The sequence below is a fragment of the Sulfuriflexus mobilis genome, assembly GCF_003967195.1.
Taxonomy (GTDB): domain Bacteria; phylum Pseudomonadota; class Gammaproteobacteria; order AKS1; family AKS1; genus Sulfuriflexus; species Sulfuriflexus mobilis.
Map to the genome: position 1 here is coordinate 230028 of NZ_AP018725.1, position 55574 is coordinate 285601.

Annotated in this window: 61 protein-coding genes (2 of these 61 cut by a window edge); 40 read left to right on the forward strand and 21 right to left on the reverse strand. The window is 53.7% G+C overall.

Translation table 11 applies throughout. The features are described 5' to 3' along the window. From EL386_RS01130 to EL386_RS01150, 5 genes are all read left to right on the forward strand, one after another. Window positions 1–1299, forward strand: the 3' portion of a protein-coding gene (locus EL386_RS01130) for a M16 family metallopeptidase (protein WP_476756009.1). It extends 96 nt beyond the left edge of the window; 1299 of the gene's 1395 nt are visible here — the last part of the coding sequence; the start codon falls outside the window, past its left edge; its stop codon occupies window positions 1297–1299. Further along, window positions 1296–2600 (forward strand): insulinase family protein, encoded by a 1305-nt coding sequence (locus EL386_RS01135; RefSeq protein ID WP_126452455.1) that lies wholly within the window; start codon window positions 1296–1298, stop codon window positions 2598–2600. Before EL386_RS01130 ends, EL386_RS01135 begins: the two co-directional genes overlap by 4 nt. A gap of 148 nt (window positions 2601–2748) precedes the next feature. Beyond that, entirely contained in the window at window positions 2749–3675 is a 927-nt protein-coding gene (locus EL386_RS01140) for an AAA family ATPase (protein ID WP_126457181.1), read from the forward strand. Continuing rightward, a complete protein-coding gene (locus EL386_RS01145; RefSeq protein WP_126452457.1) occupies window positions 3672–4667 on the forward strand; it encodes a DUF58 domain-containing protein in 996 nt (331 codons plus the stop codon). The genes EL386_RS01140 and EL386_RS01145 overlap by 4 nt, the downstream gene beginning before the upstream one ends. Beyond that, window positions 4664–6694 (forward strand): transglutaminase TgpA family protein, encoded by a 2031-nt coding sequence (locus EL386_RS01150; protein ID WP_126452459.1) that lies wholly within the window; start codon window positions 4664–4666, stop codon window positions 6692–6694. The genes EL386_RS01145 and EL386_RS01150 overlap by 4 nt, the downstream gene beginning before the upstream one ends. A 113-nt stretch (window positions 6695–6807) precedes the next feature. Here EL386_RS01150 and EL386_RS01155 read toward each other — a convergent pair whose 3' ends face one another. After that, window positions 6808–7773: an integron integrase gene (locus EL386_RS01155; RefSeq protein WP_232020225.1), complete on the reverse strand. Its 966-nt coding sequence runs from the start codon at window positions 7771–7773 to the stop codon at window positions 6808–6810. Window positions 7774–8196: 423 nt separating this feature from the next. Between EL386_RS01155 and mauJ the strand changes: the two genes are divergently transcribed. From mauJ to EL386_RS01225, 14 genes are all read left to right on the forward strand, one after another. Then, window positions 8197–9198, forward strand: coding sequence for a methylamine utilization protein MauJ (gene mauJ, locus EL386_RS01160; RefSeq protein ID WP_126452461.1), 1002 nt, complete (start codon window positions 8197–8199; stop codon window positions 9196–9198). A 77-nt stretch (window positions 9199–9275) separates the two neighbouring features. Beyond that, window positions 9276–9566, forward strand: a complete 291-nt coding sequence (locus EL386_RS01165) for a hypothetical protein (protein WP_126452463.1) — start codon at window positions 9276–9278, stop codon at window positions 9564–9566. Between the two features lie 128 nt (window positions 9567–9694). Then, window positions 9695–10087: a DUF3224 domain-containing protein gene (locus EL386_RS01170; RefSeq protein ID WP_126452465.1), complete on the forward strand. Its 393-nt coding sequence runs from the start codon at window positions 9695–9697 to the stop codon at window positions 10085–10087. Between the two features lie 112 nt (window positions 10088–10199). After that, a complete protein-coding gene (locus tag EL386_RS01175) occupies window positions 10200–10571 on the forward strand; it encodes a transposase (protein ID WP_126452467.1) in 372 nt (123 codons plus the stop codon). Further along, window positions 10568–11422 carry an IS3 family transposase gene (locus EL386_RS01180; RefSeq protein WP_126452469.1) on the forward strand — a complete coding sequence of 285 codons (855 nt, stop codon included), beginning with the start codon at window positions 10568–10570 and terminating at the stop codon, window positions 11420–11422. Before EL386_RS01175 ends, EL386_RS01180 begins: the two co-directional genes overlap by 4 nt. A gap of 77 nt (window positions 11423–11499) precedes the next feature. Next, window positions 11500–12120: a DUF4386 domain-containing protein gene (locus EL386_RS01185; RefSeq protein WP_126452471.1), complete on the forward strand. Its 621-nt coding sequence runs from the start codon at window positions 11500–11502 to the stop codon at window positions 12118–12120. A gap of 402 nt (window positions 12121–12522) precedes the next feature. After that, window positions 12523–12900 carry a VOC family protein gene (locus tag EL386_RS01190; protein WP_126452473.1) on the forward strand — a complete coding sequence of 126 codons (378 nt, stop codon included), beginning with the start codon at window positions 12523–12525 and terminating at the stop codon, window positions 12898–12900. Window positions 12901–13090: 190 nt separating this feature from the next. Continuing rightward, the gene (locus tag EL386_RS01195; RefSeq protein ID WP_126452475.1) at window positions 13091–13333 is read left to right on the forward strand and encodes a hypothetical protein; all 243 of its coding nucleotides are present in this window, start codon (window positions 13091–13093) and stop codon (window positions 13331–13333) included. A 141-nt stretch (window positions 13334–13474) separates the two neighbouring features. Next, window positions 13475–13738: a hypothetical protein gene (locus EL386_RS01200; protein WP_126452477.1), complete on the forward strand. Its 264-nt coding sequence runs from the start codon at window positions 13475–13477 to the stop codon at window positions 13736–13738. A gap of 85 nt (window positions 13739–13823) precedes the next feature. Then, window positions 13824–14114, forward strand: a complete 291-nt coding sequence (locus tag EL386_RS01205; RefSeq protein ID WP_126452479.1) for a hypothetical protein — start codon at window positions 13824–13826, stop codon at window positions 14112–14114. Between the two features lie 1110 nt (window positions 14115–15224). Continuing rightward, on the forward strand, window positions 15225–16025 hold the full coding sequence (locus tag EL386_RS01210; RefSeq protein WP_126452481.1) for an AraC family transcriptional regulator: 801 nt from the start codon (window positions 15225–15227) through the stop codon (window positions 16023–16025). A 47-nt stretch (window positions 16026–16072) separates the two neighbouring features. After that, the gene (gene fabA / locus EL386_RS01215) at window positions 16073–16573 is read left to right on the forward strand and encodes a bifunctional 3-hydroxydecanoyl-ACP dehydratase/trans-2-decenoyl-ACP isomerase (RefSeq protein ID WP_126452483.1); all 501 of its coding nucleotides are present in this window, start codon (window positions 16073–16075) and stop codon (window positions 16571–16573) included. A 351-nt stretch (window positions 16574–16924) separates the two neighbouring features. Continuing rightward, window positions 16925–17521, forward strand: a complete 597-nt coding sequence (locus EL386_RS01220; RefSeq protein WP_126452485.1) for a LemA family protein — start codon at window positions 16925–16927, stop codon at window positions 17519–17521. A 3-nt stretch (window positions 17522–17524) separates the two neighbouring features. Then, on the forward strand, window positions 17525–19435 hold the full coding sequence (locus tag EL386_RS01225) for a M48 family metallopeptidase (RefSeq protein ID WP_126452487.1): 1911 nt from the start codon (window positions 17525–17527) through the stop codon (window positions 19433–19435). A gap of 78 nt (window positions 19436–19513) precedes the next feature. Here the strand turns inward: EL386_RS01225 and EL386_RS01230 are convergent, their stop codons facing one another. Beyond that, window positions 19514–20137, reverse strand: a complete 624-nt coding sequence (locus EL386_RS01230; RefSeq protein WP_126452489.1) for a glutathione S-transferase family protein — start codon at window positions 20135–20137, stop codon at window positions 19514–19516. Window positions 20138–20259: 122 nt separating this feature from the next. Between EL386_RS01230 and EL386_RS01235 the strand changes: the two genes are divergently transcribed. Further along, on the forward strand, window positions 20260–20643 hold the full coding sequence (locus tag EL386_RS01235) for a winged helix-turn-helix transcriptional regulator (RefSeq protein ID WP_126452491.1): 384 nt from the start codon (window positions 20260–20262) through the stop codon (window positions 20641–20643). A gap of 15 nt (window positions 20644–20658) precedes the next feature. Here EL386_RS01235 and EL386_RS01240 read toward each other — a convergent pair whose 3' ends face one another. After that, complete coding sequence (locus EL386_RS01240; RefSeq protein WP_126452493.1) at window positions 20659–21693, reverse strand: lipid A deacylase LpxR family protein; 1035 nt, start codon at window positions 21691–21693, stop codon at window positions 20659–20661. A 252-nt stretch (window positions 21694–21945) separates the two neighbouring features. Between EL386_RS01240 and EL386_RS01245 the strand changes: the two genes are divergently transcribed. The 9 genes from EL386_RS01245 to EL386_RS01285 all read left to right on the forward strand — a co-directional run bounded on the left by EL386_RS01245 (window position 21946) and on the right by EL386_RS01285 (window position 27260). Continuing rightward, the gene (locus EL386_RS01245) at window positions 21946–22335 is read left to right on the forward strand and encodes a YkvA family protein (protein ID WP_126452495.1); all 390 of its coding nucleotides are present in this window, start codon (window positions 21946–21948) and stop codon (window positions 22333–22335) included. 7 nt (window positions 22336–22342) lie between these two features. Then, the gene (locus EL386_RS01250) at window positions 22343–22855 is read left to right on the forward strand and encodes a hypothetical protein (protein ID WP_126452497.1); all 513 of its coding nucleotides are present in this window, start codon (window positions 22343–22345) and stop codon (window positions 22853–22855) included. 144 nt (window positions 22856–22999) lie between these two features. Beyond that, the gene (locus EL386_RS01255; RefSeq protein ID WP_126452499.1) at window positions 23000–23209 is read left to right on the forward strand and encodes an alkylphosphonate utilization protein; all 210 of its coding nucleotides are present in this window, start codon (window positions 23000–23002) and stop codon (window positions 23207–23209) included. A 52-nt stretch (window positions 23210–23261) separates the two neighbouring features. Beyond that, complete coding sequence (locus EL386_RS01260) at window positions 23262–23600, forward strand: glucosamine--fructose-6-phosphate aminotransferase (RefSeq protein ID WP_126452501.1); 339 nt, start codon at window positions 23262–23264, stop codon at window positions 23598–23600. 1 nt (window position 23601) lies between these two features. Further along, window positions 23602–24162 carry a 16S rRNA (guanine(966)-N(2))-methyltransferase RsmD gene (gene rsmD, locus EL386_RS01265; RefSeq protein ID WP_126452503.1) on the forward strand — a complete coding sequence of 187 codons (561 nt, stop codon included), beginning with the start codon at window positions 23602–23604 and terminating at the stop codon, window positions 24160–24162. Between the two features lie 31 nt (window positions 24163–24193). Then, on the forward strand, window positions 24194–24673 hold the full coding sequence (coaD, locus tag EL386_RS01270; RefSeq protein ID WP_126452505.1) for a pantetheine-phosphate adenylyltransferase: 480 nt from the start codon (window positions 24194–24196) through the stop codon (window positions 24671–24673). A 58-nt stretch (window positions 24674–24731) separates the two neighbouring features. Continuing rightward, window positions 24732–24983 carry a YfhL family 4Fe-4S dicluster ferredoxin gene (locus EL386_RS01275; protein ID WP_126452507.1) on the forward strand — a complete coding sequence of 84 codons (252 nt, stop codon included), beginning with the start codon at window positions 24732–24734 and terminating at the stop codon, window positions 24981–24983. A 79-nt stretch (window positions 24984–25062) separates the two neighbouring features. Then, complete coding sequence (ggt, locus tag EL386_RS01280) at window positions 25063–26730, forward strand: gamma-glutamyltransferase (protein WP_126452509.1); 1668 nt, start codon at window positions 25063–25065, stop codon at window positions 26728–26730. 26 nt (window positions 26731–26756) lie between these two features. Next, window positions 26757–27260: an MOSC domain-containing protein gene (locus EL386_RS01285; protein ID WP_172597573.1), complete on the forward strand. Its 504-nt coding sequence runs from the start codon at window positions 26757–26759 to the stop codon at window positions 27258–27260. Here EL386_RS01285 and EL386_RS01290 read toward each other — a convergent pair. The 6 genes from EL386_RS01290 to EL386_RS01315 form a co-directional block, all read right to left on the reverse strand. Further along, entirely contained in the window at window positions 27236–28936 is a 1701-nt protein-coding gene (locus EL386_RS01290) for a sensor domain-containing diguanylate cyclase (protein WP_126452511.1), read from the reverse strand. The genes EL386_RS01285 and EL386_RS01290 overlap by 25 nt on opposite strands. Before the next feature lie 135 nt (window positions 28937–29071). Beyond that, the gene (mutM, locus tag EL386_RS01295; protein ID WP_126452513.1) at window positions 29072–29890 is read right to left on the reverse strand and encodes a bifunctional DNA-formamidopyrimidine glycosylase/DNA-(apurinic or apyrimidinic site) lyase; all 819 of its coding nucleotides are present in this window, start codon (window positions 29888–29890) and stop codon (window positions 29072–29074) included. Between the two features lie 14 nt (window positions 29891–29904). Next, window positions 29905–30765 (reverse strand): DUF4340 domain-containing protein, encoded by an 861-nt coding sequence (locus EL386_RS01300; protein WP_126452515.1) that lies wholly within the window; start codon window positions 30763–30765, stop codon window positions 29905–29907. Window positions 30766–30770: 5 nt separating this feature from the next. Next, window positions 30771–32141 carry a GldG family protein gene (locus EL386_RS01305; RefSeq protein WP_126452517.1) on the reverse strand — a complete coding sequence of 457 codons (1371 nt, stop codon included), beginning with the start codon at window positions 32139–32141 and terminating at the stop codon, window positions 30771–30773. A 12-nt stretch (window positions 32142–32153) separates the two neighbouring features. Then, window positions 32154–32915, reverse strand: coding sequence for an ABC transporter permease (locus tag EL386_RS01310; protein ID WP_126452519.1), 762 nt, complete (start codon window positions 32913–32915; stop codon window positions 32154–32156). Continuing rightward, window positions 32912–33859: an ABC transporter ATP-binding protein gene (locus EL386_RS01315; RefSeq protein ID WP_126452521.1), complete on the reverse strand. Its 948-nt coding sequence runs from the start codon at window positions 33857–33859 to the stop codon at window positions 32912–32914. Before EL386_RS01315 ends, EL386_RS01310 begins: the two co-directional genes overlap by 4 nt. Window positions 33860–34002: 143 nt before the next feature. On the opposite strand from EL386_RS01315, the gene EL386_RS01320 reads away from it, so the two are divergent. Both EL386_RS01320 and EL386_RS01325 read left to right on the forward strand, forming a co-directional pair. Beyond that, on the forward strand, window positions 34003–35070 hold the full coding sequence (locus EL386_RS01320; RefSeq protein ID WP_126452523.1) for a GGDEF domain-containing protein: 1068 nt from the start codon (window positions 34003–34005) through the stop codon (window positions 35068–35070). Beyond that, complete coding sequence (locus tag EL386_RS01325; protein WP_126452525.1) at window positions 35051–37009, forward strand: hydantoinase/oxoprolinase family protein; 1959 nt, start codon at window positions 35051–35053, stop codon at window positions 37007–37009. The genes EL386_RS01320 and EL386_RS01325 overlap by 20 nt, the downstream gene beginning before the upstream one ends. Here the strand turns inward: EL386_RS01325 and EL386_RS01330 are convergent. Both EL386_RS01330 and EL386_RS01335 read right to left on the reverse strand, forming a co-directional pair. Continuing rightward, window positions 37006–38235 (reverse strand): EAL and HDOD domain-containing protein, encoded by a 1230-nt coding sequence (locus tag EL386_RS01330; RefSeq protein ID WP_126452527.1) that lies wholly within the window; start codon window positions 38233–38235, stop codon window positions 37006–37008. The genes EL386_RS01325 and EL386_RS01330 overlap by 4 nt on opposite strands. An 82-nt stretch (window positions 38236–38317) precedes the next feature. Continuing rightward, the gene (locus EL386_RS01335) at window positions 38318–38728 is read right to left on the reverse strand and encodes an NUDIX domain-containing protein (RefSeq protein WP_126452529.1); all 411 of its coding nucleotides are present in this window, start codon (window positions 38726–38728) and stop codon (window positions 38318–38320) included. 125 nt (window positions 38729–38853) lie between these two features. Here EL386_RS01335 and EL386_RS01340 point away from each other — a divergent pair, with 125 nt between their 5' ends. After that, window positions 38854–40047, forward strand: a complete 1194-nt coding sequence (locus tag EL386_RS01340; protein WP_126452531.1) for a DesA family fatty acid desaturase — start codon at window positions 38854–38856, stop codon at window positions 40045–40047. A 919-nt stretch (window positions 40048–40966) separates the two neighbouring features. On the opposite strand, the gene rpmG is transcribed toward EL386_RS01340, so the two are convergent. The 3 genes from rpmG to radC form a co-directional block, all read right to left on the reverse strand. Then, window positions 40967–41125, reverse strand: coding sequence for a 50S ribosomal protein L33 (rpmG, locus tag EL386_RS01345; RefSeq protein ID WP_126452533.1), 159 nt, complete (start codon window positions 41123–41125; stop codon window positions 40967–40969). A gap of 11 nt (window positions 41126–41136) precedes the next feature. Further along, on the reverse strand, window positions 41137–41373 hold the full coding sequence (rpmB, locus tag EL386_RS01350; RefSeq protein ID WP_126452535.1) for a 50S ribosomal protein L28: 237 nt from the start codon (window positions 41371–41373) through the stop codon (window positions 41137–41139). A 180-nt stretch (window positions 41374–41553) separates the two neighbouring features. Next, a complete protein-coding gene (gene radC, locus EL386_RS01355) occupies window positions 41554–42240 on the reverse strand; it encodes a RadC family protein (RefSeq protein ID WP_126452537.1) in 687 nt (228 codons plus the stop codon). Window positions 42241–42348: 108 nt separating this feature from the next. Between radC and coaBC the strand changes: the two genes are divergently transcribed. Genes coaBC through slmA form a run of 5 tightly spaced genes read left to right on the forward strand, consistent with a single transcriptional unit; the run spans window position 42349 to window position 48019 of the window. Beyond that, window positions 42349–43560 carry a bifunctional phosphopantothenoylcysteine decarboxylase/phosphopantothenate--cysteine ligase CoaBC gene (gene coaBC, locus EL386_RS01360; protein WP_126452539.1) on the forward strand — a complete coding sequence of 404 codons (1212 nt, stop codon included), beginning with the start codon at window positions 42349–42351 and terminating at the stop codon, window positions 43558–43560. Further along, the gene (gene dut, locus EL386_RS01365; protein ID WP_126452541.1) at window positions 43550–44008 is read left to right on the forward strand and encodes a dUTP diphosphatase; all 459 of its coding nucleotides are present in this window, start codon (window positions 43550–43552) and stop codon (window positions 44006–44008) included. The genes coaBC and dut overlap by 11 nt, the downstream gene beginning before the upstream one ends. 20 nt (window positions 44009–44028) lie before the next feature. Continuing rightward, window positions 44029–46443 (forward strand): phosphomannomutase/phosphoglucomutase, encoded by a 2415-nt coding sequence (locus EL386_RS15840; RefSeq protein ID WP_126452543.1) that lies wholly within the window; start codon window positions 44029–44031, stop codon window positions 46441–46443. Between the two features lie 59 nt (window positions 46444–46502). Further along, complete coding sequence (argB, locus tag EL386_RS01375) at window positions 46503–47396, forward strand: acetylglutamate kinase (RefSeq protein ID WP_126452545.1); 894 nt, start codon at window positions 46503–46505, stop codon at window positions 47394–47396. A 20-nt stretch (window positions 47397–47416) separates the two neighbouring features. Further along, complete coding sequence (slmA, locus tag EL386_RS01380; RefSeq protein WP_126452547.1) at window positions 47417–48019, forward strand: nucleoid occlusion factor SlmA; 603 nt, start codon at window positions 47417–47419, stop codon at window positions 48017–48019. A 3-nt stretch (window positions 48020–48022) separates the two neighbouring features. Here slmA and EL386_RS01385 read toward each other — a convergent pair whose 3' ends face one another. After that, window positions 48023–48658, reverse strand: a complete 636-nt coding sequence (locus tag EL386_RS01385; RefSeq protein ID WP_126452550.1) for a hypothetical protein — start codon at window positions 48656–48658, stop codon at window positions 48023–48025. A gap of 125 nt (window positions 48659–48783) precedes the next feature. On the opposite strand from EL386_RS01385, the gene EL386_RS01390 reads away from it, so the two are divergent. Continuing rightward, complete coding sequence (locus tag EL386_RS01390; RefSeq protein ID WP_126452552.1) at window positions 48784–49533, forward strand: sulfite exporter TauE/SafE family protein; 750 nt, start codon at window positions 48784–48786, stop codon at window positions 49531–49533. A gap of 105 nt (window positions 49534–49638) precedes the next feature. Here EL386_RS01390 and pyrE read toward each other — a convergent pair whose 3' ends face one another. Beyond that, a complete protein-coding gene (gene pyrE, locus EL386_RS01395) occupies window positions 49639–50289 on the reverse strand; it encodes an orotate phosphoribosyltransferase (RefSeq protein WP_126452554.1) in 651 nt (216 codons plus the stop codon). 74 nt (window positions 50290–50363) lie between these two features. Here pyrE and EL386_RS01400 point away from each other — a divergent pair, with 74 nt between their 5' ends. Continuing rightward, entirely contained in the window at window positions 50364–51131 is a 768-nt protein-coding gene (locus EL386_RS01400; RefSeq protein ID WP_126452556.1) for an exodeoxyribonuclease III, read from the forward strand. A 219-nt stretch (window positions 51132–51350) separates the two neighbouring features. On the opposite strand, the gene EL386_RS01405 is transcribed toward EL386_RS01400, so the two are convergent. The 5 genes from EL386_RS01405 to EL386_RS01425 form a co-directional block, all read right to left on the reverse strand. Further along, window positions 51351–51986 (reverse strand): class I SAM-dependent methyltransferase, encoded by a 636-nt coding sequence (locus tag EL386_RS01405; protein WP_197722128.1) that lies wholly within the window; start codon window positions 51984–51986, stop codon window positions 51351–51353. 84 nt (window positions 51987–52070) lie between these two features. After that, a complete protein-coding gene (locus tag EL386_RS01410) occupies window positions 52071–52442 on the reverse strand; it encodes a group I truncated hemoglobin (protein WP_126452558.1) in 372 nt (123 codons plus the stop codon). Window positions 52443–52537: 95 nt separating this feature from the next. Further along, complete coding sequence (locus EL386_RS01415; protein WP_126452560.1) at window positions 52538–53047, reverse strand: hypothetical protein; 510 nt, start codon at window positions 53045–53047, stop codon at window positions 52538–52540. Window positions 53048–53196: 149 nt separating this feature from the next. Next, window positions 53197–53904: a DsbA family oxidoreductase gene (locus tag EL386_RS01420; RefSeq protein ID WP_126452562.1), complete on the reverse strand. Its 708-nt coding sequence runs from the start codon at window positions 53902–53904 to the stop codon at window positions 53197–53199. A gap of 3 nt (window positions 53905–53907) precedes the next feature. Next, window positions 53908–54114, reverse strand: coding sequence for a hypothetical protein (locus EL386_RS01425; RefSeq protein WP_126452564.1), 207 nt, complete (start codon window positions 54112–54114; stop codon window positions 53908–53910). A gap of 98 nt (window positions 54115–54212) precedes the next feature. Here EL386_RS01425 and EL386_RS01430 point away from each other — a divergent pair, with 98 nt between their 5' ends. Then, window positions 54213–55574: the 5' portion of an AmpG family muropeptide MFS transporter gene (locus EL386_RS01430; RefSeq protein WP_232020226.1), read on the forward strand. Its footprint extends 15 nt past the window's final position; the window shows 1362 of its 1377 coding nt (coding positions 1–1362); the start codon lies at window positions 54213–54215; its stop codon lies beyond the right edge, outside the window.

Sequence of the window (55574 nt, forward strand, 5' to 3'; positions counted from 1 at the left end):
CCCGCCAACAAGGTGCGCGAGTATACGCTCGATAATGGCCTGCAGGTCCTGGTTTTAGAAGACCACCGCGCTCCGGTCGTCGTCTCCCAGGTCTGGTACCGGGTCGGCTCGAGTTATGAGTCCAACGGCACCACCGGCGTTTCGCACGTGCTCGAACACATGATGTTCAAGGGCACCGAAAGCCTTGGGCCGAATGAGTTCTCACAAATCATCGCTGCTAACGGCGGCCGCGAAAATGCCTTTACCGGCCGCGACTACACCGCCTATTTCCAGACCATGCACAAGGACCGCTTTGAGATCAGCTTCAAGCTCGAGGCCGACCGCATGCGCAACCTGAGCCTGCCAGCGGAAGAATTCGCCAAGGAGGTGCAGGTCGTGATGGAAGAGCGTCGCCTGCGCACCGAAGACAAGCCGACGGCGCTGACCTATGAGCAGTTTCAGGCCGCCGCTTACCAGACCAGCCCCTACCATCACCCCGTGATCGGCTGGATGGCAGACCTGAAGAGCATGAATATCGAAGACCTGCGCGACTGGTACATTAAGTGGTATACGCCGGCCAACGCGACGCTGGTTGTGGTCGGTGATGTCAAGGCAGACGAGGTCCACCGTCTGGCGAAGAAATACTTTGGCCCGTTGAAGGGTCCGGCCGCGGCCGTGGTCAAGCCACAACGCGAGGTCAAACAGCGGGGTGAGCGCCGCATCAAGGTCAAGGCCCCGGCCGAGGTGCCTTACCTGATCATGGGTTACAAGGTGCCGGTACTGAAAACCGCCGCCGACCCCGACGAGGCCTATGCCCTGGAGGTGCTCGGTGCCGTACTCGATGGCGGCAACAGCGCCCGTTTGGCCCGTGAACTCGTGCGTGGCCGCCAGATCGCCGTATCCGCCGGCGCGGGTTACAGCCTCTACGACCGCATGGACAGCCTGTTCCTGTTCGATGGCGCACCGGCCACGGGTCACAGCATCGAAGAACTCGAGGCCGCCATCCGTGAACAGATCCAGCGCGTACGGGACCACCCGGTGGACAAGGCCGAGCTGGACCGCATCAAGGCACAGGTGGTCGCCGGCAAGGTCTATGAACGTGACTCGGTATTTTACCAGGGCATGCAGATCGGCACGCTCGTCACCGTCGGCCTGGACTACCGGCAACTCGATGAATACGTCGACCGCATCCGCGCCATCACGCCGGCGCAGGTGCAGGCGGTGGCGAAAAAATACCTCATCGATGACACCCTGACGGTGGCCATCCTTGAGCCACAAAACGGTAAAAGCAAAGCCCGCGCCAAGGGAGAAGTACAATGAAAGCCATGAAACTCCTGTTTGCGCTGGTCCTTTTCCTTAACACCAGCCTGCTGCTGGCCAACCCGGATATCCAGCATTGGCAAACCGCTAACGGCGCACGGGTGTATTATGTGCCGGCCCCGGAGTTGCCGATGATCGATGTGCGTGTGGTCTTCGACGCCGGCAGCGCCCGCGACGGTGACAAACCCGGGCTCGCCATGCTGACCAACAGCCTGCTCGACGAGGGCACGGCGACCCAGAATGCCAACCAGCTGGCCGAGACCTTTGAGGGCGTCGGCGCAGAATACGGTGCCAGTTCACTGCGGGATATGGCCGTGACCAGCATCCGCAGCCTGACCGAGGCCGCGGCCATGAAGACCGCGCTGGATACCTTTGCCGCCGTGCTGGCGACACCGAGCTTTCCGAAAAAGCCCTTTCAGCGTAACCGCAAGGCCATGTTGCTCGGCCTGCAGCAGGAACAGCAGGAGCCCGGTAGCCTCGCCAGCAAGGCCTTTTATAAGGCCTTGTATGGTGACCACCCCTATGGCTCGCACAGCAGTGGCTCCGAGGCCAGCCTCAAGGCCATGCGCCGGGAAGATGTACAGGCCTTCCATCGGCAATACTACGTGGCAAGGAATGCCGTGATCGCCATCGTCGGTGATGTCAGCCGCCGGCAGGCAGAGGCCATCGCTGAACAACTGACGACAAAACTGCGTGTGGGTGAACGGGCCGCCGACCTGCCGGCAGTGGCTGCACTGGAAAAGGCCAGCCTGCAACGCATCCGGCACGACTCACAACAAACCCACATCCTCGTCGGCCAGCCCGGCATGCGTCGTGGCGATGCGGATTATATTTCCCTGTATGTTGGCAACCACATCCTCGGTGGCAGTGGCCTGGTCTCACGCATCAGCGACGTCATCCGCGAACAACGTGGTCTGGCCTACAGCGCCTATAGCTACTTCGCGCCCATGCGCGAGAACGGCCCGTTCACCATGGGTCTGCAAACCAAAAACGCCCAGGCCGATGCCGCCCTGAAACTGCTCGGTGAAACCCTGCGCGACTACATCGACAAGGGCCCGACGGAAGATGAGTTGAAACGCTCCAAGCAGAACATCACCGGCGGCTGGGCGCTGCGCGTCGACAGCAATAAAAAGATCACCGAGTATGTCGCCGTGATCGGCTTTTACGGCCTGCCACTCGACTACCTCGATACCTTCACCGATAAGGTCGAGGCCGTTACCGTCAAAAGCATCAAGGACGCCTTCAAACGCCGTATCCATCCCGACAAGCTGGTAACGGTGATGGTGGGTGGTGAAAAGTAGTCATTATCGCCACGTGTTTATGGATAGAAGGGGCGAAAGCCCCTTTATCCTGTTACCTGTGCAATCGCCAATAGCGCGTCATCTTGCTGGGTATTGTCTTGCGAGCATGACTATACTGATTACAGAATAAAAACCGGTGAGCAACATGATGGACAACAAGACCCTCATTGACGATATCGTCGCCCGTATTGGTGAGGTTATCCTCGGCAAGGAACAACCGGTACGCATGGCACTGGCCTGTCTGCTGGCACGCGGCCACTTGCTCATCGAAGACCTGCCGGGTCTTGGCAAGACCACCCTGGCCCATACCCTGGCCGGGGTGCTCGGCCTGGGTTTCCAGCGTATCCAGTTTACCGCTGATTTATTACCCGCCGACATTGTCGGCGTGTCTATTTTTGACCGCGACACGAATCGTTTTAACTTTCACCCCGGGCCGATATTCAGCCCGCTGGTACTGGCCGACGAGGTCAACCGCGCCACGCCGAAGGCACAAAGCGCCCTGCTCGAGGCCATGGCGGAAGGACAGGTCACCGTCGACGGGGTCACGCACCCACTGCCCGAACCGTTTTTTGTTATCGCCACCCAGAACCCTCTGCACCTGATCGGCACCTTTCCCTTGCCGGAGTCACAACTGGATCGTTTCCTGTTACGCATTGAAATGGGTTACCCCGACAGTCAGGCGGAACGCGCCTTGCTGGCAGGCGAGCAACGCCAGCAGATGTTAAAGCGGTTGCAACCGGTGATCGATCTTGCCACCTTGCAAAACCTGCAACAGCAGGTCGATGCGGTACATGCCTCGGATGCCTTGCTGGATTATCTACAGAACCTGATCCATTTCACCCGCACGGCGCCGTTGTATCAAAACGGCCTGTCGCCACGTGCCGGACTGGCGCTGTTGTCCGTCTCCCGCGCGTGGGCACTCATGGCCGGTCGCAGCCACGTGCTACCCGAGGATATACAGGCCGTAGTGCCCGGTGTGGTCGGTCACCGACTGCAGGTGCGTGATAGTCAGGGCAGTGATAGCGGTGTTGACCCGGTCAGCCACCTGCTGGAGTCTGTTCCGCTGCCGGCATGAACGCAGTGAGGCCAAGGCTGTTTGATCGTCTTATTACGGTCCTCAAGCTGCAACGCTTCTTTGTTGGTGAGGGACCGACACGGCAGCCGGTTACACTGAATAGTCGCCGTGTTTACATCCTGCCCACCCGGGAAGGGTTTATCTTCGCGTTTGTGGTGCTGGCCATGCTGGTGGCGGCCATCAACTACCGTAACGGCCTGCTCTACCTGCTGACCTTTTTGCTCGCGGGCCTCGGGGTCGTCGCCATGCTGCATACCTGGCGCAACCTGACCGGGCTTAACTTTCGCGCCGGGCGGGTCGCTCCGGTGTTTGCCGGGGAGACGGCCCGCTTTCAGATCCAGATACGCAACCCCGGCCACCGTGACCGCCTCAACCTGCACATGCTGCCGAATGAACAGGGTGACGGTGTCAGTGCGGTAAGCCTGGATCAACCCGGCAAGGATACAACCCTGTGGGACCTGCCCTGTCCGACCACCCGGCGCGGTCGACTCAGGCTCGGGCGCTTTACCGTCAGCAGCCGTTTTCCCCTCGGCCTGTTTCGTGCCTGGGCCTACCTGGACCTGGATATGCAGGCGCTGGTCTATCCGCGCCCCGGCAAGCCCGCCCCCCTGCCGCCACCGGAACCCGGTCAGGCAAGACACAACGCGCAGCGCGGACAGGGCACGGATGATTTCACCTCACTGCGTGAATACGTGCCGCAGGATTCACCACGCCACGTACACTGGAAGGCCGTGGCGCGCGGCCAGGGTATGCTGACCAAGGAATTTAGCGGTGAAGGTATCAATGAGCGTTGGTTAAGCTGGGACAGCCTCGGTAACCTGGGCGCTGAGAGCAAACTCAGCCAGTTGTGCCGCTGGGTGCTGGATGCGGACAAGGCCGGCGAGGCCTACGGCTTGCGACTGCCGGGTAGCGAGATCCCCCCCGCGCGCGGTGAGCCACACCTGACCCGGTGCCTGCAGGCCCTGGCCCTGTTCGGGGAAGGCCACGCATGAGCCAGGCCGCAAAAAACCAGCTTGCCATGCAACTCGGACTCCGCCCGCGCACGGTGGGTCTGATGTTTATCAGCCTGGCCATGGTGATCCTGCCGCATGCCGGCCGCCTGCCGGTCTGGACGCTGGCGGCAGCGTTCATCTTTATGCTCTGGCGTGTTCAGCATGAGCGTCGCGGCTGGCCATTGCCCGGCCGCATACTGAAGACCGTATTACTCCTGCTGATGATCATCGGCATCATCGCCAGTTATGGCATTTCGTCAGGCCGCCTGACCTTCGTTGCCTTGCTGGTTGTTCTGCTTGGCCTGAAGTTTATTGAATTGCGTACCCGGCGTGACCTGATGCTGGTTTTGTTCCTGGGATACTTCGTTGTCATTACCCATTTCCTTGATAACCAGAATATCAGCATGGCGGTCTACATGCTGGTGGTGGTGCTGCTACTGACCACCGCGCTGATCAGTTTCAACCGCAGGCAGGATATACGCCGGGGCGAACTCAAGGCTGATGCCCGGCTGGCGCTGGTCATGCTCCTGCAGGCCATCCCCATCATGCTGGTATTGTTTGTCTTGTTCCCGAGGTTGTCGGGTGTCCTGTGGGCCGTGCCGACGGGCGGCGGTGGTGCCGTAACCGGCCTCTCCGATGACATGTCACCGGGAAAAATCAGTTCCCTGACGCGCTCGACTGCCATCGCCTTTCGTGTCGAGTTTCATGGCGAGCGCCCGGATACCAGCACGCTTTACTGGCGCGGGCCGGTGCTCTGGCATTACGATGGTGAGCGCTGGACCGGAACGGACTTCCTCGCGGGGCGAGGCATGCAATTGCAAAACACCGCCCGGCAGGTGGAATACACGGTGACGCTGGAGGCCAATAATACGCCCTGGCTACTGGCACTGGATCTGCCCACCCATCTGGTCATGGCCGATAGCCGCCGCCAGCCGCTTGACCGCAGTGGCCTGCTTGCGGATAAGAGCAAGCTAACAGCGGATTACCAACTGATCGCAAACGAACCGGTGACCAGCCGCAAACGCTATCGACTGGTCTCCAGCCTGCACTACCGGACACCCGAGATTACGGCCCGTGAATGGCAACAGGCGCTGCAGTTACCCGATGATATCGGCGATAAGCTACTGGCCTTTGCCGAACAGCTTCGCCGTCAACATATCTCCGATAGTGGGGTGGTGAACGCCATGCTGCGCCACTTCCGCGAGCAGCCATTTTTCTACACCTTGCAACCGAGGCCGCTCGGCAACCAGCCCATGCAGGAGTTTCTGTTTGAGAGCCGTGAGGGCTTCTGTGAACACTACGCCTCAGCCTTTACCCTGGTCATGCGTGCCGCCGGGATCCCGGCGCGTGTGGTCACCGGTTATCAGAGCAGTGAGGTCAATCCCTATGGCGATTACCTGGTGGTCAGGCAAAGCGATGCCCATGCCTGGGCCGAGGTGTGGCTGAATGACCACGGCTGGCTGCGGGTTGACCCCACGGCCGCCGTGGCGCCTGAACGCATTAAACTGGGGCTGGAGGCCTTGCCTGAATTTAGCGTTGCCCCGGCCGTCCTCGGCAAGGCCGGCGCACTGTCTGATGCCTGGCTTGCCATGACGCGAAGCTGGGATGCCGTCAACAACGCCTGGTATCAGTGGGTGCTGGGCTATGACCACCTCGCACAGAAAAGGTTATTAGAGAGGCTCGGCCTGAGTAACACAAACAGCCTGCACGTCGCGCTTGTTATGCTGATTGCCATCCTTATCCTGCTCGGCCTGCTTGCCCTGAGTATGCTGCGGCCACGAAAACAACAAGACAGTGTCGGCACGCTCTATACACGCTTCTGCCGCATCATGGAAAAACGCGGCCTGCCACGCCACGACCACGAGGGCCCGCGAGATTACAGCAGACGCCTGCAGCTAGCATGCCCGGAACTGGCGCCGCAGATTTCGGCCATCACCACGGCCTACATCAGCTATCGTTATGCCGGCAGTCAGGGCCCCGACGAGGTCCAGCGTCTGCGCCAGGCCATCAGGCAGCTCAAGGCTTGAATACTGAAATGGCGTTAAGCTGTAATCCCGAATTGGTTGCAGTAGAAGCGGTAGGGAGCTCCTTTTTTACAAGCTGTCAGCCGGGCTACGCACACCCATCGCCCCCTTGTTCATCACATGGGTATACGACGTACAGGATGTACTAGTGTCGCGGAAGGCAGGACGCCGGGAGCGACAATCATAGTGGTTTTAACATCTTTATGGCCAAGTAATGCTTGTATGGTGCGAATGTCATAGCCGCTTTCCAGCAAGTGCGTTGCGAAGGAATGGCGTAGGGCATGGCTGGTAATATGTTTAGTGGAGTTAATCATTTGTGCTGCGCGACGCAGGGCACGATTAACGGTTTTATCGTAAATATGATGACGCCGGATAATGCCCGACCTGGGGTCTTTTGAGCGGGTATCTGCGGGGAAGACATATTGCCATCCCCATTCTCGATCAGCATTAGGATACTTCCGGGATAAGGCAAAAGGTAAGTAGACGTTTCCAAAACCTTCAGACAGATCGCGTTGATGTAATGCCTTAACGCGTATTAAATGATGCTTTAAAGATTCAATAAGCGATTCGGGAAGGATAGTGACACGATCCTTGTTACCCTTGCCAGAACGAACAATGATTTGCTTATAATCAAAATCAATATCCTGCACACGAACGCGAGCAGTTTCGAGTAGACGCATACCTGTGCCATACATAAGGCGACAGAAGAGCTGATAGCGAGCAGGCAAATGATCAAGCAGGCTGGCTACCTGCTCTTGGGTTAGCACAGTAGGCAGGCGTTTGGGACGTTTTGCACGGACGATATCATCCAGCCAGTCAAGTTCGATATTTAGTACATGCTTATATAGAAATAACAATGCTGAAAGTGCTTGATTTTGGGTTGATGCAGCGACATGCTTGTCAGTAGCCAAGTGGGAGAGGAAGGCCGTAATCTCGGTTTCACCCATTTCTGAAGGATGCCGTTTATTATGGAAGAAAATATAACGCTTAATCCAATGAGTATAAGATTCTTCAGTACGGGGACTGTAATGACGGGTACGTATTGCGTCTCGAACAGAGTCGAGTAGACGAGGTTTAGACATGTGCGCCTCCTTGCACAATAATTTAATGAAAATTGATCCTTAATTTTCTGTTAACAGTATGATAATTGAGAAAATCATAAATTAAAAGGTCCGAAATGGCCGAAAGCAAAAAGATCATTTCGGACCCCTATATACTAGTTGGATAGACGTAAGAAAAATCGTATAGAAATATAAGTGAAACACCGATACAAGGGACGTTGAAAAAATGATAAAAAGTGAAGTGTACGACGCTGCAACACAAACTTGTTTGGTGTTGACACTGGCGAACACTTCACAAGAAGGATTCAACTAAGCCTATGTCGTGCTTCATTCCATTCCTATCGCTTAATAGCTACGCAATCCAACTACTCGCTAGACGCGACGCACTATCGTGCGCACGTCAGCTTAATTGTTAGATTATTACTGAGCGTATCCATAAGGACGATGAAATATCTAGCAGAATATGAATTGCACTCACACGCCTGTCTTGAAGATGCGACTCATAATGTTCTTCTGAAACACCCAGAAGGAATCTATGAAGTTGAATTAAGAGAAAAAAGTGTCAACCCCGGCGATGAATATTCCTTATTAACTGCATACATAACTTTTCAGGCGGATTCTATTGATGAAGCCAAGGAGCTCAGCGAGAAGCACATCAAAGAGTATGTAGATATACTCACTTTCGGCACTAACATAAACATCAAAGTTGGCTATTTATTAAAACTAGCTGATTGGACGGAGGGAATTGAAGATAGGCAGTGTTATATTTTCAATAAATTCCCAGGTGACGACAGGCCGTATCCACTAATAAGCAATGAGCTTATAGATAGCTTAGAGTTTTTGCTCAAAGCAAACATATCTCCGCTATTGCGCAGAGCGCTTAAATGGTTTTCTAATGGTGTCTCAGCTCAATATAGTGATGATCAATTTCAATATTTCTGGTTTGTGCTAGAGCTTTTATCTCAAATATACAAGAAATCTGAAAAAGTAAATGATGCCTGCCCCAAATGCGGGCAAGCTTTATTTTGCGAGTCATGCAACGAACATCCAAAACATAAGCCATACCCAAAACAAGCAATTAAGCACCTACTATCAATCATGATAAGCGACTATACAGATGATATTTTTGATACCTTAAATAAAATACGAAATGCACTAATGCATGGAGATGACATAAAGCAGATAGAGGAATCGCTTGAGCTAGAGTTCTCTAAATATGTTGATAAGATTGGCCAAATCGCATGGGTATCACTATTTAATACATTTGCTAATTCATTTGAAGAGCCCGTTAAGAAACAGCTGAATCTAATTCAAGTCAACATTTATAGCCATATGACTCTAACTACTAATGTAGTGTTGGTTTTTAAAAGCAAAGACCCAGACGGTCCAAAAATTGAAGAATTGCCAGATTTGAAGGTTAGTGCCATCTATGACAATAAAGAATAATCTAACAAGTCACTCGTGTGTGACGCCCACTACGCTCCGCTTCGTGAGCGCCCCACAGCTCAACCGTTATGCGTAATATGAATAGTAAATACAGGCGTATGTTGAACCGCCTTCCCGAAGATATAAAAACAATCTTAGAAGGTTTGGGTTCAGAATATATCGTAGAAAACTATAATCCACAGTATATGGGATGGTCGGTAGATATCGTCATAAAATCAAAGAGATTTAATTTAGTAAAAGAGTGGCATCAAGTATTTATTTCAGAAATAAAAAACGAAGGCAACATCCATCTATGGCCGGAAAAAGACAAAAAAAGCAATTTGGAATTGGAAAATGTAGCTGGGGTTATAAATGAACTTATCGCATAACAAGTTGCTCAACAGCGGACGGCCAACTGCGGCGCATTTTTGTGGCAACGCTTCGCTTATTTTGCCACAAAAATCCACCTCCGTTGCCCGCCGGTTAGCAAGGCGTTATGCCTCAAGAATGGAGAATCATGAAAATATCCGGAAGCTTTGAAGTACAGTTGAGCCCCTTGTGCTTTTACGCGCAAGGACTCGATGGAGTCAACTTCGGTCGAATGTCCATCGATAAACAGTTCAAAGGTGCCCTAGAGGCAACAAGCAAAGGCGAGATGTTAAGCGCCATGACAGCAGTGAAGGGCTCGGCTGGTTATGTAGCCATAGAACAAGTCTCTGGTGTTTTGTCAGGCAAAAAAGGCAGCTTCGTACTTCAGCACTTCGGCACAATGAAGCAAGGTAGTGATCGACTTATTCTTGAGGTTGTGCCGAACTCGGGATCTGGCGAACTGTCTAGCCTGACAGGCAAAATGGCTATCAAAATTGAGGGTGGTCAGCACTACTACGAATTCGAGTATGAGCTGGCATAACAAGCGCGTCGAGTCGGACTCGCTACGTAGACGCTTCGCGCCGCCTCCGCTCGCTGAACTAGCACCACTTTGATGGACAGTCATATGACTAAAACATCAAAGGGTAAAGGCAATGGGACAAACTAAGAAGCGTCATTACGATCGATATACACTTGAGTTCAAAGAGCAAGCCGTTAGGTTGGCTGGCCATCCAAACGTTACAGCCATGGATATTGCCGACACATTAGGGATCCATGTGGTCATGTTGTATCGGTGGAGAATGGAGCTAAAGAACGGCACCCTACGTGAGAATAAACACATGAAGAAAAGCGCCGCCCCGCCTAAAAAAGTCAAAAAACGTACTGATCCGACCAAGGCAAAAGAAGATGAACTGACAAAAGCCAACAAACGCATTAAGGCATTGGAGCGGTCATTGGCCTCTCGGGAAGAGGAGCTTGATATATTAAAAAAAGCCCAGCGGTTCTTCGAGAAAACAAAACGATGATCTTTGCGTTTATCGAGAAGAACCGGCACCAATATAAAGTTAGACGACTCTGTGAGTTATTTAATGTCTCCACCAGTGGCTACTATGCTTGGCGTGAACGCCCTGTCAGTGCCCATCGGCAGCATGATGAACAACTCAAAGCGTTGATCAAGGAGCTGCATCAAGGCTATCGACGCGCCTATGGTGCGGCACGACTGCATCAAGAACTTCGCCATAAAGGCTATCACTGTAGCCGCAGACGTATAAACAGACTGATGCGTGAGATGGGTATAAAAGCTTCTACAACGGGTTTATATGCGTGGCGGCCAGGACAGCATGTTTTTTATTCCTCAACAGGCAATCAATTATCAAAACTGGCTAAGTCGACTGAGGCGGGTGAGCAATGGGTCGGTGATTTTACTTATATCAAAACAAAAACGGGCTGGTTTTATCATGCGGTGGTGCTGGATTTATTTAGCCGCAAAGTCGTGGGTTGGTCATTTAGCCGAAAACGTAATGCCGAGTTAACGAAAAGCGCATTAAGGATGGCGCTGCATCGCTATCCACCGAAATCGGGTTGTCTGTTCCATTCAGACCAGGGTATTGAATATGCGGCGCATGAATACCGTGACATGGTTGAAGGTGCTGGGTTAGTGCGCAGCATGAGTCGTAAAGGCAATCCATTGGATAATGCGTTTGCGGAATCTTTCTTCCATACGATGAAGGCAGAACTTATCCATCATAAGTTATTTGAAAATGAAATTGAGGCGGTAGCGCATATTGTAGAGTTTACAGAGTTCTATAATCGAGAGCGATTACACTCAGGTATAGGCTATCAATCTCCCGATAATTATGAAAAACTGTGTGCGTAAAAGTGTCCACAAAAGTGGTGCCAGTTCACTTACCCTAGACGTTATGTGCTCAATGCAATTCACAAGAGATTCAGGGAATGAATGGGATAATTGAACAGCGAAAACTCTCATTAATTGTTGGTACTAGCTACCTAGTCATTTTCATCACAGGGCTATTCGCTAATTTTTATGTTATCGAATCACTGATTAGTGACCCGCTAACTACTGCACAACAGAACCACAGCCATGTGCGTCTTGGTATTATGGCATTTATGATAGTAGTTGTTTTTGATGTTATTGTTGCTTGGGCTCTTTATGAATTGTACAAAGAACACTACTTATCACTGCTAAGTGCTCTATTTAGAATGATGCATGCAGTCATCATGGCTGTTGCTATTTTTTCACTTCCCGCAGTACTGACCTCTAATACTGAACAAGAAATATTAAAGCAAGTAGACTCCTTCAATACTATTTGGCTTATTGGCTTATTTTTCTTTGGAATTCATCTGATCCTTTTAGGAAAAATATTCGTAAAGCCCAGAATAATTTCATTTTTACTCGTAATAGCGGGCACCATGTATATGGTAGATACAGCAGCACATTTTACACTTGCTAATTATGAAGATTATGCATCAATTTTCTTAGCTTTTGTTGCTGTTTCTGCAGTCTTAGCGGAAATGTCATTTGCTATTTGGCTCATTGCAAAAGGAGGAAAGTAATATTGAATGAACAGGTGTTTAGAGTGCAAGCTAGTAAAGCACATAACAATGCACTCGTTCGGACGCAAACTACGCTGCGCTTTGTTTGCGCCGCACAGCTTAAACGTTATGCATCAAAATAATAGAGCACATGTCAAAAATCTTGAAACGGCGTTAGATGAAACGCTTGATATTACAAATGTTCTGCGAAAGGACTTGGAACGAACTTTATGATAAGTGGGGTCAGAGCACAGATTTCTCTAATATTAGCAACAACTGTGCTCTGACCCCACTTAATAATTCGTGCGGGACCGTCTAAAGCGCTACGCGCTTTATCCGCCCCCACAATTCTAACGTTAGGCGCTCAATGAAATTAGGTGCTGTACTCAAATATCATACGCAATTAATTATAGGAAAATAATAATGACCGAAATCTCAATAAGTATCGATGTTTCAGACATGGAAAAAGCCGTCCTATTTTATACTAAGGCATTAGGTTGTACTGAACTTCGAGCAGGAGAAGACACAACAAAATTAAAAGCAGAAAACGTAAGAATTTATTTATTAAAGAAGGAATCAGGATCAAACCCTCTCATTAATGGAACTTCTTCAAGAAATTATGAGCGACATTGGACACCGGTTCACTTAGATTTTAATGTTGTTGAAATTGAAAAAATAGCATCCCTAGTGAAAGAATATGGAGGTATAATTGAAGGCTCTGAGTCGGGTGATTGGGGGGCGGTTGAGTTCTGTGCAGATCCTTTTGGAAATGGGTTTTGTTTGTGTCAGATAAAAAATTAGTGTTGCAATGAAAAATCGCCTAACAAATAGCTCCAGTGGACACTTTAAGGCGGCACTTGTTTTGCCTTCGCAAAAACATGCCACTTTAAACTACCGCTGAGCAAAGCGTTAGACCTTATAAGAAATAATGGGAACCCGACAAGAATAAAGAAAACTGATCCTATCACTAAATACAGGAAGCTTAATCGGCATGACTAAAAGAAAAGGTGTGTTACAGAAGGTCTCACTCGTCTCGGCTGTGGTAAGTTTTGTGCTGGCGTTAACTTCAGGCGTTATGCTGTATCTTCGATTGGAGAGTGTGGGTAGCGATAATCCCATATCAGCCAGCTTTATGGCGTCTACGTTTTTCTTCATATGTGTTGGGGTTGTCCTTACCGTCATTGGGAAGGCCGATATACCGAGTTTTAAAATTGATAACTCTGAAGGGAAATGAAAATACTGAAGGCCAGCGACCTTTAAAAGCACAAGACTCTAACAAAGCAAATTTACATGGATATTTTGTTACGCTACGCTCTACAAGATCCCAGCGTATTTGCGACGTCATGTGTGTAAAAAAATTCTATAGGGCAGGAAAATGCTGTTTATTATAATAATAGCTCTTTTGATTTTGACTATAATTATTTTAAGGATAAAAAATAAAAACATACCAAATACGTCAAAAATGAATACTATAAGTAAATTAACTTATGCAATATGGTTGCTAGCCTTTGTCTTTTTTATGCTCAATATTGACGATGGAAGCAAAATGCAATTACCGGCGGCTTTAATATTTGGAGGAGTTTCAATCGTGGCCATGCTCAGCTTAATAGTAATCCAATTAATTAAATTAAAGCAGTAAATGAATGAAAACATAACAGGCGCCCAAGTCGTGTGTGCAAAAAGCATGCACACACTGGGGCCGGTGTAAAAAAGATCTTAATCATATGATTTATGCTGAAATTGAAAACAATGACAGCTACTATGACTTCTACCCTGAGTTGTTGGCGTACATAAAAAAGTGTTTTCAAGATGTGGAGTCAGGTTTGCAAGGAGATGCCTGGATTTGGATAAAGTGCAATAATGAAAAAGTAGCTCTGGACACGTTTACATCTATGCGCTTTCAAATCAAAACCGATATAAAGAATGGGGCATTAGTAAAAGAGGTCATAGACACGTTAAAAAAAAGATATTCAGTCCACGTCTTTGATGAGCCAGAACCGGAAGCCCATGAATAATCTGAAATTAATACCTGACAAGCCGTTCGAGAGTGACGGTGCAAAAAAGATGCGCCGCTGAACTATATTGTCATGTCATATAAATATACTAAATGGATAAAAATAACAACTATACTAGGGTCTCTGCATCTAACTATATTTCTTATTGTTTGGGCTCTTCAGGACAGTACCGATCTTAAAATAGTAAATGATATAGTTCTAGCGAGTAGTGTTTATATTCCTTTGATGATTTGGGACGCGTTCGGGATTAGTGTTGCTCAAGGCAATGGGGCTATGCTTTCTCCGCCGAACGTTATCGGCTGGTTCTTGTGCATCTTATCATGGCTAATTGTATATATTATTATCGGGTATATCGCTTCAATAATAGGAAGAGGAAATGCAAGGTAAACCAGGCATAATAAGTGACTATGGCGTCAACCCCCTGACTAAATATTAGTATGCCCCTGCGCAGTTATCTCTGATCAAGGCATTAAGCAGGGTGATAAATTTACACATGCATGCTGTGATCGCCACCTTCTTATGCTTACCCTGAGCCACTAATTCTTTACAGAAGGCCTTGTAAAAATGCGTAGATCAGTACAAAAAATACTTCTTATCTTGCTTCTCATTTATGCTACGGCAAGCCTTGTACATTTTGTCCACAATGCCGAGTTTCTCTCGGAGTATCCAGGCCTGCCAACATCGTGGACGCGTGCAGGGGTGTATTTTTCCTGGGTTGGGCTGACGATCGTCGGAGTGGCCGGGTGGGTTCTTGCAAATTCCAGGTATCACATTGTCGGCCTATTGATTTTGGCAATATATGCTGCGCTGGGTCTCGACAGCCTTGGACATTACATAGTTGCTCCATTATCAGCGCATACGGCAGCTATGAATTCGACGATCCTGTTCGAAGTAGTAACCGCGGTATTCGTTCTAATTGAAATTATGAGGCAGTTGGTGCGACAGATATCGCAAAGAGGTTATTCCAAATATGACACAAAATAAATCGTTCGAGATCGGACCTGCCGTGCGCCTTTTGCGGTGAAAAGTCGCGATGCCCTGCGTTAGCCGCGTAAATGGATCGATAGGTCGCCGACCTACCCACGGAAAGTATGGAGATGAAATGCACTAATGAGTAAGTTATACATTCCCTTTCAGCCAACATTAACCGAGGCTGGGCTTGGACAGTTCGGCCTTACATTGCAAAGCAAGCAACCTTGCGACGTCTTGAAAGGTAAAGTTCATTCTTATTTGCAGATTAGTGCAAAAAGGCCAACTCCCTATCCGGTAATTCCGGATGGGACGCAGGCGATATACTTTTCCTCTCAGGGGCTAATGATAGGCGGGGCACAGATAGAGGCGCGAGATATTCAGCTGTTAGAGCCAGGGGAATATTTTGGGATATGGTTTTACCCGGGTGCGCTTAGATATTTCTTTGAGCTGAATCTGAGTGAAATTTCAGGTCAGTTTGTGGATGAAAAATATTTTCAGTGCCGTTACATTCCGGATCTGCATGCTGAAATTTACAGATATACAGATTTTGTCGAACGGGCCAATATATGTGACGCATGGTTGTTGCGGCGATATTCAGACAAGCCGGTCACAAAGTTTGATATTGCCTTGCAGCAAATTTATCAATCCTTCGGGAGTGAAAAAATATCTGAATTAGCCAATAAAGTTGGCTGGAGCAGTCGCCATTTAAATCGCCAGTTTTTACAACACACGGGCCTCAGCACCAAGTCGTTTTCCCAAATAATACGCGTACAGAGTGTATGTAAGGAATTATATGTAAACCCTAATCAACCCCTAAGTGCAGTGTTGGAGTTGGGCTATTTTGATCAGCCCCATCTAATAAAAGAATTCAAAAAGCACCTGATCTCAACCCCCGGTGATTTTTTCAGCCGCTTTATGTCCGATTTATACAATCGTTAATGAGCAAAATCAGGGAAACTACATCTTTTGTCTGTAGGGAGATTTGGATGCGGTTCTCAAATAAAGAAATTATCGAAATGTCAAAAGGCGGCTTTTTTGGCGAAGGTAATGCCCAGCTACCGAGTTCCTTAATGCTAATGATTGATGAGATTGAAAATATTACCACTGAAGGCGGGCGGCACAATAAAGGTCAATTGGATGCGAGCCTGAAAATACTTCCGGATCATTGGTTTTTCGGGTGCCACTTCCAGGGAGACCCGGTAATGCCCGGTTGTTTGGGGTTGGATGCATTGTGGCAGCTTCTAGGCGTTTTCTTGGGTTGGTCTGGGCTAAAGGGTAAAGGAAGAGCGTTGGGGGTGGGGAAAGTAAAGTTTAGTGGACAAATATACCCGGATGCCGGTTCTATCCAATATCAGCTGCATATCAAGCGCATATTCAAAAGACCAATGCCATTGGGCGTAGCAGATGGTGTCGTCATACACCAGGATCGCATAATATATGAAGCCAGCGACCTCAAGGTGGGGCTAATTGATGGATCGCTGGAATAGTTGTTACAGACTCTTTTCATTACCCCTGAATGGTTTATGGAAGGCATGGCCTACTCTCTTAGCGAGGACCCTCGTGCAGCGCTCGTAGAACCATTTGACCACTATCGTGATCAATTTCAAGAGTGGTACAAGCGGGTCGGGAAAGCAGCATTATGGGAAAAGGCACTTGGCCTGTAATGATGGAGAATGAATCAGTCAAGGTTGCAAAATTGATGCGCGAACCCGGCGCAGTATTATCCAGTAATGATTTAAAATGTTTTTAACTCTGATATGCTGTTACTCGATTATTATCCGGCTGGGCCGAGCAATTCATTAAAATCATTACGATTACTCATTTAAAGAGGAAGTGGCATGGATATTTCGCTCATCGTTTTTCTGGTCATCATTGTTGCTGTTGTGCTCTATATTGTTGCGATCTTCAACCGCCTGGTGACCTTGAAGAACCGCTACAAGAATGCCTTTGCGCAGATTGAAGTGCAGCTAAAGCGCCGTTATGACCTGATTCCGAATCTTATCGAGACCGCCAAGGGTTATCTCAAACATGAGCGCGAGACACTCGAGGCTGTCATCTCCGCGCGTAACCTGGCGGCCAAGGGCCTGGCTGACGCCGCCGCCGATCCGGGCAATGCCGATGCGATGAAATCCCTTATGGGTGCCGAAGGTGCATTAACGGGTGCCCTGGGTAAACTCAATGTCGTGATGGAGGCCTATCCAGACCTGAAGGCCAACCAGAATATGATGCAGCTTAGTGAAGAGTTGATCTCAACAGAAAACAAGGTTGGCTTTGCCCGGCAGGCCTTTAATGATCAGGTCATGGCCTATAACACCTATAAACAAAGTTTCCCACCGAACATGTTGGCGGCCACCTTTGGTCATGCAGCAGATGCCACCTTGCTGGAATTTGAAGACAGCAAGGATATTCAGGCGGCGCCTAAAGTCTCTTTTTGATAAATGGATTTTTTCCAGTCCCAGGAGACGGCACGGCGTAATACTGTACGCCTGGTGGTTTTTTTCGGCCTGGCGGTGCTCGGCCTGATTGTGATCACGAACCTGCTGGTTATGCTGCTGTTTGGTTTCCTTCAAACCGGTGAGGAAGGTATCAGCCTGAGTGTGATTGCGGCGCAGTTTGACTGGCAGGTGTTCCTGCTGATCGGTGCCTTTGTCTCACTGGTTATCTTCGGTGGTAGTGCCTATAAGACCATGGCGCTTTCAGGCGGTGGCACGACGGTGGCTGAGTCACTGGGTGGCCGCTTAATCAGTCAGAGCACCACCGATCTGCATGAACGCAAGGCCCTGAACGTTGTCGAGGAGATGGCCATTGCCTCGGGTACACCGGTGCCGCCGGTGTACCTGCTTGAAGACGAACAGGGCATCAATGCCTTTGCCGCGGGTTTCACACCCGGTGATGCGGTCATTGGCCTGACTCGCGGCACGATCGCCTATTTGTCTCGTGAAGAGTTGCAGGGCGTGATCGCCCATGAGTTCAGCCATATCCTGCACGGTGATATGCGCCTGAATATCCGTTTAATCGGTATCCTGCACGGTATCCTGCTTCTTGGTTTAATCGGCTATTACATCTTACGATCCGTGCGAGGCCGATCGAATAAGAATACGGGCCCCATTCTCGGTTTGGGCCTGGGCCTGCTGGTCATCGGTTATAGCGGCACATTTTTTGGCAACCTGATCAAGGCCTCGGTCAGTCGCCAGCGTGAATTTCTCGCCGATGCCTCGGCGGTCCAGTTTACGCGAAACAATACGGGCATTGCCGGCGCGCTGAAAAAGATTGGGGGTTATGCACCGGGGTCGGCACTGGAAACTCCGGAGGCCCCGACCATGAGTCACGCCTATTTCAGTAATGGTGTGAGTTCATTCATGCAATCGATGTTTGCCACGCACCCGCCACTCGATGTGCGTATCAAACGCATCGATCCTCACTGGGATGGTGTGTTTGTGCCAGTAACCCATGAGGTCGCGGAGACGGAATCGGCAACAGGCCAGACAGCCGCGGCATCGCGGGCAGAGGCGAGGAAGACTGCGGTCACGGGCGTCGTTATCGCCTCACAGATACTGGAGCATGTCGGTCAGACCGGCCCGGCGCAACTTGACTATGCGGCATCGTTACTGGATGAGCTGCCAAAGGCTATTCATGAGATGGTGCATGAGCCTTATGGTGCGCGTGCCGTGATTTATTGCCTGGTGATGACGACACAGCCGGCTATTCAGGCCAGACAGCTTCAGCAACTTGAGGCGTTTGCTGACACGGGTATCTTTGAACTAGTGAGTCAATGGCTTGCTACGGTGAAGGCGCTGGATATCAAATTTCGCTTGCCGCTGATTGACATGGCGCTGCCCTCACTGCGCCAGTTGTCTGCTGCACAATATCAATTGTTTAAGAAAAATCTGTTGTTGCTCATGCAGGCCGACCGGCGCATTGACCTGTTCGAATGGTCACTACAGAAAATTCTCTTCCATCATCTCGATGCGGAATTCGGCCGACCGGGTAAGCGGGTGGCGAAATTCGGTTCCTTAAAAGCCGTTAAGGAAGACATTGATATGCTCATGAGCATGCTGGTTTATGCATGTGTGCAGGATAAGACACAGGTGAAAGCGGCCCTTGCGAGTGCTGAAGAGGAACTGCAGGCAGGCAAGCTGGTGTTGTTACCCCGCCAACAGATCAATATTGATAATCTTGGTGCGGCGGTCGATCAGCTGGCCTTGCTGAAACCGTTAATAAAACCTCGTCTGTTGAAGGCCTGTCTGGCGGTTATTACACAGGACCAGAACTATTCCCCCAACGAAATGGAGCTCATGCGGGCGATTGCCGATGTGCTGGACTGCCCCTTGCCGCCCTACCTGGGCTAAGTGGTTTCTTCAGGCGTGGCGGGCCCACTTAAAAAAGGTCGGGCCGTGGGAGGTCGGTCCCGACCAAAAACACGCCGATCAGGCGGCCAGTTTGGGTGTCTCTGCCCAGGCGGGGATCGCATCGAGACGTTTTAACCAGGCGCGGATGTTTGGATAGGCGTGATAGGGCACCTCGGCGGCATCGAGGAAGTCGCCCGTAGAGGCGACGGAGAAATCCGCCAGGCTGAGCCGGTCGCCGGTGATGAAGGCCTTGTCAGCCAGTTGTTGTTCCAACACGTTGGCGAACTGATAAAAGTCCTGTTTTGCCTGGTCGAGTTTGGCCTGGTCGGGTTCACCGAGCTCCATCAGGGTCTTGAGGACATTCTCAAAGACGAAGGTCCCTACCGCGCGGTTATAGTGTGCCTGTTCCCAGTTCTGCCAGCGGTGAATGTCAGCCCGAATGCGGTGGTCGGCGGGGTAGAGCTCATTGGCCGGGCCGATGGCGGCGAGGTATTGCATGATGGCATTCGACTCCCACAGGCGCAGGTTGCCGTCTTCAAGTACCGGTACCATGCCATTCGGGTTCAGGGCCTGAAATTCTGGGGTATTCAGTTCCCCCGCGAAGAAATCCAGCTCGCAGATCTGCACGTCGAGTCCCAGCTGGTTAATGACGGCGTGCACCTTGCGGCAGTTCGGTGAGCCGTTAACGGTATAGAAATTCATGGGCTTCTCTCCTTAGTAAGCGTTTTTTTTATCGAGTGACTTTCAAAGCACAAGTCACTATCTGGGAATCTAGCCTAGTAACTTTTAAAATGCAAGTGATGATTTGTGCTATGGTTGAGGGCATGAAAAAGCCCCAACAAAGCGTGCCCGGACAAGACTGCCTGCGCTCCCTGTGCCCGCTATCCAGCGTGCTGGATATCCTGGGCGACAAGTGGACTCTCCTGGTGGTGCGGGACATGCTGTTCCTGCGCAAACGCCTGTATAAGGAGCTGGCGGACTCGGCGGAAAACATACCGACCAATATCCTTGCCGACCGGCTCAAGCGCCTGGAGGCGGCGGCGATCATCGAAAAACACCCGTACCAGGACAGGCCGGTGCGTTATGCCTACACGTTGACGGAGAAGGGTGAGGCCCTGCGGCCGCTACTGATTGAGCTGGCAAAATGGGGTAACGCGTATATCCCCGGCACCATCGTCCCGCCGGAAGGTTTCATGGAGGGGAAGTAGCCGTGCTGGCGGGGTTTAATAGCGCAGCATGAAAGAGACGTTGCCCCAGAGATGGTTGCGGTCTGCGTTGCCCACATTGAGCTCACTGGTCTTACCATTGATTGAGAAGGTCACCTGCACCGGTTTGTAACTCAGGGTCAGGCCCACGCCGGCGTCATGCACCACATGGCGAAGGTCACTATTGTTGAAGGTAACATCACTGTCGCGAAACTGGCCCTGCAATAATGCATCATAGGCAACGGCGCGTGCACGGTAGGCGGCCCACAGGTACCACTCATCGCCACTCAGTGAGGGCAGGAAGTTGCCGCGGTTGATCGGGTCGTAGGGCAGGGTCCAGACGGGGCTGCTGATATGACCACCACGCAGAGACAGGCCAATGCTGGCATTGGTCTGATAGCCGAGGCTGGCACTACCTGTACCGGTGAGGTCCCAGTGGCCTGGTGCCCCGGTGAGTCGTTCGGCATAGGCAAGCCGAAGCCCTAGCGTTGCCTCACCACCGTTTGAGATCTGGTGGCTCCAGCCCTTGGGGTCAACCGGTTGGGTGTCGTTGGCGAGATTACGCCAGGCCCGGTGCAGTCCCTGTTGTACCTCGCGGGCGATGCCGGTGCCGAGTACGCCAATACGCATGTCGATCCCAAGGGCACTGTCCTCGTCGGCATAGACACGCTTGTTACTTAAATAGATCAACGAGGCATAAGGGCGATCATCCGGCAGGGGGGTACTGGCGGAGAGGTTATCGGGGGTATAGTTGACGCTTCCGAGCATAAAACTGCGTTCGGTGAAGGCCCCCTCGGCGTGTAGACCGAGCTGCTGTCCCGTCCACCTTACGAGTCGATCCATCGGGTAGAGGCCTTCCCCCTGCCAGAAGAATTCAACGGCGATGCCGGTGGTGTAATCGCGGTCCTGATTGAGGCCGAGGGTGAACAGGTCCTGGTCAAAATAAAAGGCCACGCCGCGGTCGTGAACCGGTTGTGCCATGCCTGTTGTGTGCGTGAGCAGCAATCCCGCACTGAAGAGGCAGGTTAACAGGTGACGAAAAAACAAGTTCATGGTATTCCTTTACGCACAGGATTAAGAGCCAGAATCAGTTTTGCTAATATTTTAATTAGAGTAAGTAAATAAGGCATAAAAGGCCAGAGAAAAGGGCCTGGTGCATACGCCCGTTTTAGATTAATCAGGTATTGAATGAACCTGGCTCAAGCATACAAAACATCACGGATCGTATATGCTTTGTGCAAGGCAGAAAGAAATTGTGCGATGCGGGCACCCTGGTTGAATGCTTACATTGCGGTGACCATTTGAATGAAGAATACGGTATGGAAGGAACGGGTAACCGCATTAAAGAAGAATACCTATGCGTTGTATCTTGCCTCGCAAGATACCCGGGTGCCGATTCTGGCAAAAGTGCTTATTGGCCTCGTGGTCGCTTATGCCCTGAGTCCTATTGACTTAATACCGGATTTTATTCCGGTGATAGGTTACCTGGATGATTTGATTTTATTGCCACTGGGCATTCTTTTGGCTATTCGGTTTATTCCCCGAGAGGTGTGGCGGGAATGCCAGGCCGTGGCAGCGGCGAAAATATGTGATATGCCGCACAGTCGCAGGGCCGCTGTTATTATTATCATTATCTGGGTCTTGGCAATTAGTGGTTTCATATTCTGGCTGTGGGGCGTTATTCAACGGGAGTAAGGTACGAATGAATAAAATATTGGGTCTTATCGTATTGTTAATGGCTTCGCTTGTGCAGGCCGCACCGCTACAGGATGTGCAATTTGACGATATCGCGTTTAAACATGCCTGGGAAAATAAAGAGAGCATTATTACGAACGAATATGTTGAAGAAGGCCAGACACTGGATAACTGGCAGCACCTGCTTGCCTACCGTCAGTATCCTGGTCATGACGAGCCCGCTGAGGTCATCAGGCAATATTTGACCCAGATTAAACCAACACAAAAACCCGCAGTCTATAAACGCGATGAAAGTAGCAAGGATATCATACTGGTATTTCTTGTTGAGGCAGATGATAAAAGCCATCTGGAATTTAATATCCATCGGTTTGTAGCGGAAGACGGCATCGTGCGTTCTTATCAGTTTGCGGCACGAAATTTCAAACGCAAACTATCGGCGCTTGGGGATGAGATTTCAGAAAAAAAATCAAAATGGATAGGCCTCGTAGGAAGGCTCAGGGCAGCGGATTTTACTCATTAAGTCCAGGCCGTCACCCCGTTCTGGTTTTACCTGTTATAAAGGCAGAGGAAGGTATAAGTTCATAGCGCCTATCTGGTAAAATAGCGCCATATTCCTTATCCCCGGATTTTCACCGCTCCGGGCGAACCTGTATCGAGGCAGAGTATGAGCGTAAAAGATAGTAACGGCACGGAACTCAACGACGGTGATGCCGTGCAGGTGATCAAGGACCTGAAGGTCAAGGGTTCGTCAACGACCCTGAAGCGGGGCACGGTGATCAAGAATATCCGCCTGACCTCAACGGATGATGAGGTTGAGTGTCGCATGGGCAAAAGCACCATTGTGCTGAAAACCTGTTTTATGAAAAAGGCCTGAGCGGCGGGATAAACGCGCCGCGCTGATACACTTTCTCCTTTATTCTATTCGCATGCTGACATTTACTGACCCCCCGCAGGACTGGGACACTGCCGCCCTCGCACCGACACTAAAGCGCTGGCTTGAGGCGCTGGCGCCGGGGAGTCTGCCCCTGCATAAGGGGGTGAGCCAGGCGGGCCTTGTTGATGACCAGGCGATCACGGCGATGGTGCTTAACTGTCGTGACGACAGCGAGGGGGCGGTTGAGGCCAAGGTCGGGGTGTTTTTCACCGAGGTCGTCATCAATTGCGGCTGTGGTGATGAACCGATGCCCGTCAATGCCTATTGTGAGCTGCTGATCAGTATTGATAAGGTGAGCGCCGAGGCGACGATTGTCGTGGTGACTGACTGACATGGCCAGACCGAGTAACACCCTGCGTATCATTGGCGGTGAACTACGTGGCCGCAAGTTAAGCTTTCCCGATGCGAAGGGCCTGCGGCCGACACCGGACCGCGTGCGTGAGACCCTGTTCAACTGGCTGCAGGCGCAGGTCTATGGCGCGCGTTGCCTGGACCTGTTTGCCGGCAGCGGCGCGTTGGGGCTGGAGGCCTTGTCGCGCGGAGCGGCCGAGGTCGTGTTTGTCGAGCGCGACGGGCGCGTGTTGCAAAAGCTGCGCGAGAACTTGCTGCTGCTTGGGCAGGAGAATGGGCGTTGTATACAGGCCAGTGCCGAACAGTTTCTGCGTGGCGCGGCCGAGCCGTTTGATATCGTTTTTCTCGACCCGCCGTTTCAGACAGATGAGCTCGCCGGATTGTGCGCGAGCCTCGAGGCCGGTGGCTGGTTACGCGAGGGTTTTCGTCTCTATATGGAACGGCCACAACGCCTGGCCATGCCCCCGTTACCCGCGGGCTGGCAGGTGCTGCGCGAGACCCGGGCCGGCGAATCACGGGCCTGCCTGATCGGCCGTGGCTGACAGCCTTGCGCGGGCATGGTAGCGTAGCGTCATGAAAACCACAGCCATCTACCCAGGGACCTTTGACCCCATTACCAATGGTCACAGCGACCTGATCGAGCGTGCCGCACGCCTGTTCGAGAAGGTCATCGTCGCCGTCGCCGAAAACCCCGGCAAGGGCGCGACCTTCAGCCTCGAGGAGCGCGTCGCCCTGGCCACCGAGGTGCTGGCCGGTATCAAGAATGCCGAGGTCATCGGCTTTAACTCCCTGCTGGTCGATTTTGTCCATGAGCAGGGGGCGCAGGTGATCATGCGTGGCCTGCGCGCGGTCTCGGATTTCGAGTACGAGTTCCAGCTGGCCGGCATGAACCGCCGCCTGGCCCCGGAGATCGAGACCCTGTTTCTGACCCCGGCCGAGCAATATGCCTATATATCCTCAAGTCTTGTGCGGGAAATTGCCCTCCACGGCGGCGATGTATCGTCTTTTGTTCACGCGAAAGTGGGGGCTGCACTCCGCGAGCGGATCAGCTAATATAGGCGTCCGCTAATATACGGCGTGTGTCCCTAATCCCGAGACGGAGTATTTTTTCATGGCCCTGATGATTACCGATGAATGCATCAACTGTGATGTGTGTGAACCGGAGTGCCCGAACGAGGCGATTTATCAGGGTGATGAGATCTACGAGATCGACCCGAACCTGTGCACGGAGTGTGTCGGCCACTACGACACCCCACAGTGCGTCGATGTCTGCCCGGTCGACTGCATCCCGGCAAACCCGGACCGTGTCGAGAGCCAGGAAGAGCTGCAGGCCAAGTACGAGGCCCTGATGGCCGCCAAGTAACGTCTCTGCCGGCTGCGCTGGCGCGGCGCATGTGATAAAAAGGTCCCTTACCGGGGCCTTTTTTATGTGTCATATAAATATGCGTATTTTCTCTCTTAGCCTGTTCCTTTTTATTGCGCTCAGCAACCAGCCGCTGTGGGCAGAGGTTCAGCATGCCGCCGGTATCGCCACGGCCCACCCGGCGGCGACGCAGGCGGGGCACGAGACCCTCGTTGCCGGCGGCAATGCCTTTGATGCCGCGGTCACGGTGAGTGCCGTGCTGGCTGTGGTCGAACCCTACAGTTCGGGCATCGGCGGCGGTGGTTTCTGGTTGTTGCACCGGGCGCGGGATGGTTTCCAGGTCATGATCGATGGCCGCGAAACGGCACCGGGCCGTGCGCACCGCGATCTCTATTTAGATGCACAGGGCCAGGTCCGGCCCGGGGCCTCGGTCGACGGGCCACTGGCGGCGGCTATCCCCGGCGTGCCAGCCGCGCTGGCGCTGTTGGCACGTGATTACGGGCGCCTGCCCCTGGACCAGTCACTGGCCGCGGCGATCCGCATCGCCCGTGAGGGCTTTGCGGTTGAGGCCTACTACCAACGCATGGCCGGTTTTCGCCTCCAGGCCCTGCGTGCCTCGCCCGAGGCGGCGCGCATCTTCCTGCTGAACAACGAGGTGCCGCCGCTAGGGCATGTTATTAAACAACCCGAACTTGCCGCTACGCTCGCCTTGCTGGCGGCGCAGGGTGCGCCGGGTTTTTATACCGGCCGTTATGCGCAGCAGCTGGTGACCGGTGTGCGCGATGCCGGCGGTATCTGGCGACTGGAAGATCTGGCGCGTTACCAGGCCGTGTCTCGTCAGCCGTTACGCATGACCTACCGGGGTGCGACCATCACCTCGGTGGCACCGCCGTCATCGGGTGGCGTGGCGATGGCGACGATCTTTAACCAGCTGAGCCTCAAAGAGGCCGCTGTACACAGTGAGGCCGATCAGGTTCATGTGCTGGCAGAGGCCATGCGCCGCGCCTATCGCGATCGTGCCGAGTACCTTGGTGATGCCGATATCATCAGTGTGCCGGTTTCGCGTTTGGTGGGCATGGTCCATGCGAAACAGATTAGTGCCAATCTTGATATGGATACGGCGACACCGAGCAGTGAGTTACCTGGGGTGGTGGTCGATGCGGGTAAGGGCACCGACACCACGCACTTTTCTATTCTTGATAGTGAAGGCAATCGTGTAGCCGCCACCCTGAGTGTCAACTATCCGTTTGGCAGTGGTTTTGTTGTACCGGGTACGGGGGTATTGCTCAATGATGAAATGGATGATTTTTCGGCCAAGCCGGGTGTACCGAATGTGTATGGTCTGGTGGGCGCCGAGGCGAATGCCATTGCACCTTATAAGCGACCGCTCTCGAGCATGTCTCCGACCTTTGTCGAAGATACACGCGGTCTGGCGATTATCGGCACACCGGGTGGCAGTCGTATCATCACCATGGTCCTGCATGGCATCATGGCCTATATAAACGGTGGCGACGCCGAGGCCATTGTCAGTAAGCGCCGTTATCACCACCAGTACCTGCCGGATCATATTCAGTACGAACGCGGTGCCTTTGATGAGGCCCTGGCCAGTGAGCTGCAATTGCGCGGGCATGCGTTAAGTGAGCGTGATGACTTTGGTAACATGCAGGTCGTGACCTGGCAGCGCGCGGGCAATCAGGTGAGTGCGGCAAGTGATCCGCGTGGCATCGGTAGTGCGCAGGTAAGATAAGATAATAACAACATGACGAATCTTCAATGTTAATGCATGAGTTGCTGGCCTCCATGCCTCAGCGGGGCAGGGTGGAATGGATAGGCCTGCGTCCGGACAAGCGCGCGGCGCTGACTATCGTCGAGCGTGTCGAGGCCCTGGAAAACCGCGGCCTGGCCGGTGATCACCGTAGCCAGCGTGAAGGCGGCAAGCGACAGGTTACACTCATCCAGGCCGAGCACCTGCCGATGCTGGCGGCGCTCACGGGACACGAACAGATCCCGCCCGAGTGGTTACGGCGGAATATTGTTGTATCGGGTATTAATCTGTTCGCGCTGCGCGATCGGCGCTTTCTCATGGGAGATGTCATTCTGGAAGGCACCGGTACCTGCCCACCCTGTTCGAGGATGGAAAAGACGCTCGGTGCCGGTGGCTACAATGCCATGCGCGGGCACGGGGGCATTACTGTCCAGGTGGTGAGTGGTGGTGAGATACACATCGGTGCAGAGGTGCGTTTACTGGAGGCTCAGGCACAGGCCGTGTCGTTATAGACTTCGACGACGCGGTTACGACCGCCATTTTTCGCTTCATACATGGCCTCATCGGTAAGGCGCATGAGGTTTTCATAATCTCTGATGCTGCCTGCCTTCGCATAGAGCACACCGATACTAACGGTAACGCTGATGCGTTGTTCCTGCCAGTATATCCCTGATTGCTCGACTGCGGTGCGAATGTCCTGTGCGCGTTTGCGGCCAATCTCAGGCTCGCAGTTCATTTGCACAACAAATTCGTCGCCACCGTAACGCGCGGTCAGGTCACCAGGGCGCATAATGGTTTTCAGCAGGTTGGCGATGTGGGAAAGTACCGTATCCCCTGCGGCATGACCATAATTGTCATTAATGGGTTTGAAGTTATCGATATCGATTAACATCAGACACATTTGTGCCTCGTCGTTCGGGATCGTCTCGATACTTTCACGTAACAGGGTTTCAAAGTGGCGGCGGTTCGACAAGGTAGTGAGGTGATCTTCCTGGGCCAGCAAGGTGAGATGTGTATTGGCGTCACGTAGCTGGCTGGTGGCATCATACACCTTGCATTGCAGACTTTCGTTTAATTCGTTAATCGTAGCGTGTGATTGTTGCAGACCACCGACGAGCTCATCCAGGGCGCCGCGAAGTTGACGTATTTCGCGTGGGGCAAACTCGGACAGATTAGGCAGTTCGCCTTTGAAACCATTCTTGACCAACGTCAGTGCAGAAACAGCCAGTTGATTTATGGGGCGGGTGATCCACAACACCAGAGTCACCGCCAGTGCCACGCTCAATACTAAACCAAAAAGTCCCCAGCGGTAATTTTCTACGAGCAGGCTGGCTACCTGTGCCTCAATCTCGTGTTTGGGTTGCGGCACCATGATGCCCCAGCCGAATTCCGGCACCGAGGTATAACCGGCGACCATGCCCTGTTTGATAAACGGTGAATAAAACTCGGTAACACCGGTTTCCCCTGCCATCATCTTCTTCACGACCGGCAAGTGTGAGAGGTCGCGCATCTCCGTCATCCATTCGGGGTTCGGGTGGGCAATGACATGGCCGGCTTTATCAACAATGGCAGAGTGCCCGTTGATACCAAATTTTATCTGGCGACGCAGTTGATCGATCAATTCGATACTGAGCTCGCCGATGAGTACGGCACGGATTTTTCCCGCTGCATTAAGGACGGCTTCAGAGACGATCAGTGTTGGCCTGCCATCAATCGGGCTGGGCTGGATGTTCGAGATACTGGGCTTGCCACTATCGCGCGTGTTGATGAAAAATTTTTCACTGCCGAAATTGTTTCCATGGCCATCACCGGTAATAACGTTGCCATCCAGGCCGATGAGGCTGAGGCGGCGAAAGCCGTGTGCATGTAAAAGGGTATTGCTGTAACCCTTCAAGGACGCTGGCTTGAGTTCGGTATCATGCTGAATCGAGGTGGCTACCAGTTTCAGCATGGACATGTGGTCATGGATGTAGATGTGGATCGGTGAGGCCAGGTTTTCGGCGAGCAGGCGGTGTTTTTCGTTGATCTCACGCCAGGCATTGTCCCAGGCATTCTGGTAGAGCTTGGCGCTGAGCACGCCGATGGGGATCACCGCAACGAGAATCAGGCCAACCAGTAACAGGCGGTAAACCGGCTGCGAAAGGCAATACCAGAGAAACTTTTTACAGATGTGTCGTGGGTATTCCATACAAGCGACTAAATGATTATATTTTGTTGTTTTAGTTTTTAGACTCTAGACTACTATTTTATCCACCGCCATAACTAAAACATTAATAAAATTATGGGAATAGTCGTCCCCGGGGCGATGGTTCGCCCCGGGCAATTATGGGCGCTGGCAGGCGGGACAAAAATAGCTGGCCCGCTGGCCGATGACGACCTGGCGGATAGGGGTGCCGCATACACGACAGGCCTCGCCCTCGCGGCCATAGACCTTGAGCCGTTGTTTGAAGTAGCCGGGTTTGCCGTCGCTCTGGGTAAAGTCACGCAGGGTCGTGCCGCCCTGTTTGATGGCGCTGCGGATCACGGTCTTGATCGCCTTGAGCAGTTTTTCATAGGCCAGTTGCGTCACCCGCCCCGCCGGCCGGCGCGGGTGGATACCGGCCATGAACAGGGCCTCGCTGGCATAGATGTTGCCGACACCCACGACGATGTGACTATTCATAATGAATGACTTGATGGCGACGCGGCGTTTACGCGAGGCCCGCCACAGGGTGTCGAGGTCAAAGTCACGTGACAGCGGTTCGGGCCCGAGTGCGGCGAGCAGTGGGTGTTGTAACGGCGCCGCCGTGGTCCAGTGGATGCTGCCAAAACGGCGCGGGTCATGCAGGCGCAGGCACTGGCCGGAATCGAAGACGATATCGACATGGTCGTGTTTGCGCGGCAGGGTCTCGGCGTCGGTAATGCTCAGGCTGCCTGACATACCCAGGTGCATGATCAAACAACCGGCAGCGGTATGAATAAGGATGTATTTGCCACGCCGGTCGACCTGCTCGATACGCAGGCCGGTCAGTGTCCGCTGTAGTTGAGCCGGGACTGGCCAGCGCAGGTTCCTGTTGCGCACAATAACCTTTGTCACCGTTCGCCCTTCGATATGCGGGGCGATGCCACGACAGGTGGTTTCAACTTCGGGTAATTCAGGCATAAGCAATACGGCTGTTAATACTGTTTCATTGCCTCTGCGTTTGGCAGGGCAAACAGGGCCTCGGCCGCTTGCAGCGAGAGATGGTATTGCAGGCCGAGGTCACGGCGGATGAAGACGACCTCGTCTTTACTGCGCAGGACCTCGAAGAGCAGATTGCTGCCATCGGCAAGCACAATGCGAATATGTTCATCACTGGCCTGCGTGCCGGCCTTGCTGACACGGCTGGCACGCAGGCGTTGCCAGTTTTCAATATAGGCATTCAGCGTGTCAGCAGAGGGATTGTCATGTGTCGTTGTTGTCAGCAACCAGCTGCCATCATGTTGTTTTTCATACTGGCGGTCAGCCAGCATGAGGCGGGTGATGCGCTGGGTGTCGCTGAATAAACGCGGTGAAACAAACGACGGGGCACTGGTGCGCAGCTGGTGATAAAAAAGATCGGTGATCAGGTGGATGTCATTATCCGGTGATAATACATAACGGCGCCTGTTGATGTCTTCGAGGCCGCCGAACTGAAACAGGCTGTCATTGAGTTTGATCCGCGCCAGCACCGGAGCCAGCCCGTAGTTATCCAGAGGGCGACCTTCTGCGGCAAAACGCGTGTAACTGGTGGCGGCGGGCAGTTTCAGTAAGGCATTCACTCGCGTCTCATCGGCTGCCACGGAATAGGGCGCGAGCATATACCAGTGGCCATTACGTCGTTGCAGCTGAATGTCCTGCAAGCCATCACGCTGGATATGTATGCGGTCGATATCGTCGGCTTGCAGGGAGGAAAGCCGGTTGCTGCTGTCTTGTTGCTGGCCGGGTTCCCATATCACCAGGCTGGCGAGTCCCAGCACGAACAGCAGTAATGCCAGGTTGAGGAGATTACGTGACATCGTGCTCAGGCCTGGCGTCGCCGCCACCAGATCCACAGGCCGGCGGCCAGCAGACCGAGGGGCAGGACAAACAGGAAGCCGATGCCGATCAGCCCGGCGGCGAAAGGAGACAGTTCCAGTTTCAGATCGCCAGCGGTCTTGGCCGGAATATCTATGAAGTTTTCATCGCCGACGAGCCAGTTGACAAGGTTCAGGCCAAGGTCGAGGTTGCCGGCATTGCCGAGATAGGCATTGGAGACAAAGTCACCATCACCGATAACAATGGCGCGTTGTTCACTACCACTGTTATCGGCATCAGCGCCGAGATTACGGGTCAGGATCAGGCCGATATTTAATGGCCCGGGGATATCCTCACCGGCATTGAGTTCGAGTTCGCCCTTCAGTTCAGAGGTTTCTGACCAGCTGTTGGCGGCCGAGGTCAAAAAGGGATCGGCCTGCCAGTCACTGCCCTCGACAAGCTCGATGCCAGTGGCCTGCGGAAACAGGGTGATGCTGTCAAAGTTTGCGGTTATGGCCTGGCTGCCGTATTCCGTAATGATCGTAAAGCGCGGGTCCTGGATGCCGAGCGATAGTGAGGTTGGGTCGACAATGATGCCGGGCTGAAATTCGATACCGAGTTGTTCGGCGAGGCCACCCAGACCATGTAACTCACCGGGGTCGGCCAGCCATAGCAGGTTACCACCCTTGGCCAGGTAGTTGCTGATAATGGAAAACTCGCCGGGCAACAGATTGACCTGCGGGCTGGCGATGACCAGTATCGAGGTGTTGTCGGGCAGTCGCGGGTTGTTGGCGAGGTTAATGCCCTGGATGTTGAGACCTTTGTTTTGCAACTGTGTGGCCCAGTCGCCGAGGTCGTGGTTGGCGCGGCCGCGTGGGTTACGTTCGCCATGCCCCTCGAGGAAGACGATATAACGTTCGCTGCTGCGGGCGACACGTTGCAGGGCATTGGTCAGGGATTGCTCGGTGAGGTTTTGCAGGTTTTCGCTGCGTTCACCATAACGGATGACGAGTTCGCCCTCGACGCGGATGCCGAGGTCACGGGTCATCTGCGGTTCAGTGTCCGGGTTGATGAAACGCAGGCTGATCGCCTCATTATGTTTTTGGTAACGGCTGACAATCTCGGTAATGCGTTTCGTCAGGGTGGCCGATTGCGGGTCATTACGTACAAAGGCCGTGATCTCGATCGGGCCATCAATGGTCTTGAGTAATTCGGTGCTCGACGCAGACAGGCTATTGCGGGCATCGGCGGTCCAGTCGGTGCTGATAGCGTAACGGTTGCTTAGCCAGGCGAGCAGGCCGACGATGCCAAGAAACAGGGCTACAAAAATAATATTTTGCAGACGCACCTGCATGCGGGATTTTTTTGTTACTTGCATTGTAATCTGTCCCTAGTGCTGCAAACGGTGGGCGTCGAGTTGGCGTATGCTCATGATCAGGGCAGTGCCGATCAGTAACAGATAGTAAAGCAGGTCAACGCTATTGACGGCGCCACGGGTAAACGACTCAAAGTGCTCACGGATGGAAAGATAACTGAACAGGCCACTGACCTTATCGGTCTGTCCGGCCTTGCCCGCCCAGTCGATGATCCATAACAACAGCAACAGGCCGAAGCTGCTCATCGCGGCGATCAGCGGTTGCGCGGTCAGTGAAGACATAAACAGACCAACGGCGGCAAAACTGGCCACGAGCAGGCCAAGGCCGAGCATGGCGGCGGCGAGCAGGCCGAGGTCGAGGCTGCCACCGATGAGCAGCGACAGAGGCATAAGCAGGAACATGCCGAGCATAATGGCGAAGAAGGTCATCAGGCCAAGGTATTTGCCGAGGACGATCTCGGTCATCGACAGGGGCGCGGAGAACAACAGGCTGATGGTCTGGCTACGGCGTTCCTCGCTGATGAGACGCATGCTCAGCAGTGGTGTGACCAGCAATAGCAGAAAGGCGGCGGTGTCGAGGATCGGTACGGCGACGATACTGGTTATGCCCGGTGCGCCTTCAATGGCGGCCAGCCTGGGCTGAAGCTGAAGGAAGGATTCAATCTGGACGAGGAACAACCAGGCCATGATGAATTGCAACACGGCGAGTATTGCCCAGGCCAGTGGCGAGAGGAACAGGCTGCGCAGTTCGCGCATGGCAATATGCAGGATCATCATGCCGCCTTCTCCTTGTTGCTGCCCTCGTTGCAGGTGATATCGATAAATACCTGCTCCAGTGAGCGGCTCTGTGGGCTGAGTTCGACCAGGCCCCAATCTTTCTCAACGGCCTGACGGGCAAAGTCGGCCGCGTCGAAGCTAGTATCACAGAACAACAGAAAGTGCTGTGTGTCGATGGTCTCAATTCGTTCAATCCCCGGGATGGCCTGCAGGCCATCGAGCGGGGGTGGTCGCTGCAGGCCGACACGGAAGCCACTTCGTTGCTGGCGCGCATCGAGCCCGGCGAGGCTGTCGGCAAGGGCGATCCGCCCACGGTTGATGATCAATACGCGGTCGCAGGTGCTTTGCACCTCCGGCAGGATATGTGTGGAGAGGATGACGCTGTGGTCCTGGCCGAGTTCGCGGATCAGGGCGCGGATCTCGCGGATCTGGATCGGGTCGAGGCCGACCGTAGGTTCATCGAGGATGACGACCTCGGGGGTATGGATAATCGCCTGGGCGATACCGACGCGCTGTTGGTAACCCTTGGAGAGATTACCGATCAGGCGTTTGCCTACCTCGGTCAGGCCGCAGCGTTGCCGGGCACGGTCGACGGCCCGGGCCACATCCGCTTTCGGGATACGGTTGAGTCGGGCGCAATACTCGAGGTATTCGATGACGGTCAACTCACGGTACAGCGGCGGCTGCTCCGGTAGATAACCGAGGGCGGCCTTGGCCGCCTGTGGCGCATCGAGGATATCGTGGCCATTGATCAGTACCCGCCCGGCACTCGGTGCCAGGTTGCCGCTGATGATCTGCATGGTCGTGGATTTGCCGGCGCCGTTGGGGCCCAGAAACCCCAGGACCTCGCCGCGCCGCAGACTGAAACTGACATCCTGCACGGCATGTAAGGGGCCATAGTGGCGGTGCAGGTGTTCAACGTGAATCAGGGTATCCCCAAGCATAACATTAATCATCTTGTTGTATTTAATTAATCGTATTGTACAGGGTTATAATATAAAGGTATTTCCTGCCTAACCGATACATTTAGTAGGTGACATCTTTAAACGGCCATTCCCGCGGATTATAACACGGCAGTACTTATTCTATGGTTACAGATTATTTTAAGGCCTATGCATTTGACGATGCCCGTCGACAGGCCTTGTTAGACCTGCTCGAGTTGACCGAGGCCGATCACCATTGCGCGCAAATTTTACAACAATTTATTCTAAGGCCGCATGCGGAAAAGATCATTGATGATTTTTATGCCTACATGCTCAAGTTCCCGGCATACAGGCAAATTATCCCTGAAAAGAAAATCGCCGCGCTGAAATCGACCCAGGCGAATTACCTGCAGAGTTTCGGGGTAGCCTTTGAGACCATTGGTTATTTCAGTCATCGCTTGATGGTGGGTGCGGCGCATAAATGGGTGGGCCTGACGCTGGGCCTGTACCAGTGTGCCTACCGTGCGTTACAGCAATTCATGCTCGATGCCATTCCGGAAGGTTTTGAAGAAGAGGGCATTAGCGGGCAACAGCTGCGTACCTTTATCCATAAAATGGTCAGCCTCGACATGACCCTGGCGATCGAGGCCTACCATAGCGCACAGCTGATGGACCTGGAAGAATCCCTGCATGAGTTGCGTGATGAGGGGGAGCATCTGCGGCAGAGGGTGATCACCGATAGCCTGACCGGGCTGGCGACACGTGAATATGCCTTGCGCGAGCTGCAGCAGCATCTGGAACGCTATAATGGTCGCGGCGACATCTGCCTGATCATGGCCGATATCGACTACTTCAAAAAGGTCAATGACACCCACGGGCATATGGCCGGTGACGAGGTCTTGCGTGAGGTGAGTCTTTCCCTGCAGGCCGCGGTCAGAGGTTTTGATACCGTCAGCCGTTATGGTGGCGAGGAGTTTCTGATCGTCCTGAGCCAGGCGAGCCCGAAGGTGGCGCGACAGGTGGCAGAGCGTATCCGTCAGCGGGTCAATGAGACCGTCATTGAGTTTGCAGGCAGTAAGTTATCTGTCACTATTAGTCAGGGAATTGCGGTGGCCCATGCCGGGGACACCGGCGCGGCATTACTCCACCGGGCAGACCAGGCCTTGTATCTTGCCAAGGAGCAGGGGCGGGATCGATTCGTGATGGACGAGGATGATGTTACTAGGCGTTGATACCGGCGGTACCTTCACAGATTTTGTCGTACTTGATGATCGGGGGTTGAGGGTTCATAAGGTCCTCTCCACCCCACAGGCCCCCGAGCAGGCCATTTTACAGGGCATGTGTGAACTGGGGCTGGTGTTTGCGGACAGCTTGCAAGTTGTGCACGGCTCGACCGTCGCGACCAATGCGGTGCTCGAGGGCAAGGGGGTGCGCACGGCCTATATCGGCAACCGCGGCCTGGCCGATGTGCTGACCATTGGTCGTCAGGCGCGACGTGAACTGTATAACCTGCAACCGGTGGCCAGTGGCCTGCCCGTTGAGCGGGGCCTGTGCCTGGAGACCGGTGGTCGCCTGGGTGCAGACGGTGAAACCCTGCAGGCCCTCAGCGAAGAAGACCTTGCACAGTTGCGCCGGCAACTGGAGCAGCTGGCCCCCGAGGCGGTGGCCATCAACCTGTTATTTTCCTTTCTTGATGATGCGGCCGAACGGGCCATTGAGGCGATCGTGCCGCCGACGATGTTTGTCTCACGTTCATCGAATATCCTCCCTGAGTATCGCGAATACGAACGTGGTATGACGACCTGGTTGAATGCCTACGTGGGACCGTTGGTGCAGGGCTACCTGACACGTCTGCAGGCGGGGATCGCGCCGTCCGCGTTGTCGGTTATGCAAAGCTCCGGTGGCACCATCGACGCCGCACAGGCCGGAGAGCAGGCGGTGCACCTGTTACTCTCCGGTCCGGCAGGCGGTTTGGCCGGGGCACGTTACATGGGACTGGCCTGCGGCCAGGAACACCTGCTGACCTTTGACATGGGCGGTACCTCCACCGACGTAGCCCTCATCGATGGTGAGTTGCGCCTGACCAGCCAGGGTGAGATCGCCGGCTACCCCGTTTCAGTACCGATGGTCGATATGCATACGATAGGGGCCGGGGGCGGTTCCCTTGCCAGTGTCGATGCCGGCGGCCTGCTTCAGGTCGGCCCGGAATCGGCCGGTGCGACACCGGGTCCGGCCTGTTATGGTCAGGGTGGCCGACGTGCCACTGTCACCGATGCCAATCTGGTACTCGGGCGCCTGCGTGCCGAGGCCTTTCTGGGCGGGGGTATGTGTCTCGATATCGCTGCCGCCCGTGAGGCCCTGGCGGTGATCGCCGAAGGCCTGGCCTGCACCGTCGAAGCCGCGGCGGAGGGGGTCTTACGCGTGGCCAATGAGCATATGGCACGGGCGTTGCGCGTGATCTCGGTACAACGGGGTGTCGACCCACAGGATTTTAGCCTAATGTCGTTTGGCGGCGCCGGGGGGCTGCATGTCTGTGCCCTGGCCGAGGCCCTGGGTATGCGCGAGGCGATTGTGCCGGTGCACGGCGGTGTACTGTCGGCCTTTGGCATGCTCGCCGCCCCGCGAGCCAGGCAATTATCGCGTACCGTTAACGGCGCCTTTGCTGCTGTTGCCGCCACGGTCATCGATGCCCACATCGAGGAGCTGGCCGCCCAGGGCAGGCGAGCACTGATGGCCGAGGGTGTGGAGGCCGCCAGTCTGCACACCGAGAGTGCCGTGGACCTGTGTTATCGCGGTCAGTCGTATACCTTCACGATTGCCTGGCAGGGGCATGTGCAATCCAGCGCGGCCTTTCACCAGGCGCATGCCGAACGTTACGGCCATCAACTGGATTTGCCACTGGAACTGGTTAACGTCCGCGTCAATCTACAGGCCCCGGCGCCGCAGCCCGTTCTGTCATGTGTCGGGACGGGGCAACCGGCACAGGCAGAGAGTCACGTTGAGGTTTTTGCCCAGCCACAGCCGGTCCCCGTGTATGCCCGCGAGGCGCTGATAACAGGGCAGCGCCTGGTTGGCCCGGCATTGATCACAGAGACGGTGTCGACGACCTGGTTAGCGGCGGGTTGGCAAGCCTGCCTGCATGCCTCGGGGAGTTTGTTACTGAGCCGCTAGTGAGCGATTTCAGCAATGATTGAGCCTGACCACTCGAGTGCATCGAGGTAGCCCTGGCGTATAAGTGCCTTATCGATAGTATACTGGTCAATCTCCTGCCACTGGCCCTCTTCATACTGGGTGACAAGGTTGAGAAGTTCACCGAGTTTACCCTCACGGGCAAGCAGGGCCTTGATGACCTCGTCATCCAGCGGTAGTTGTGTGACGAGGTCGGCCAGGGATTTGTCGAGTAATACATCAAGCATGGAAAACAGCCCTACGGTGAAGGCAGCATCTTCATTAATACCCAGGGCGGGGGCGAGTCGTTCACACATCTTTGCCCGGGTCAGGGAGATAGTAATGAGTTCGGGCGGCTTGTCATCGACCATGGATAAGCCAATCACGGTTACCCAGCTTTTTAATGGCTTGAGACCGAGAATGAGCAGGGCCTTTTTGATGGAATCGACCGTGGATTGCATGCTGTAGTAGGAAGAATTGATGATACGCAACAGTTTGTAACTGATGGCGACATCACGACTGATGATCTGTTCGAGTTCATGCATGTCACAGTCAGGGGACTGCAGCTTGGCGATCATCTCGAGCAGGGCCAGTCGGTTGGCGGGCAGTTGCTTACCGCTCACCACGTGTGGTTTACAGAAGTAATAGCCCTGGTAATAGTCAAAACCGAGTTCTTTGCACATTTCGTACTCTTCTTCAGTTTCGATCTTCTCGGCCAACAATTGCACATCAAGTTTTTTGAATATCGTGACGTGTCTTTTCAGCGTTTCAGTATCCAGCACCATCAGGTCAATTTTGATTATGTCGGCCAGCGGTAACAGGGCACGGTTTTTTTCGTTCAGGACAAAATCATCCAGCGCAATGGTGAAGCCTTGTGCAGAGAGTTGCTTGATGGCGGCGATGAGTTTGTCATCGACCTCAACATCTTCCAGTACCTCGAGGACAATCTTTTCGGACTGTAACGGCAAGGGGATGTCGCCGAGCAGAAAATCACGTGTCAGGTTAATAAAAGTATAGCGATGATTGCTGATATGCTCGAGACCGATCTCGAGGAAGGTATTGATAATCACCTGCGAAGTAGCATGGTTGCCGTCAATGACATTGGCGGTGGTGGTATGGCCGCTGCGAAACAGCAATTCATAGCCATAGACATTCAGTGACTGGTCAAAGATTGGCTGGCGCCCAACGTAGACCTCGTTACTGTTGGCATTGTCTGCTGGTGTTGACATACCCGATAGTAGTTCCTGAAAAACCTCTTCTCCGTACGAGTGTATCGGACGCGCAGGGGATAAACATTAATAAAACTTTCTTTTATCCTTTGCTGCGCAGGTAGTCGGAAAGGATCGTGGCGTGATCAAAGGCCAGTGGCCCGGGCCAGTCGCCGGGCAAGAAGACGCCGACTTGCCGGGCATCGTCCTCGGCGCGGGGGGTGCCACGGGCCTCGGCAATATACACGGCACTGACGGTATGTCCACGTGGGTCGCGCGAGGGCTCGGAATAACAGCCGAGTAGGCGGCTGAGTTGGACATCCAGACAGGTCTCCTCGCGAGCCTCGCGCACGGCGGCCTGCTCCAGGGTTTCACCGACATCGACAAAGCCCCCCGGCAGAGCCCAGCCAGAGGGTGGAAAGCGTCGTTCAATCAGTACGATAGGGCGGCCGGGACGGTCGGCCAATTCGATGATGATATCGACCGTCAATAAGGGGGTAACCGGTGCTGGCATGGATTTCCTCATTATTCAGGGGTTTTCTTTTGCAAATTCGGCCCGATATACCCTATTAACAAGCCGCTGGGTTACAATATAACGCATATCTGTACTCGCCAGGCTATCAACAGGGGCCAGCTCTTATGTTTAATGGATTTCTCGATTTATCGGTGTGGGGCTATATTGCCACTGCACTCATTCTTACCCATATTACCATCGCCAGTGTCACCATCTTTCTGCACCGCCACCAGGCGCACCGTGCGGTAGAACTGCACCCGGTGGTGAGTCACTTTTTCCGTTTCTGGTTGTGGATGACCACGAGTATGGTCACCAAGGAATGGGTGGCGGTGCACCGCAAGCACCACGCCAAGTGCGAAACCGAGAAGGACCCACATAGTCCGCAGGTCATGGGCATCGACAAGGTCTTGTGGCAGGGTGCCGAATTGTACCGTGCCGAGTCTAACAAACAGGACACCCTCGACGCCTATGGTCACAATACCCCGGATGACTGGCTTGAGCGTAATCTTTATAGTGGTCGCACCAACAAACTGGGTATCGCCCTGATGTTGCTCATCAATCTGGCCCTGTTCGGTCCTGTCGGCCTGACCATCTGGGCCGTGCAGATGCTGTGGATACCGTTCTGGGCTGCTGGTGTGATCAACGGTATTGGCCACTACTGGGGTTACCGCGACTTCGAGGTCAGCGATGCCTCCACTAATATCGTGCCGTTCGGCATCATCATCGGTGGTGAAGAGCTACATAACAACCATCATGCCTTTGGCAGCTCGGCGAAATTTTCGGTGAAGTGGTGGGAGTTTGATATCGGCTGGATGTACATCAGTATCCTCTCCATGCTTGGCTTGGCCAAGGTCAAGAAGCTCGCACCGAGACCCGTTATTGATCACAGTAAGCCGGCTATAGATAAAGACACGGTGATGGCGCTGGTGACCAATCGTTTTCAGGTCATGTCCAATTATGCCCGCGAGGTTATGAAGCAGGTTTACAAAGAAGAAGTACGTAAGGTTAGCGATAGTGTTTTACGTCGTCAGCTCAAGCGCGCGCGTAAGTTCCTGACGCGTAATGAGGCATTGATTGACGACACGGCTAAATTGCGTCTGCAGTTTGTTTTGTCACAGAACAAGGCATTGGATACAGCGTATGAATACAAGCAACGCCTGCTGGACATCTGGGCCAGCACCACGGCCAGTCAGGAACAGTTACTCCGCGACATTCAGGAATGGTGTCGCCAGGCAGAGGCTACCGGGATTAAATCCCTGCAGGAGTTTGCCAGGAGTCTGAAGAGTTATTCTCTTGCACCGCAGATGGTTCCGGCGTAGCGGTTGTTAGTGTTGTGTAAAAAAGCCCGGCTATGCCGGGCTTTTTTATGCCCTATCCCTGAAAAGGGAGTTCCTTCTCCCCGAGGGAGAAGGTTAGGATGAGGGAACAATAGGGTTTTTTGATTTATTCTTCTCAGCTTTAAGAGCTTTTAATATTCTTAAGAACAATTGTTCCTTACACGCCCACTGGGCGCGTGTCACTTTTCTTTACTTGTCTAAAGAAAAGTAACCAAAAGAAAAGACACCCGAATTCCCCGCCCTTTGGGTTCCCTGTGCTTCTCGACGAAGCGGGCGCTCCGCAACTCGGGCTGTGCTCCGCACTAATCGCCCTCAAACAGTGCTCGCTATGATCCCGCTTCGTCTGCGATGCTCGGCGGGGTATAACGGGATCCAAACCCACTTGCCTCAAGCATTGGGCGCTGAATTGGCACTTTTACCTTAGAACCCCTTTGGGCTTCATTAGGCATTTCCTACGCTTCGCTACGGTCATCCCCTTCGATGCAGCCGAGCCGCGCAGGAAATTTCCGGATGATCACGCGCAGTCGACCCCGTTTGTAGGCGCGACCGGAACGAAGTGAAGGTTGCATTAGGCCGTTAAGCAAACGGGCGGAGTTCTGCGCGTGCCGGAAATATCCTGAGCAGCGAGGGAATTCTTTTGTTCAGTGATAACTGAACAAAAGAACAAATCGCGGGGCGTGCTTTCTTTGGTTATCTTTCTTTGCACGAGCAAAGAAAGTAACTCGCGCGTGGTAAGCACGAAAAGAACAACTGCTTTTAAAAACTTAAAAGCTCTTAAAAAAGAACACCAAAAGAAAAACCACCCCTCTCCCTCAAGGGGAGAGGGAACTCAAAATGAGGGACAAAAAACAAGAAACCCGGCGATGCCGGGCTTCTCGAAATCAATAACAAGTAACAAAGATTATTTAATCTTCGCTTCCTTATACATGACATGTTTGCGTACAACCGGGTCGTACTTCTTGATTTCCATCTTTTCAGGCATGGTGCGCTTGTTCTTGTCAGTTGTGTAGAAGTGACCGGTGCCTGCACTGGAAACGAGCTTAATCTTATCGCGTGCCATGATAGTGCTCCTTAAACCTTTTCGCCGCGGCTGCGCATGTCAACCAAGACGGTATCGATACCTTTCTTGTCGATGATGCGCATACCCTTTGATGAGACACGCAGGCGTACCCAGCGGTTTTCGCTGTCGACCCAGAAACGGTGGGTGTGAAGATTCGGCAGGAAACGACGACGCGTGTGGTTCTTCGCGTGCGAGACGTTGTTACCCGACATTGGGCGCTTGCCGGTTACCTGGCATACTCTGGACATTGCTAAAGCCTCCAAAAAAATTCTATAGTTCGCGCGCCAAGCCGATACGGAACACGCGAAACGAGCCGCACTTTATACCAGAACGTCTGGCCTGCCGCAACACTGGGAAATCTTGACGATCGGCCGGAAAAGCCAATGATATCACTATAAATCAGTATGTTATATAGAGAATGGCGGGCTTCAGAAAGATCGCTGAAGTTGCCCGTGCTCGGCAAATGACCACGGTTCGCCGTCGCCGACGATGAAATGGTCGAGCACGCGGACCTCGATAAGCATAAGTGCCTCGACCAGACGCTCGGTAATGGCCTTGTCGGCACGGCTGGGTTCGGCGATGCCGGAGGGGTGATTATGGGCGAGGATCACGGCGGCGGCCTTATGGGCAAGGGCCTGCTGCACGACCTCGCGCGGGTGCACACTGGCGCCATCAATGGTGCCGAGAAACAGCTCTTCACAGGCGATCAGGCGGTGGCGGGTATCCAGGAACAGGCAGGCAAAGACCTCGCGGTGCCGGTCCCGCAGGCGGGCAGAGAGGTAGGCGCGGACCGCAGCGGGGTCACCGAAGGCGGTATCCCGTTCGAGGCTTTCCTGAAGGTGACGGCGGCCGAGTTCGAGCACGGCCTGCAGTTGTACGTACTTGGCCGGGCCGAGGCCGGGGCCTTCACAAAAGCTCGCCTGGTCGGCATCAAGCAGGGCGCGCAGGCCACCGAAACGGCTGAGCAGGTCGCGGGCGAGGTCCACGGCGGTCTTGCCCTGCATGCCTGTGCGCAGGAAGATGGCCAGTAGTTCAGCGTCGGAGAGGGCCTGTGGCCCGCGGTCGAGGAGTTTTTCACGCGGTCGCTCGGCGAGCGGCCAGTTACAAATGGTCATACATGCCTCCCTGGCAGCATTCGTCCCTGACGGCTCAGTCTACGCAGGAAGTTCCCCATGCTCAATAGGGAGTGAGTGGGCACTTATCTGCTAGAATCCCCCATTCTTATGAGTAGTCTTACCAACAAGCGCATCGTCCTTGGCGTGACCGGCAGCATTGCCGCCTACAAGAGCGCCGACCTGGTCCGTCGCCTGCGCGAGGCCGGCGCCGAGGTACGTGTGATCATGACCGCGGGCGGGCGCGAGTTTATTACCCCGCTGACCCTGCAGGCCGTCTCCGGTCAACCCGTGCATAGCGACCTGCTTGATGTCGACGCCGAGGCCGGCATGGGGCATATCACCCTGGCGAAGTGGGCCGACCTGGTGCTGATCGCCCCGGCCAGTGCCGATTGTCTGGCGCGGTTGGTGCAGGGCCGCGGTGATGACCTGCTCGGCGCCGTGTGCCTGGCGAGTAACGCGCCCCTGGCGGTGGCGCCGGCCATGAATCAGGCCATGTGGGCGGATGCGGCCACGCAAGGCAATGTCAAAAGTCTGCGCGGCCGTGGTGTACACATATTTGGGCCGGGAGAGGGCGAGCAGGCCTGTGGCGATATCGGTGCCGGTCGCATGCTCGAACCGGCCGAGCTGGTCAATGAGAGCATGGCCCTGTTCGTTACCGGTAGCCTGGCCGGTCTGCGTGTGCTGATCACGGCCGGGCCGACCCGTGAACCGATTGACCCGATGCGCTATATCAGTAATCGCAGCAGTGGACGCATGGGTTATGCCATGGCCGAGGCCTGTGTCGAGGCCGGTGCGCGCGTGACCCTGGTCAGTGGCCCGGTCTGTCTGCCGAGCCCGGAGCGGCTGACCCGCATAGATATCGAGACGGCGGCGGAGATGCTGGCGGCCGTCGAAAGTCGGCTGGCAGAGTGCGATATATTTATCAGCGCCGCGGCGGTGGCCGATTATCGGCCGGCACAGACGGCAGTACAAAAACTAAAAAAGTCAGAGGCGTCCTTCAGCCTTGAACTTGTGCGCACCGGCGACGTGCTGGCGCGGGTTGCGGCGCGGGAGGTGGCGCCGTTCACCGTCGGTTTTGCCGCCGAGACCGAAAACCTGAGCGACAATGCGCGCGGCAAGTTACAGGCCAAGGCCCTGGATATGATCGCCGCGAATATCATTGGCAAGGATGGGGATGGCGCGCCGCTCGGCGTGGAGAGCGAAGACAATGCCCTGAGCGTTTTCTGGCAAGGTGGCGGGCAGGAGCTGCCCAAGGCACACAAATCACAATTGGCACGGCAACTCGTTGCCCTAATCGGACAGAGGTACCATGAAAAGTAAAATTCAGTTAAAGATTCTCGACCCACGTATCGGTAATGAATTTCCTATCCCGGGTTACGCCACCGAAGGGTCGGCCGGCATGGACCTGCGCGCCTGCGTAGACGGCGCGGTTGAACTGGCCGCCGGTGATACCTATCTGGTGCCAACCGGCATGGCCATCCATGTCGCCGACCCGGCTTATGCCGCAGTGTTGTTGCCGCGTTCCGGTCTTGGTCACAAGCACGGTGTGGTGCTGGGCAACCTGGTTGGCCTGATCGATTCCGATTACCAGGGCCAGCTGTTTGTTTCCTGCTGGAACCGCGGTAAGGCGTCGTTCACGATTAATCCGGGTGAACGTATTGCACAAATGGTCATCGTGCCGGTCGTGCAGGCCGAGTTTGAGATCGTCGAAGAGTTTGACAGTAGTGAACGTGGTGCCGGGGGTTTCGGCCATACCGGTCGCCACTAGGGAAAGGGATTGTTCCACTAATGCACTTGCCTGCGTTTACATCGAGGAAGAAGAAAAATGCCAGGCTGAATCTGCGCCGGCATTTGTTACCGGGAGCCCTTATACTGTTTTCACTGGCGACCCTGGTGTATGTCTACCAGTCGGACTGGCGGCCGCCGGAGCAACCTGACCTGACGGCGACGTATCGTGCCGAGGCGCAGCAGTATGCGGCGTCCTTTGCCGATAGCTTGCAAGGTCTAAATCAGCGGCTCGATGCATTGGCCGCACAGCCGGGGCTCGCTGAACAACTCGCGGGTCAGGAGAGTGTCTTACTGACCGAGGCCGATGCACTATTACCCGGGTTGCTGAGCCTGCGCCTGATCGCCCCACGCACCACGCAGATTACGGATCATGCCCGGCCAACGCTGAGTTATGCCTGCTTTGACCTCGTCGCAGATTCTTCCAAGCCAGATAAAGTCGTCCCCATTGAGGCCCACCTGTACGGTGCCGATGTTCAGCATATCGATTTTGTCCGCCCGATACGTAATGAAGAAGGCGAGTGGGTCGGCGGCCTGTTGGCGAGTTTCAGTATCACCCTGTTATCGGCGTCGATGCCGGCCGTCAGCGAAGGTAAAGGTTATTTTGAGTTGCAGCAGGCGGGTCAACCCCTGGCCCGGGCCGGGGGGCATGCCGAGCGTGGACTTGATCCCTATACCTCGGCGGTGCATGGCAGTCGCTGGCGCATGGCCTACTGGCCGGCGACACGCGAGCTGGAACAGGCGGTTGATTATGCCGGCCAGCGTCTGCTGGCGGTGGGTGTAATTGCACTGATGATTTTTGTCTCGGCGCTGCTACTCGCATTTCGCAACGGGCGACACAGTAAGCCTATGCCTGATGATAAGAATGAAGTGGCGATGCCTGCCGAGAAACACGAAGAGGATACTGTTTCTCTCACCAGTTCAATCCTGGCAGAAGAGATTGGCAGTGATGTGTTGTTTCAAAGCACGGACGGTTTATTGGTTGTCGATGAGGAGGCTGCAATGGTTGGTGGTGATGACGTTCAGACTGAGGCAGGCAGCAAGCTCGATGCCTCCATTTTCAAGGCCTATGACATCCGTGGCATTGTCGACAAGACCCTGACGGAAGAGGTCGTGTACAACGTCGGTCGGGCATTCGGTAGTGAGGCACGTGCCCAGGGTGAGACAAAAGTTCTGGTGGCGCGTGACGGGCGTAACTCCGGACCGGCCTTGCTGGCACGGCTGAGCGATGGCCTGCGTGCGGCGGGTATCGATGTCATCAGTATCGGCATGGTGCCGACACCGGTGTTGTATTTCGCCGCGCAAACCCTTGGCACGGGTTCGGGCATCATGGTTACGGGTAGCCATAACCCGCCCGACTATAATGGTCTGAAGATGGTGATCGCCGGTAATACCCTGGCCTCGGAAGAGATCCAGGCCCTGCGTCAGCGTATCGAGACAAATGATTTCGACAACGGTGCAGGCAGTTTCATGGAACAGGATGTACTTGAACAATACATCAAACGCATCAGCGGTGATGTCATGCTGCTGAAGCGATTCAAGGTGGTGGTCGATTGTGGTAATGGTGCCGCCGGCGTCGCCGCACCACAGTTGCTGAAAGAACTGGGTTGTGATGTCGTTGAGTTGTATTGCGAGGTGGATGGAAACTTCCCAAATCATCATCCCGACCCGAGTCGTCCGGAAAACCTCAAGGATTTGATCGCGGCGGTGAAGGAACAGCAGGCCGACCTGGGCCTGGCCTTTGATGGTGACGGTGACCGCATCGGCGTGGTGACCCGCGAGGGCAAGATCATCTGGCCGGACCGGACCATGATGCTGTATGCCATGGACATCCTTGCCCGCAATCCGGGTGCCGAGATCATCTTTGACGTCAAGTGTTCGCGCAAGCTGGCCGAGGTGATCCGTGAACATGGTGGTGTGGCCACCATGTGGCAAACCGGCCATTCATTGATTAAACGCAAGATGAAGGAGAGCGGCGCCTTGCTGGCCGGTGAGATGAGTGGACATATCTTTTTCAAGGAACGCTGGTACGGTTTTGATGATGGTCTGTATTCTGCCGCGCGCCTGGTCGAATTGTTGGGCCCGATGACCGCAGATAAGACTGTCGCCGAGGTCTTTGATGCCTTGCCGGACAGTGTGAATACACCGGAAATCAATATCAGCATGGCCGAGGGCCAGCACCATGCCTACATGGAAAAATTTGTGGCCCAGGCGAGTTTCGAGGATGCCGAGATTACGACCATAGACGGCGTACGTGTCGATTTTGCCGATGGCTGGGGGCTGGTGCGTGCCTCGAACACAACCCCGGTACTGGTATTACGTTTTGAGGCCGACAGCGAAGAGGCCCTGGAACGGATTAAGAAAATTTTCCGTGAGCAGATGCGGGCCGTTGAGCCGGGCATTAACCTGTCATTCTGAATAAACGGCGTTATACTGCATAAAAATTTTTATACAATAAAATCGCAAAGAGTATTGCCATGAGCCTGACATCTGAAAACGCCATGAATATCGCCCACGTGCTGGGAGAGGCCTTGCCGTACATCCAGCGTTTCACCGGCAAGACCATTGTCATCAAGTACGGCGGCAATGCCATGGTCGATGACGCACTGAAGTCGAGTTTCGCCCGTGACGTCGTGCTCATGAAGCTCGTCGGTATAAACCCGGTGGTGGTCCACGGTGGTGGTCCACAGATCGGCCAGTTGCTCGAGAAGATCGGCAAACAGAGTGAATTCATTGAGGGCATGCGCGTCACCGACAGCGAGACCATGAATGTGGTCGAGATGGTACTCGGTGGCCTGGTGAACAAGGAGATCGTCAGCCTGATCAACCAGCATGGTGGCAAGGCCGTCGGTCTGACCGGCAAGGATGGCAGCCTGATCCGTGCCAGGAAGATGACCTTCACCCGCAATAAACCAGAGATGAAGGTGCCCGAGATCATTGATATCGGCCACGTCGGTGAGGTTGAGACGATTAATACCGCCGTTGTCGATATGCTGGTGCAGGGGGATTTTATCCCGGTGATTGCGCCGATTGGTGTTGGCAAGGACGGTCAGGCCTATAACATCAACGCCGACCTGGTTGCCGGTAAACTGGCCGAGACCCTTAAGGCTGAAAAGCTGATATTGCTGACCAACACCAAAGGCCTGCTGGATAAGGATGGCAAGCTGTTAACCGGGCTGTCATCACAGCGTGTTGATGAACTGATCGCCGATGGCACGATCCACGGTGGCATGTTGCCGAAGATTGGCAGTGCGCTGGAGGCCGTGCGTAATGGTGTGCAGACCTCACATATCATCGACGGCCGGGTTCAGCATGCCGTGATGCTGGAAATCTTTACCGACGAGGGTGTCGGCACCCTCATCCGCAGTTAATAGATAAAAAAGGAACAGCCATGTCGCCACGTGCAGACAAACAGGAACGCGGTACGCGTCGCCAGGCCATCCTTGAGGCACTGGCGCGGGAACTTGAAGAAAAACCCGGCGAGCGTATCACTACGGCACAGCTCGCGCGCGCGGTTGGGGTCTCCGAGGCGGCACTCTATCGTCACTTCCCGAGTAAGGCGAAGATGTTTGAGGGCTTGATCGAATTTGTCGAGGATACGATCTTCTCACTCGCCAATCGTATCCTTGCCGAAGAAAAGGAAGCCGTCACGCGTTGTGAAAAACTCTGCCTGTTATTGCTCGGCTTCGCCGAAAAGAATCCGGGTATGACGCGCCTGCTGGCCGGTGATGCCTTGACCGGTGAACATGCCCGCCTGCGCCTGCGTGTCAGTCAGTTCTATGATCGGATTGAAACCCAGCTCAAACAAATCCTGCGCGAGGCACGTCTGCATGGTCAGGTGATGAGCGATGCCCAGGTGCAGACACGTTCCTCGCTATTGCTGGCCCTTGTGGAAGGCCGCCTGCAACAGTTTGTGCGGAGTGGTTTTGAGCGTTCGCCGCTGGCACAGTGGCCGGCGCAATGGGCGAGCCTCGATTGTGTCTTGCGGGATTAGCGCCTACTGCACGCGGCGCTGGGGGCGCAGCTGGCGGTAGCGTTTTACATCGGCCTCAAACTGTTGGTAGATATTGTCTTTTTCGCCCTGCTTGTTGCTGACAAAGGCCTCGTATTGCTCGAGCTGAACCAGGGCCTGCTGGATATCCTTGCCGAGTTTCTCGGGGACCGGTTTACCGGCACGCTCGAGGTTGGCGGCCTGTTTGCGTAACTGGTTGAGGCGTTCTTCCGCCGCTTTCATGCTGCGATTGGTCAGGAGGATTTCCGTTTTAATGGACGTGATCTTACCGTCGCGGGCCATGACGATCTCGTCTTCGCTGGCGAAGGTATCCAGTAAGACACGGTCATGCGCGGCCTGTTCCTCGGCAAGGCGAGCCTTCTCTTCCTCAATAAGTTTGAGGCGGGCCTCCTCGGCGAGTTCTGCCTCGGTCCTGGCGCGCTCATGGTGCTTTATACGGGTACCTTGCTTGCTGATCTCATCATAACCCTGCTGGGCGTATTCGGGTGGCACGGCATTGCCACACTCACGAATGCCTTCGGCGTTGGTCCAGCATTTGATCTTGGCCAGGGCCGCGCCGGGGCTCAGGCCGAGGCCAAGCAGCAGGGGAAATATCAGTGTAAAGCGCTTGGTTTTTGTCACGATAGCTACCTGTTAGCGTAGAGGGTTACTGTAAAAAGAGTATAGCCAGCCCGTTTCTATTAGTCATTATGTAGCGGCGGAAGTTCGTCTGCCATGAACAAGGTCACAGTGAGAGCCGATTTACCATGCTTGATCAATTGTTATTATTCGTCATTTCGCTGCTGGCGAATATCTTTTCCGCCTTTGCCGGTGGCGGCGCGGGGCTGATCCAGCTACCGGCGTTGATTTTTCTCGGCCTGCCGTTTGCCGTGGCACTGGCCACGCACAAGGTCGCCAGTGTCGCCCTCGGTGTCGGCGCGACCATTCGCCATGCCCGTGAAGATGCCCTCGAGCGGCGCTTTGCCCTGTTCATGCTCGCCGCGGGACTGCCTGGTGTGGTGCTTGGGGCGAGCCTGATCCTGCAGGTGCCGGACCGTGCCGCGCAGGTGGCCCTTGGCCTTCTCACCGCCGGACTGGGCCTGTATTCGTGGTTAAAGAACGACCTGGGCCTGAATCATGCGCCGAGCCACCGCGATACCCGAGGGTTTATTATTGGTGCTGGGGTGTTGTTCATTATCGGTGTGCTCAACGGTTCGCTGACCTCAGGCACGGGGCTGTTCGTGACCCTGTGGCTGGTACGCTGGTTCGGCCTCGACTACAAGCGCGCCGTGGCCTATACGCTGATCCTGGTTGGCATGTTCTGGAACGGCCTGGGGGCTCTGACGCTCGGCCTGCTCGGAGATATCCGCTGGGACTGGTTGCCGGTGCTGTTGCTGGGTTCACTGCTGGGCGGTTATATCGGTGCGCACCTGGCGATCGTCAAGGGTAATCGCTGGATCAAGCGCGTCTACGAGGTCATTACCCTGTTGATTGGCATCAAGCTGATTCTTGGGTAAGACAGGTACCGGAATTATCGATACTTTCGTGTTATTAACGCAAAGGTCGCAACTAGGGAAATAGAAAACCCTGCCTTGGTAAACGCTTACCGTACCTGCCCAGGCTCAGGCTTTCGGGCCGTACTTGGCACGGTAGGCGCGGATACGCTCGAGGTCTTCGGCCAGTTGCGGTTTGTCTTCGAGGTAGGTGATGAGGTCGTCGAGCGTGACAATACTGGCAACCTTGATACCGTGACGCTTTTCTACGGCCTGGATGGCGGTCAGTTCACTGCCTCGGCCACGCTCCATGCGGTCCAGTGAGATTGCCACACCGGCCGGGGTGGCACGCGCGGCACGGATAATTTCCACGGACTCATCGACGGACATTCCCGATGAGATCACATCATCAATGATCAAGACACGACCCTTGAGCTTGGCGCCGACGGTGATACCGCCCTCGGCATGGTCCTTGGCCTCCTTGCGGTTGAAGACGTAAGGCACGTTGCGCTGGTGGTGGTCATAGAGGGCGACGCTGGCGGTGGCGACGAGCGGAATACCCTTGTAGGCCGGGCCGAAGATGCAGTCATATTCGATGCCGCTTTGCTCGATCGACTCGGCATAGTAGCGACCGAGGCGGGCGAGGCTCTCGCCGGTATTGAACAGCCCGCTGTTGAAGAAGTACGGGCTCAGGCGGCCGGACTTGAGGGTAAACTCGCCGAAGCAAAGCACGCCGGTGGCGATGGCGAAATCGAGAAATTCGTGCTGATATTCTTTCATGGTTGTAATGCCGTGTCCGTCTGTGGAATGCTATGGCGCGTTATCATACACGCTGAATGGGAAGGTTGGAACGCATGCGCATTATTACCGCGAACGTCAACGGCATCCGTGCCGCCGAAAAGAAGGGCTTTTTTGACTGGATGAAGCGTCAGCGCGCCGATGTCATCTGCCTGCAGGAGACCAAGGCCCAGGAGCACCAGCTCGAGGCCAATGACTATCATCCGAAGGGCTATCACAGCTATTTCTTTGATGCCGAGAAAAAGGGCTATAGCGGTGTCGCCCTGTATTGCAGGCAGGAGCCGGATGCCGTACGCACCGGCCTGGGCTGGGACCACTGTGATACCGAGGGCCGCTGGATCGAGGCCGATTTTGGCAATATCACGGTAGTTTCCCTGTACCTGCCTTCCGGTTCAACGAGTGAGGAACGCCACGCCAACAAGCTCGATTTTATGGACAAGCTGCGCGCTGAGATGAAAAAGATGCGCCGCCGTAAGCGCGAATATGTGATCACGGGCGATTTTAATACCGTGCACAAGGAGATCGACATCAGAAACTTCAAGAGCAACCGCAAGAACTCGGGTTGTACGGATGAGGAACGCCAGTGGATGGACGATGTGCTGAACAAGGATGGCTGGGTCGATGCCTTCCGCGAGGTGGTAAAGGGTCCGGACCAATACACCTGGTGGTCAAACCGCGGTAATGCCCGCGCCAACAATGTCGGCTGGCGCATCGATTATCAGCTGGTCACGCCCGGGCTGGGCGACAAGGTGAAAAAGGCCAGTGTCTATAAAGAGAAGTGGTTCTCCGACCATGCGCCGTTGACAATTGATTATGATATCTAGTAACGAGTTCGCGCATTCATTTTCCTTTTTTCGCCACCGCGCGCCACGAGGTCATATGTGATGCAACCGTCCTTTTGATAAGTTGTTTCTACCAGTATTCTTGGACGCGGCTTCACCTCAGGCGTCTTGTCGGCGTGCAAGCTAACGCTTCACACTACCGTCAGCAACAAAGCGAGCGAGGAACGAGCGGCGCTTTTTCTGTTCGAGCGCATGTGATGGTTAGGTTTCTTTGTTCTTTGGTATTCTAATGAAGTGGTAATACATAAATTTTTGTTCTTTATTGGCTGGAGTAATATGCACTTCGCTTTTCACCTCTATTAACTTAAACTCTTCCCCCAACTCCGCTGTAAGTTTCTCTACATCATATTGCACGATATCGAGCCCACTACATTTTTCCGGTCCACCGATTGAAAATGCTGCAATGATGAGATGCCCGCCTGACCTTAGTGCATTTTTTAATGCCTTGACGTAGGCTTTTCTATCGGATTTATCCGTTAGGAAATGAAACACAGCTCGATCATGCCAAAGTGAGAACTGATGTCTGGCATTAAATTGGGTTATATCAATTTCGTACCATTCAACGTGCCGTGCAAAATCGCCAAGCCTTTTTTTGGCACAGGAAAGTGCTTCCTTAGAAATATCTAAAACAGCCAAATTTGTGAAACCTTCCTTGCACAGGTGATCTACCAGCACTGAGGCACCACCCCCAACATCAATGATTGGCTCACCACTAGCGACCTGTGTGCCACGGATAAGCTCCAATGATAGAGATGGTTCCTTTTGGTACCAGCTCACATCTAAAGGGGATTTTTGTTGGTAGACGCTTTCCCAATGCGCTTTTTTGTCAAACACCATGCGAAATCTCTAGTTTTAAAACCTAGGCATAATGACTTTTCGCGAAGGACGCCGATCCAGTTGAACAATTTTTAATGTCGTCACCTAATCCTCAACAATGTCGTTTTTTAAACTCAAAATAAATGCAACAACGTCATCACATTCCTGTTTAGGAACATTTAATGCGACCATAGTATCACCCGCATGCCCCAAAAACACTGCCCAGTCACCTTCACTTATTTTCATGCCCTCATGTGATAATTTCATGTCCCGGCCAGTATAGTAAACTGGCCCACCTGCGTTTGAACATAAATAATCAATTAACAATTGTTTCTCTCTTTTGATGCCGTCATTACCTCTGTTCTGCCAGAAGCGGCCCAGTTGAGAATCTGATTGTAATCGTGGCAATAAATCATCGATAAAACCGGTGATGCCATCGTAACCGCCTAAACGTTCGTAAAGTGTTTTCTCAGTCATTGGATTTTCTCTGTGATTTATTTAATAGGTGTGACGTCAAGTTAACTGGGGTTCGCGATTTTTCGCCGATCTAGTTTAACGCCTTGTTGTGCGTTTTAGTGCTCATGCATATCAGTCATTTTTTCTGGGGCGAGTGCTGGAAACTTATGTACTGCGTATTGAGTATGGCAGCTAACACAGCTTTCACTTAGTTTTGAAAAATAAAAACCGACTAATTCCGGCTTTTTATTTTTGGCCGCTTGATTTAGCATGCCGGACAAATAATGAAATTCTTGATCTAGCTTTATGAATGATTCAGGGAGAGAAGTATGTAGTTCTTTTACTTGTTCGTCAGTAAGGCTTTGCTTCAAAATATAGCTGTTTTTCATTTTATGAGAAATATTTTCAATCTCACTCCAGTTTCCAGTGACATAAGCTGGAATTACAGACATCATTCCATTTTGTAATGCTAGCATTTCTTTCGTTAGCAGCTCGCGCAATTCAGGTGAAAGAGACTCTATACCAGAAATATCCTTTTTTGTTTCATGACTGTGCAAGTCTTCCCCATAACTTAACGAAGACAATAATGCTAAAGAGAGAAAGACAATACTAACTGCTAATTTCATAAATAATTCCGTTGTTAGTTTTTTGGTGCAAAATCGTTAAAGCTGTGGGGCGCGAGCTGCGAAACGTCCTATACGAGGACCTTGTGTGCACAACCATTGTTATCAAATACAATCATGAGTAAAAGGTTGATACACGACACTAATTGCTTTTAGCACCAACTGGCTTGGTTATCGGCCTTGTCGAGGACTTCTCTGACATTGGCCTCGAGGATGCGGTAGCCGAGGTTACCATAGAGTTTTTGCCGACCCTCATTGAGCAGGTAGGACGGCGAACCCTCAATGCGGTATTCATCGCGCAGTTCGATATCGCGCATGAGGGCGGCCATGGCCTGGCCGTTATCCAGCAGCTCTTCGATGGCGGCGGTGGGCAGTCCACCTTCCTCGGCGATGGCGAGTAATTCAGAGCGGGTATCGATGCGCCGATTATCGCGGAAAAAGGCCAGGCGTAATTGCCAGGCGGTTTCTTCAAAGCGTGTGCGGTCCTGGCAATCGCTTAAGCACTCACTGGAAATTTCGCCTTGCTGTTCGAGTAGTTGCACGGCCTTGAGGAACTGGTGGGCGGGTGCCGAGCTGCACGGTGCTTGTTCACACCAGAGTGCCTCATGGACCTCGACGTGCGGGAAGTCGACGCAGACCTTATGAATATGCTTGCCAAAGCCGATGAATCCCCCCTTGTCCTGCCAGCCCTCACTGATGCGGTGTTCGGTGTGACCGAATACGGGAATAAAGTGATGCTGGAGCGTGATTTGCTGGTTAAAGGCATGGCGCAGTTCATCAAGGCGTATCTGGGCCACGTAGGCCCAGATACATAAGACATCGGAAAAGTAATCAATGCGAACGCTTCTGGTTTTAGTCATTGTTTAGGAAGGCTTGGTTTTAAACAGCTTGTTGGAAAACAGGATCCCCGGACAAATCCCCGTGATCGCCGCCAGCAGCAGGAATATCGCCGGGATGTAGAGGACCCAGCTGGCAACCGCGAAACCGGTGTGCCAGATCCCGGCCCAGATGACGGCACTGATAACAAACAGGAAAAAACGTATCGGTGCACCGACCTTTTGAATAGTCATATCTCACTCCTTTCATCCTGAATGGACACAAGGGTGAGTATAGCCGCTTATGCATGCTAAAGTAGGCGGCAGATAACAAGAATCGCCCGGAGAACCCCTTGTCTGCACAGCCTCCTCTGCATAGCTGGCGCGAAGCCCTGCTGGTCTACACCCGCCCGCGTGTGATCGGCATGCTGTTTCTCGGCTTCTCCGCCGGCCTGCCGTTCCTGCTCGTATTTTCAACACTCTCTGCCTGGCTGACCGTGGCCGATGTCAGCCGCGCGACCATCGGTTTTTTTAGCTGGATAGGCATTACCTATTCCATCAAGGTGGTCTGGGCACCGGTGATCGATCGCCTGCCATTCCCCGTGCTGACCAAACATTTTGGCAAGCGCCGGGGCTGGATGCTGGCCGCACAGATTGGTATCGCCGGCGGCCTTTTTGGTATGGCCCTGACCGACCCGCGAGCGGACCTGACCGTGATGGCCCTGTTTGGCCTGCTCGTCGCCTTCAGTTCCGCGACCCAGGACGTCGCCCTGGATGCCTATCGCATCGAGGCCATCGATAAGGAATACCAGGGCGCGATGGCGGCCATGTATATCCTTGGTTATCGAATAGCCTTGCTGGTGGCGGGTGCCGGTGCACTATATATAGCGAATTTCACGGATTGGTCCCTGACCTACGTAGTCATGGCCATGCTCACCAGTGTCGGCATGCTGACGGTGTTGATTATCCGTGAGCCGGCGCATAAGATTTCCGCGGCCACGCGCGAACAAGAGTCACATATAGCCGAGCTGATTCTTCATGCCAGCCACCTGCCATCCCGCCTGCAACGCTTGCAGGCCTGGTTCAGCAGTGCGGTGGTCAGCCCGTTTGTTGATTTTATTTCGCGCTACGGCAAGCTGGCCCTGGTCATATTATTTTTTGTCGGCGTCTACCGTATCTCGGATATCACCATGGGTGTGATGGCCAATCCCTTCTATCTTGACCTTGGTTTCAGCATGATTGACATCGCCAATATTTCCAAGGTGTTTGGCTTCTTTATGACAATTGCCGGTGCCGCGACGGGTGGCATCCTTGTGGTGCGCTATGGTATCCACAGGCCGCTCATCCTTGGTGCCGTGCTCGTCGCCGTGACCAATTTATTGTTTGCCTACATGGCGACACTCGGCCCTGACAAGCTCTGGCTGGCGATCGTCATCAGCGCCGATAATTTCTCCGGTGGTCTGGCAGTGGCGGCCTTTATCGCCTATTTATCCAGCCTCACCAATGCAGCGTATACCGCCACGCAATATGCCCTGTTCAGTTCGCTGATGACCCTGCCGGCGAAGGTCCTCGGCGGCTTCTCGGGGGTGATCGTCGAAGGCTACGGGTATGAATGGTTCTTCAGTTATGCCGCGCTGCTCGGTGTGCCGGCGATCGTCGTTGCGATTTACCTGACCGTTAGCCCGGCGGCACGACAACTGCAAACCGAGGCCAAT

Excerpts from the sequence above, each read along its gene's own strand:
- EL386_RS01170 (WP_126452465.1), top strand. The coding sequence starts at position 9,695 with ATGAAAATATCCGGAAGCTTTGAAGTACAGTTGAGCCCCTTGTGCTTT.
- EL386_RS01330 (WP_126452527.1), bottom strand. The coding sequence starts at position 38,235 with ATGTCAACACCAGCAGACAATGCCAACAGTAACGAGGTCTACGTTGGG.
- EL386_RS01405 (WP_197722128.1), bottom strand. The coding sequence starts at position 51,986 with ATGGTGTTTGACAAAAAAGCGCATTGGGAAAGCGTCTACCAACAAAAA.
- EL386_RS01180 (WP_126452469.1), top strand. The coding sequence starts at position 10,568 with ATGATCTTTGCGTTTATCGAGAAGAACCGGCACCAATATAAAGTTAGA.
- radC (WP_126452537.1), bottom strand. The coding sequence starts at position 42,240 with ATGACCATTTGTAACTGGCCGCTCGCCGAGCGACCGCGTGAAAAACTC.
- EL386_RS01230 (WP_126452489.1), bottom strand. The coding sequence starts at position 20,137 with ATGAATTTCTATACCGTTAACGGCTCACCGAACTGCCGCAAGGTGCAC.
- mutM (WP_126452513.1), bottom strand. The coding sequence starts at position 29,890 with ATGCCTGAATTACCCGAAGTTGAAACCACCTGTCGTGGCATCGCCCCG.
- EL386_RS01195 (WP_126452475.1), top strand. The coding sequence starts at position 13,091 with ATGACTAAAAGAAAAGGTGTGTTACAGAAGGTCTCACTCGTCTCGGCT.
- EL386_RS01250 (WP_126452497.1), top strand. The coding sequence starts at position 22,343 with ATGAATAAAATATTGGGTCTTATCGTATTGTTAATGGCTTCGCTTGTG.
- EL386_RS01390 (WP_126452552.1), top strand. The coding sequence starts at position 48,784 with ATGCTTGATCAATTGTTATTATTCGTCATTTCGCTGCTGGCGAATATC.
- EL386_RS01140 (WP_126457181.1), top strand. The coding sequence starts at position 2,749 with ATGGACAACAAGACCCTCATTGACGATATCGTCGCCCGTATTGGTGAG.
- EL386_RS01240 (WP_126452493.1), bottom strand. The coding sequence starts at position 21,693 with ATGAACTTGTTTTTTCGTCACCTGTTAACCTGCCTCTTCAGTGCGGGA.
- EL386_RS01320 (WP_126452523.1), top strand. The coding sequence starts at position 34,003 with ATGGTTACAGATTATTTTAAGGCCTATGCATTTGACGATGCCCGTCGA.
- EL386_RS01300 (WP_126452515.1), bottom strand. The coding sequence starts at position 30,765 with ATGTCACGTAATCTCCTCAACCTGGCATTACTGCTGTTCGTGCTGGGA.
- EL386_RS01210 (WP_126452481.1), top strand. The coding sequence starts at position 15,225 with ATGAGTAAGTTATACATTCCCTTTCAGCCAACATTAACCGAGGCTGGG.
- EL386_RS01155 (WP_232020225.1), bottom strand. The coding sequence starts at position 7,773 with ATGTCTAAACCTCGTCTACTCGACTCTGTTCGAGACGCAATACGTACC.
- dut (WP_126452541.1), top strand. The coding sequence starts at position 43,550 with ATGAAAAGTAAAATTCAGTTAAAGATTCTCGACCCACGTATCGGTAAT.
- pyrE (WP_126452554.1), bottom strand. The coding sequence starts at position 50,289 with ATGAAAGAATATCAGCACGAATTTCTCGATTTCGCCATCGCCACCGGC.
- EL386_RS01425 (WP_126452564.1), bottom strand. The coding sequence starts at position 54,114 with ATGACTATTCAAAAGGTCGGTGCACCGATACGTTTTTTCCTGTTTGTT.
- EL386_RS01335 (WP_126452529.1), bottom strand. The coding sequence starts at position 38,728 with ATGCCAGCACCGGTTACCCCCTTATTGACGGTCGATATCATCATCGAA.
- slmA (WP_126452547.1), top strand. The coding sequence starts at position 47,417 with ATGTCGCCACGTGCAGACAAACAGGAACGCGGTACGCGTCGCCAGGCC.
- EL386_RS01340 (WP_126452531.1), top strand. The coding sequence starts at position 38,854 with ATGTTTAATGGATTTCTCGATTTATCGGTGTGGGGCTATATTGCCACT.
- EL386_RS01175 (WP_126452467.1), top strand. The coding sequence starts at position 10,200 with ATGGGACAAACTAAGAAGCGTCATTACGATCGATATACACTTGAGTTC.
- EL386_RS01415 (WP_126452560.1), bottom strand. The coding sequence starts at position 53,047 with ATGAAATTAGCAGTTAGTATTGTCTTTCTCTCTTTAGCATTATTGTCT.
- EL386_RS01255 (WP_126452499.1), top strand. The coding sequence starts at position 23,000 with ATGAGCGTAAAAGATAGTAACGGCACGGAACTCAACGACGGTGATGCC.
- coaBC (WP_126452539.1), top strand. The coding sequence starts at position 42,349 with ATGAGTAGTCTTACCAACAAGCGCATCGTCCTTGGCGTGACCGGCAGC.
- EL386_RS01275 (WP_126452507.1), top strand. The coding sequence starts at position 24,732 with ATGGCCCTGATGATTACCGATGAATGCATCAACTGTGATGTGTGTGAA.
- EL386_RS01225 (WP_126452487.1), top strand. The coding sequence starts at position 17,525 with ATGGATTTTTTCCAGTCCCAGGAGACGGCACGGCGTAATACTGTACGC.
- EL386_RS01410 (WP_126452558.1), bottom strand. The coding sequence starts at position 52,442 with ATGACTGAGAAAACACTTTACGAACGTTTAGGCGGTTACGATGGCATC.
- fabA (WP_126452483.1), top strand. The coding sequence starts at position 16,073 with ATGCGGTTCTCAAATAAAGAAATTATCGAAATGTCAAAAGGCGGCTTT.
- EL386_RS01135 (WP_126452455.1), top strand. The coding sequence starts at position 1,296 with ATGAAAGCCATGAAACTCCTGTTTGCGCTGGTCCTTTTCCTTAACACC.
- EL386_RS01400 (WP_126452556.1), top strand. The coding sequence starts at position 50,364 with ATGCGCATTATTACCGCGAACGTCAACGGCATCCGTGCCGCCGAAAAG.
- EL386_RS01285 (WP_172597573.1), top strand. The coding sequence starts at position 26,757 with ATGTTAATGCATGAGTTGCTGGCCTCCATGCCTCAGCGGGGCAGGGTG.
- EL386_RS01310 (WP_126452519.1), bottom strand. The coding sequence starts at position 32,915 with ATGATGATCCTGCATATTGCCATGCGCGAACTGCGCAGCCTGTTCCTC.
- argB (WP_126452545.1), top strand. The coding sequence starts at position 46,503 with ATGAGCCTGACATCTGAAAACGCCATGAATATCGCCCACGTGCTGGGA.
- EL386_RS01260 (WP_126452501.1), top strand. The coding sequence starts at position 23,262 with ATGCTGACATTTACTGACCCCCCGCAGGACTGGGACACTGCCGCCCTC.
- EL386_RS01165 (WP_126452463.1), top strand. The coding sequence starts at position 9,276 with ATGAATAGTAAATACAGGCGTATGTTGAACCGCCTTCCCGAAGATATA.
- EL386_RS01205 (WP_126452479.1), top strand. The coding sequence starts at position 13,824 with ATGATTTATGCTGAAATTGAAAACAATGACAGCTACTATGACTTCTAC.
- EL386_RS01290 (WP_126452511.1), bottom strand. The coding sequence starts at position 28,936 with ATGGAATACCCACGACACATCTGTAAAAAGTTTCTCTGGTATTGCCTT.
- EL386_RS01235 (WP_126452491.1), top strand. The coding sequence starts at position 20,260 with ATGAAAAAGCCCCAACAAAGCGTGCCCGGACAAGACTGCCTGCGCTCC.
- EL386_RS01150 (WP_126452459.1), top strand. The coding sequence starts at position 4,664 with ATGAGCCAGGCCGCAAAAAACCAGCTTGCCATGCAACTCGGACTCCGC.
- EL386_RS01185 (WP_126452471.1), top strand. The coding sequence starts at position 11,500 with ATGAATGGGATAATTGAACAGCGAAAACTCTCATTAATTGTTGGTACT.
- EL386_RS01220 (WP_126452485.1), top strand. The coding sequence starts at position 16,925 with ATGGATATTTCGCTCATCGTTTTTCTGGTCATCATTGTTGCTGTTGTG.
- rsmD (WP_126452503.1), top strand. The coding sequence starts at position 23,602 with ATGGCCAGACCGAGTAACACCCTGCGTATCATTGGCGGTGAACTACGT.
- rpmG (WP_126452533.1), bottom strand. The coding sequence starts at position 41,125 with ATGGCACGCGATAAGATTAAGCTCGTTTCCAGTGCAGGCACCGGTCAC.
- ggt (WP_126452509.1), top strand. The coding sequence starts at position 25,063 with ATGCGTATTTTCTCTCTTAGCCTGTTCCTTTTTATTGCGCTCAGCAAC.
- EL386_RS01190 (WP_126452473.1), top strand. The coding sequence starts at position 12,523 with ATGACCGAAATCTCAATAAGTATCGATGTTTCAGACATGGAAAAAGCC.
- EL386_RS01420 (WP_126452562.1), bottom strand. The coding sequence starts at position 53,904 with ATGACTAAAACCAGAAGCGTTCGCATTGATTACTTTTCCGATGTCTTA.
- mauJ (WP_126452461.1), top strand. The coding sequence starts at position 8,197 with ATGAAATATCTAGCAGAATATGAATTGCACTCACACGCCTGTCTTGAA.
- EL386_RS01315 (WP_126452521.1), bottom strand. The coding sequence starts at position 33,859 with ATGCTTGGGGATACCCTGATTCACGTTGAACACCTGCACCGCCACTAT.
- EL386_RS01145 (WP_126452457.1), top strand. The coding sequence starts at position 3,672 with ATGAACGCAGTGAGGCCAAGGCTGTTTGATCGTCTTATTACGGTCCTC.
- coaD (WP_126452505.1), top strand. The coding sequence starts at position 24,194 with ATGAAAACCACAGCCATCTACCCAGGGACCTTTGACCCCATTACCAAT.
- EL386_RS15840 (WP_126452543.1), top strand. The coding sequence starts at position 44,029 with ATGCACTTGCCTGCGTTTACATCGAGGAAGAAGAAAAATGCCAGGCTG.
- EL386_RS01245 (WP_126452495.1), top strand. The coding sequence starts at position 21,946 with ATGAAGAATACGGTATGGAAGGAACGGGTAACCGCATTAAAGAAGAAT.
- EL386_RS01305 (WP_126452517.1), bottom strand. The coding sequence starts at position 32,141 with ATGCAAGTAACAAAAAAATCCCGCATGCAGGTGCGTCTGCAAAATATT.
- EL386_RS01200 (WP_126452477.1), top strand. The coding sequence starts at position 13,475 with ATGCTGTTTATTATAATAATAGCTCTTTTGATTTTGACTATAATTATT.
- EL386_RS01325 (WP_126452525.1), top strand. The coding sequence starts at position 35,051 with ATGATGTTACTAGGCGTTGATACCGGCGGTACCTTCACAGATTTTGTC.
- rpmB (WP_126452535.1), bottom strand. The coding sequence starts at position 41,373 with ATGTCCAGAGTATGCCAGGTAACCGGCAAGCGCCCAATGTCGGGTAAC.